Raw genomic sequence first — 57671 nt, 5'->3', positions numbered from 1 at the left:
CGCCGTCGACGATTTCCAGTTCATTCGAGTGTATGTAATCTATGCCGAGACGCTCCTGAAGATGGCGCGCGAAGAAAGTGAAGCCGCCGGAAAGGATGGCCGTCTTGTAGCCGAGCAGTTTAAGCGTTCGGATCAGCCGCTCGGCGCCCTCGACCAGCGGAATGGTACCCAGCAGGTTGTAGACACTCTCGGCGCGGAGCCCTTGCAAGAGAGCGACGCGACGAGTAAAGCTTTCGTCAAAGCCTATCTCCCCGCGCATGGCCGCTTCTGTAATCTGAACAACGCGATCGCCCACTCCAGCAATCTTTGCTAGTTCGTCGATGACTTCGCCCTGAATCAAGGTAGAGTCCATGTCAAAGGCGAAGAGCCGGCGATTGCGGCGGAAGATGCTCTCGCGCTGAAATGCAATGTCGATGCAGAGATCATGGGCAGCCGCCAGGAAGTCTGCCCGCATGGAAACCTCGCGCGACGGCTCGCCGCTGACCGCGAGCTCGACGCAGGCATTCGCCGGGCTGGCACTTGGCGAGAGCTGACCCGACAGGCGATCGATCCGATCCACATTCATGCCATGCGCAGCAATGATCGCGCTCACTCGCGAGAGGTGCTGCGCAGTAATCGCGCGCCCGAGCACGGTAATGATGAAATGGCTCCGGCTCAATCCATGGAGCCAGTGTTGAAGCGCATCCTGCGGAATATTCGTGAAGCGCGCCTGGAGGCCAAGGTGGTTGGCATGGCTGACCAACTCCTCCTTGAGCACCACGAAGCTGCCGCCGCTAGGAACCCCTATGAGGATTCCAAGTGACACGGCTTCATAGACGACAGCCTGACCAATATCAAGGATGCTGACGTCGTGGCGGGCAAGGATAGCAGTAAGTTCAGCGGTGAGCCCCGGAGCATCATGTCCGGAGAAGTGGATGAGAACGGTTTCGGCGAACGCTCCTGATGACATGCCTGAACCAAATATACCGGATAGCGCAGGAAGCGCGCGAACCCGGCTGAGGCTCCTGCCACACATTCAACGCCTATCGTTGATCCGCCGCCTAAGACACCCTCAATTCACCAGTAAGCAGTGGCGACAACCTCGACAGCTACTGGAGCATACCCTACTACTTTGATGTGAAGGACTGCCTGCATATTCTTGTTTTCCCATCCACTAGGAGCAGACTTCAACAGATCCTTCATCTTGTCGGGATTCGACACAAACTCGGCGGCGGCCTGCGTGCCGAATTCCCCGATACCCGCGATGGTAATGTTAGAGCCGCCCGTTTTTGAAACAATCAGACGCGAGATGAGTGCATAGTCATCCGTGGAGCTTCCGGCACGCGGCTTCATACTCCACACACGCCTGGGAGGGTTCTTTTCCTCTATGTTCGTTCCTTGCTTGAAGCTGAAGGGCAGATCGCTCGTCACCTCGAGCGTCCAGGGATTGTTGAATCCGCCTATGAAGATGCTCGGACGATTACGTAGATCGCCGAAGGCCACATCGCGTCCAGACCTGAGAATGAATGGCTTACTCCATTCATTCAGCAATGTGGTGGTCTGCACGGTTGCAGCGAGATCGCCCACCGTCACGAATGTGTCAGGAGCGGCTACTATATCGCTGGCGCGAATCGACGAATCGGGCGGCAGACTAACAAAGAACTCGGGACCATTATTGGGAATGTCGTGTGCAGCCCGGTAGCGGGCAAGATAGTCCGGCGTAAAGATATAGGCCGCATTGGAACCCAGATAAAGCAAGATTGGCTGCTTGGCCTGGGTGACTGGAGCCCAGAAAAGCTGCTGTGGCGACTTTCTGGTAAGGCCGAAGCCAAGGATCGCGGCGAAAGCCACAACCAGTAGCAGAGCTGATGCCATCAGCGGGCGAGAAAGATTCCGGCTGTCCGCCACCGACGCAACCACTGAGTGCATCACCGCCGGCTCGCAATCGGGCGCGGGTATGATCTCCGGCGGCTGCTCACGTCGAAACGTCGCACGATAAGAGCCGGGCTGAAGCTCAATCTGCCACGAAACCAGCCCGTGTTCTCTGTCTTGGTAATACTGGGCCAGCCGCTTACGGGTATCCGCTGCACGAACGCGAACGACTGGATCTTCGCCGGTGTCATAAGCCGGTGATCGCCCAAAGACCTCCGTGCCTATTACCCGCTCCTTGAGTGAAGCGTCCTCCTGCCGAAGCGAGTGGAGAACGATATAGCGGAGTAGATCGGTGCACTGCCGACTCGTTCGGAAATGTTTACTCTGCAATATATTGTCCAGGGCGATCTGGATCGCCGCGGGATCAGCGTATCCGCTCTCCGAGGTTGTGCCGGACTCCCGTCCCGGCTTCAGATCTGGTGACGTTTGCAAATCATCCTCAGCTTCGCTGTTAAGAGTAGTAGCGAAACGTATGTTACCCCCTGCCTAAACTACTGTAAAGCAACGCTCGAATCGATTTGTCGGCGTGAGATACCGTAAGCCACCTTGCCAGCAGAAGCTCACGCCCTGCCAGATGTCATTGGCTGCCGGAGCCTCCCCGTTATCCAGCGAGTTAACAGCATTCTCCCTAGGCAACCGGCCGCCTGCCGAATTTTCAGGAGACTAACGTGACAAAAAGGATGACCTGCCGAAGCCAAATGCTGGGGCTTCTGCTCCTGTTCCTGTATGCCTGTGTATCGCTTCACGCGCAGGACCAGACGACGACTGCAACCTTGAAGGGCACCGTGACCGATAGCGCAGGTGCCGTCATATCCGGAGCCAAAGTAACCCTGGTTGGTCAGGATAACGGAATCTCCCGCATGATCCTTACCGATGCTGCGGGCGATTTTGCAATCCGTCTACTGCCACCCGCCACCTACAATCTCAAAGTAGTATCCAAGGGTTTCAAGACCTACACCCAGCAAGGCATTGGCCTGCTTCCCGGGCAAACTGCAGTTCAAACCCTCCAACTCGCAGTCGGTTCAGAAACGGAACAGGTTGTCGTCAGCAGCCAGGCACCCCTGCTGAATACCAGTGATGCGAATCTCTCTGCCGAGATCACTTCCAAGCAGGTGCTCGACCTGCCCCTCAACCTGCGGAATGTCTATGGACTTGCCACCCTTAACTCCTCCGTCCAGAACTCAACCGAATCGCAGAAGGTAAACGGCGGCGGCACGCAGGACACAGCCGACCAGGACATCTCGTTCCTGAACTTCGGCGGTGGATTCTTTGGCACCACCGCCTTTCTGCTGGATGGAATCTGGGATACTGCTTCCGACTGGGGCGCAGTCGTCTACGTCCCGTCAGTCGATAGCGTGGAGGAGTTCAAGATCCAGACAAACTCGTTTACCGCGCAATACGGCTTCAGCACCGGCAATGTCATCAACGTAGTCACCAAGTCCGGCAGCAGCGACTTTCACGGCGACATGTACGAGTTCCTGCGGAATGACAAACTTGACGCGAACTCTTACTTTAATGACTTCAATGGACTACCGAAGCCGTCGTTTCGACGCAACCAGTTTGGCGCTTCGGCCGGCGGCCCGCTCTATATCCCAAAGCTCTATGAGCAGCGCCAGAAAACCTTCTTCTTCGCCCTTTATGAAGGACTGCGCCAGAGTACCCCCGCAACATTCACCGCTACGATTCCGACGGCTGCCTTCCGAACCGGCGATTTCTCTGCCCTGCTGGGCGGTCAGATTGGAACGGATGCGCTCGGCCGTCCAATCCTGAGCGGACAACTCTACAATCCGTTTACCACGCGCGCCATCACCGCAGGCCAGTTGGACCCCTCGACAGGACGGATCGCGACTGCGTCCGGGTACATCCGTGATCCGTTTCAGAATAACCAACTCCAGAGCGCAATCAATCCCGTTGCAACCGCTTTGTCTAAGTTTTACCCTGCGCCCACCAATGACGGGCTGGCGAATAATTTCGCGGCAAGTGCCTCCGCTCCTGCGTCGTCAGACGAGTACCTGGTCCGCATCGACCACAACATCAGCGACGCCACGCGCATATACGGACGGTGGGCGCAGAAGTATGAATCAAAGACCAACTCGCCCGCCTTCTATGGGGCCAACGATCCAGGTGGCCCTGGCAATGTGAGGCCCAACAACCGCTTCAGCTTTGTCACTGGACTGAGCCATATTTTCAATGCAAATACCGCCATCAGCGCAAACGTCGGTCTCAGTCGCTGGGCTGAGGTATCCAATTCCCAGGGATATCCGTTTGACCAGTCATCCGTGGGGCTACCCGCTTCCCTCAACGCAAATTCGCCGATCTTCCCCATCATCAATGCAGAAGGGCAGGCCTCGCTTGGACCGGTACAAGGAAATCAGGGTGCTGCGTTCCGCAATGTTGGCAGCGCCAATGCCGATCTCACCAGAACTGCGGGGCAGCACGATCTCTCCTTCGGCTTCATGGGCGCACTCATGCAGAACAACAGCACGAATCTGCCGAGTACGACATTCTCGTTTGATCATGGTTTTACAGCCGGTCCAAATCCGAGCCAGTCTGCAGCGAACACAGGATTTGGTTATGCCTCTCTTCTGCTGGGCACTGCAGGAAGTGGATCAACAGCAAACAACTTCAACCCAGCCATTACGAAAAAATACTGGGGTTTCTACGGCCAGGACAATTGGCGAGCGACTCGAACACTGACTTTGAATCTTGGCTTGAGATATGAGTGGCAACAACCTCCCACAGAGCGCGGGAATCGCCAGGCCTATTTCAACTTCAACGCTTCCAATCCAATCAGCAGCGAGATTGGCACAACCATTCCGGGAGAACTGGTCTATAACGGAAATGGCAATCGGCGCGGCCTTTACAATACCTCCTACACAAACGTCGCCCCGCGGCTGGGTTTTACAGAGCAGGCAACTCAGCGACTCGTCCTGCGTGGCGGCTATGGAATCTTCTTTGCACCCCAATACTTTGGCGGGGGATACAATCCGGGCTTCAGTCAAACCACCCCATACACGGGCAGCATCGATGGCGGCTTGACTCCCTTCACCACGCTGAGCGATCCATTTCCGACCGGGCTTATCGCTCCAACTGGAAGATCGCTCGGCGGCCTGCAGGATGTAGGCCTCTCAACAACTGCAGTCCCGAGCAATCGGCACTCCCCCTATGTGCAGCAATATTCGCTTGGCGCAGAATACGCCTTCACCAACAACGACGTCCTGACCCTGAGCTACGTAGGCAATCACGGCACCCATCTGTTATTGAGTAACTTCTACCACAGCGAACTCAATCCATCTTATCTGTCTCAGGGAGACGCGCTGCTTCAACAGGTCGCTAACCCTTATTACGGACATATAACAAACAGTGGATGCGGGCTGAATCAGCCCACGATTCCCAAAGGACAGGCCCTGCAGCCCTACAACCAGTACTGCAGCGTCGATGAACCGCAGGCGCCCGTCGGCTTTTCGCTGTATAACGCAATGCTGGCAGACTATAATCACCGCTTTCATAACGGGCTTAACCTGCTGGTTTCCTACACCTATTCGAAGTTTCTCGATAACGTCTCAGGAACAAATGATTGGGCAGTTGTCGGCAACCAGGGCGTAAGGAACTACTACAATCTCGCAGCAGAGAAGTCGGTCGATGGTGGCGATACTCCGCACAGCCTCGTCGTTAATTACATCTATGAGCTTCCTGTAGGTAAAGGAAGAAGGTTTGGAGCCCACTTGCCTGCCGCAGCCGATGCAGTTGTGGGAGGCTGGCAGGTGTCAGGCATCAGCAGCTTCAAGTCCGGCATTCCTCTGGGAATGACGGGTGGAGGCAACTCAAACCTCTTCGGCGGGAATCAGCGGCCGGATATGGTTGGCAACCCGCATATCGCACACCGTACGATCAACGAGTGGTTTAACACGGCTGCATTCGCCCCAGCTGCGCCCTACACCTTCGGCAACACTCCGCGATATTTATCCAACCTTCGCGCCCCGGGCTACGATAACTGGGACATGGCAGCAGAGAAGTTCTGGTACTTCCCGAAGGAAATCCGGCTGCAGGGCAGAGCCGAGTTCTACAACATCTTCAATCATCCAAACTTTTATGCACCTGACACCAACATCACGGACGGATCTTATGGAACTATTCGACAGGCCTTTGGCTCACGCAGTATTCAGTTCGCAATGAAACTCTACTGGTGATTCGATGCCTCTTCCCTTTCGGAACTCCCTGCATGGTGTTTCGCTCCTTCTTACGGCGCTACTGCTGTCGATGGCTGCCTGCCTGCACGCGCAGGCAGGCAGCCTGGACGATGTCCTCTCCCGCGCCCAGGCGGAACAATCGTCCGGCCAGTATGCCACTGCTGCGGCAGACTATGCCCACGCAACCTCGCTCGATGGAACTGTGGCTGAACTATGGGCCAATCGAGGACTCATGGAATACCTTGCTGGCCAGAAGCCCCAGGCGATTGTCAGCTTCCTTCAGGCCCTCGCGCTTAAACCGCAGCTTATTACCCCGATGCTGTTTCTTGGTAAGGCATATCTGGAAACAGGCAAACCGGAGATGGGGCTGCCACCCCTGAAGAAAGCTCATGCAATGCGGCCAGATGACATCGAAATACTGCTTACTCTTGGAAGCGCCTATGAAGCAATACACGAGCCTGGGAAGGCCGCTGCCGCCTATAAACAAGCAACGGAAGTGAGTCCTTCTCAACCGGCGGCGTGGTTTGGGCGCGGGGTAACAGCATTGGCGTTGATCGAGAAAGATGGGCGGATACTGGCCAACAAAGACGCAGCAAGTCTTTGGGCACGCGCACTCTATGCCGACGATCTCTTAGCGCAAGGTCGGCGGACCGAAGCGGAGAACATCTATCAGAACGCAGTCGCCACGGCATCTCCGGAGCAGGCTGAGCTGTTAGCAGAGACCGTGAGACAGGAGCTTCTAAATCCCGCAGTGTTCGCTCTTTCCGCAGATACTGCTGCTTCGCTCCAGCGGCTGCTGCCACAGCTGAAGCAAAAAAGCAGGGTTTCCGCCCAGGTGAGATGCCCTGCAGCTGACACGGGCACACTACTTCTCAAGACCACGGATGCCTTTCGCGAACAGGCAGCCTGCGCCTTCTGGCATGCACAGTTCGATCTATGCGCAGAGAAAGCTTCGCACCTTCTGATCTCCGCACCCACTGACCCAGTAGGGCTCTACTGGTCGGTTAAGGCCAATGAGCGTATAGCAGTCGCAGCATTGTCACGCTTTGAGCAACTGGCGCCACACTCTGCTGCGACCAGCGACATGGTGGGCGATCTATATCGCAGACAGCGACAGCCGGACAATGCGCTGCTGCAGTATCAGAAGGCACTCGCGATCGATCCTCACGACCCAGCCGCGCATTTGGGAATCGCTGCAGTCTATCTGTCGGAAGGCCAATTCGAAGAAACCATTGCAGCAGCGCAGGCAGGGCTGGCCGATCATCCTGATGATGCACAACTGAATCTTCTGATGGCCGAAGGACTGGTAGCACAGCATCACTACGATCTGGCGAAACCATACCTTCACCAGAGCCTCTCCGCCCCACCTGAACTGCTTCTGCGTGTCCACGCGCTGCTGGGTAAGATCGACGCCGAAGAAGGTGACACCGCCGCCGCCATCGCGGAGTTGAAGCTCGCGCTTCCTGCAGACGAAGATGGCAGTCTCCACTACCAACTCTTCCGACTCTATCGAAAAGCCGGCGATCTGGCGGCCGCAAAGCAGGCTGAGGCAGCTGCCAGGACCATCGAGGCGCAGCGACGACAGCGTGCTGTTACAGCGGTTGAAAGCTCTCTTGCGGACACTCGCTGACTCACACCTCAACTGACCTTTTTTTTTAATCTTGGAGCTTCGGACAATGCCAGTATGGTTTCTGAGGGCGACGACCGCCCGGACGCGCATCTGCCTTCTTTTCACTCTGCTGACCAGCCTGTTATCCCAGGCAAAAACAACAGCCCTGGTCACCCTCTATCCCATACCTCAGGAAGTCAGCTCGAGCCATTTTCTGGTCAGCGTCAATGGCCGGATAACACCGGTGCTCCACGCCGCTGCGAATTACTACATGTTGAATTTCGACACGGGGGGTGCCGCAACAATATCTGTTACCGCAAGCAATACCCACTATTGGGATGCGGGTGTGGAGGTCCAGCCGATGCGGCTAGGAATTCGCCCGCGGCGCAACGGCGCAACCATCACCTTTGACATCACGGGCCCCGTCAAACTCTCTATCACCCGCCCCGGTGATCATTTCGCTGAGTCGGAAATGCTGTTTCTCTTTGCAAACGCACCCGACCAATCCGGCATCACCGCGCAGACGCCGGGCGTCCGCTACTATGCCGCGGGCGTGCATCATGGGAGCATCAATCCACAGAGCGGCGACACCGTGTACCTCGCCGGAGGAGCCGTCGTCTTCGGCGCGCTTAACCTGTGGCAGGTGCATGATGTCAAGGTGTTAGGACGCGGCACAATCATTTACAACGGCCCCCAAAGTCCCGACCGTGATGAAGGCTGGATGCACAAGCGTGACTGGCACGTCATCGTAATGGACAATGCTGACAACATTGTCATTGATGGCATTACAGGCATCGTACGCAGCCGCACATGGATGGTGCAGATGCGTGACTCCCGCCACATCGTCTTCCGCAATGTAAAGATCATCGGCGGCGGCCCGGGCAATGCTAATCAGGATGGCATGGATTGGCTCGGTGGCGGAGATACCCTGGTCGATGACAGCTTTATCCGCGCCGCTGACGACATTTTCGCAATGTACGGCAACTGGGATGGCTACGAAGAGAAGGCATTGACCATGCCCGGCCATGAGGTCAGCAATATCGTCATTCAGAACAGCGTCCTTTCGACCAGCATCTCGAATGTCGTAAGAGTCGGCTGGCCGAAAAAGGTCTTTGACAGTCATGGCTTCGTCATGCGGAACTCTGATGTGATGCATATGGGCTTTGGCGCATGCGGCGCTCCATTTGCGCTCTTTGAAGTCTGGGCTGACCCAGAAGGCAGGGGGGAGCACAGCGGATATAAATTTGAAAATATCCGTCTGGAAGACTGGTATTCATTGGTTCAACTGCGGCAGCCGAATCCTTCCGTGCACGATGTTACCTTCCAAAGCATCTGGGCAATGGATGGGCCCGGGATGGTGCCGTCCGTTCTAAAAGGCGATATATACGGTGTGAGTCTTGATGGCGTAGATACCGGCGCCGGGAACGCCCTCAGCGATGCAGATCTGCCACTTGCGGTAGAAGCAGGCGCCGGACAGCCCACCTACAAAAGAGCCTGGCTCGATGCCAGCTTCGACTACTCGCATGGCCTTCTTCGACCAGGTAAAAAGATTGTATTCAAAGCAAGAGGTCCGAAAGACAAAAGGCTGCACTACCATTGGCTGCTTGGCGACGGATCAACAGCAGATGGGCAGAAGCTTCATCATGTCTTTCCTGATACAGAAGGAACATTGCTGGATGGTTCAGGCCGCTTTCGAGTGCTGCTGCACGTCTGGGATGACGCCGGGCACAATGCATGGAGCTCGCAATCCTTAGTGATCGCTTCGCGACTACATCCACCGGTCACACCAGATATCAGTCCAGCTACGACGCCGTCCAATAGCGGCATCCTTGACCGGTATGTTCGCGTGCCCGCGGATGGCGGCTACACCTTCACGCTGCTGACCAGCATGGATGCCACCTTGGCGATCGATAGCATTGAGCCAGCGCACAGCCCCAGCGCCCGTGCGCAAGTATGCGGCTCGCAGGGCAATGCAGTGCAACCCATTCGCATGAGCGCTGCCCTGAGTAAAGGCTGGCACCACATTCGAATTCGGCGTAGCGGCGGACAGGACAATGCGACCAACTCCAGAAGCAACGGACCATTGCTTCTGTGGCAAGGCCCGCGGCTCAGACTGCAGCCAATCCCAGACACAGCTTACTTTCGCTCTGCACCCTAAAGAAGACATCGAGCAGCAGCTAATTACGTGCTTCAAGGCTCTTAGATCGTTCCCTATCCAACTGCAGATAACCAGATCTCGAGGCGGCGATGATGGTAGCACGACAGCGTCGCCCGGTTCTGGAACCTGTCCTGCGGCGGATGTGCTCTCTTCTCCGGCCTGCGCGGATGATCCCGAAGATCCACGTGTTGCTGGATATTCTAGGGGACTATATCGGGACCGATCGTAACCCACGTCTTCGGCAACAAGGGGAGAAAGGCTTCTTCACAGATCCTGGACTTGCGCCAACACATCTCGATTTCAACCACTAAGGTTCGATCATTCTGGCTTTTGAACAAAACCCGGCTAAACGAATCCGCGTCCTAACTAGTGTCCCGCACGGAATGGACATTCTGTTTCTGGAGACCCCAATGAGCGATGCCTCAGATGTACTCGTCGAACGACTCCTTGCGTGGGGCGTCGATACAGTGTTCGGCCTGCCAGGGGATGGCATCAATGGAGTCTTTGAGGCTCTTCGGAAAGAGAAAGAGCAGATTCGCTTCATCCACGCTCGTCACGAAGAATCTGCAGCGTTCATGGCTTGCGCCTATGCCAAGTTCACTGGCCGGCTCGGGGTTTGCATTGCGACCTCCGGTCCAGGCGGAATTCATCTCCTGAACGGTCTCTATGACGCAAAGATGGACCATGCACCCGTGCTCGCAATTACCGGTATGCAGCACAGCGATCTGGTGGGCACCTTCACCCAGCAGGATGTAGCTCTCGACAAACTCTTCATGGATGTGGCGGTTTATAACGAGCGCGTCATGAGTGGCGCGCACATGGAGGCTGTTGCCGATCTAGCAATTCGCACAGCCCTGTCGTCGCGGGGCGTTGCTCATATTACGATTCCCGTGGATGTGCAGGTACTGGAAGCCAAAAAGGGCCGCTCCCAGCGAAACCCTGTCCATCACACGTCCGCAGTTCCAGCCTACTTTGATCAAGTACCGGCGCGCGTCGAACTTGAGCATGCAGCCGACATTCTGAACCGAGGGAAAAAGATTGCGATTCTTGCCGGTCAAGGCGCGCTCCATGCCACGCAGGAACTGGAGGAGACTGCAGAAGCGCTCGGCGCTCCCATCATCAAAGCCTTGCTGGGCAAAGCTGCCGTACCCGATGACAGCCCCTACACAACGGGAGGCATTGGCCTCCTCGGCACCGAGCCATCGCAGGATGCGATTGAGGGATGCGACACACTGTTTATGGTCGGTACGTCTTTCCCCTATATTGAATTTCTGCCCGAACCCGGATCGGTCAAGTGCGTACAGATTGATATTGATCCCCAGCGCATCAGCCTTCGTCATCCGGCAGATGTGGGCCTGGTAGGCGATGCGAAGAACACGCTCCGTTCGCTTCTTCCTCTTCTCGAAAAGCACAATAAGAGTTTCCTGGAAAAGGCGCAGAAAGCGAAGGCAAAATGGGAAAAGCTGATGGAGGAGCGCGGAACCCGAGCGGATAAGCCTATGAAGCCGCAGGTTGTGGGCTGGAAGCTGGGTAAGCGCATTCCTTCGAATGCCATTGTCACTTCAGACTCCGGAACGATTACCACATGGTGGGCCCGCTACGTTCCTGCCTTGCGTGGTCAGAAGCACAGTTGCTCGGGCAATCTAGCTACCATGGCTTGCGGCCTTCCCTATGCCATCGGCGCTGCGGTCGCCTATCCTGACCGTCCCGTTTACTGCATTGTCGGCGATGGTGGACTAAGCATGCTTCTCGGAGAATTGATCACCGTTGCAGCCTACAAGCTGAACATTAAGATTGTCGTGATCAAGAACAATACGCTGGGACAAATTAAGTGGGAGCAGATGGTCTTCCTCGGAAATCCCGAGTATGCCTGCGATCTCTACCCGGCGGATTTCGTGGCGATTGCACGCGGAGCGGGAATCGAGGCCATCCAGATAGATGATCCCGAGACCTGCGGCGCTCAGCTCGATAGTGTTATCACGCGGTCGGGGCCTGTCCTGATCGAAGCGGTAGTTGATCAGTTCACTCCACCGATGCCGGCAAAAATCAAGGCATCCCAGGCTCTCAAACTAGCCGAAGCATTGGCCCGCGGCGAGCCGAATCGCATGAAAATCGCGCTCACCAATGCACACGATACTGTGCGCGAACTGATTTAAATCCCACGCAACGAGGAACCGTCGTGAAAATAGAGCGGTCGGAGATATCGGTGCAGGAGGTAGATATCTCTACCTACACCATACCGACCGATGCGCCGGAGGGAGACGGGACCCTCCAGTGGGACACAACGACTCTCATCGTCTGCCGAATTCATGCTGCCGGCAAAATAGGATTCGGCTACAGCTATGGAAACCGAGCAACGGGATCCATCGCGGACCATCTCGCCACTCAGTGCCTCTTGCACCGCTCGGCGCTTGATATACCGGCTCTACACACGTCCATGGTTGAGCAGGTACGCAACGACGGGAGCCGCGGCATTTGCTCCATGGCCATCTCCGCCCTCGACACAGCCCTTTGGGACCTCAAGGCGAAGCTCGTAGGTGCTTCCCTCTTGGATCTGTTGGGCGCTGCTCAAAACAGTGTGGCCGCTTACGGCAGCGGAGGATTTACCACCTATAGCACCCAGCAGCTTACAGCCCAGTTGTCCGGGTGGATAGCCGAGGGTATGAAGAGCGTAAAAATGAAGGTCGGAGCGGACCCATCTGCAAATCTGCAACGTGTGCGTGTGGCACGCGAAGCCATTGGATCAAAGGCCGATCTCTTCATGGATGCGAATGGCGCCTTCAATGCCAAGCAAGCGATCGCGTTCGCGGCGCGATGCGAAGAGTTCAACGTGACATGGTTTGAAGAACCCGTGAGTTCTGACGATCTCAATGGTCTGCGGATGGTGCGGGATCGTGGCCCCAGCGGCATGGAGATTGCCGCCGGAGAGTACGGCTACGATTCTTTCTACTTCCAGCGTATGCTTGCCTCCCACGCCGTCGACGTTCTCCAGTTGGACGCGACCAGATGCAAGGGAATTACCGGCTTTCTGCAGGGAGCGGCCGTCGCATCGAGTTTCGGATGTCCTCTCTCCGCTCATTGCGCGCCGTCGCTTCACATGCACGTGGGCTGTGTTATCCCAGGGTTCCGCCATGTCGAATATTTCCACGACCACGTGCGCATTGAAGAGATGCTCTTTGATGGATTCATTCGACCTGAGGGTGGCGAGCTGACGCCTGACCGGTCACGGCCCGGTCTAGGCCTTGCCTTTAAGGATCGTGATGCCGAGCGCTTCCTTACGTGGAGGAACAGATGACCTGCGACATCAGCCAGCTTAGCTTCAGAAGTACTCCGCTATCCCCGAAGTTCCACGCCGCATCGAGAACTATACCCGCTCCTCCACGACCGGACCGGATGCCGATACCGAATGCGATTCTCAAGGAAAGAGCCCGAACCCAGGCCCACGCCGGGCGCGAAGGGAAGATGGCATGAGCTTCATTCTAACGACAGCATTGGAGCGTAGCGCCAATCGCAGTCTTCCGGAACCCTTGTCTGGAGCGGTGACCACGGCGCTCGAGCACCTGCGTAAAGGCTGTTTTCAGCGCAGTCTTTGCCTCGTCGTCTCAGCGACGAGTGTCGCCAGTGGTCTTGAAGTTGGATACGAGCATTACAAAGGCAGCTACAGCAACCCTGTAATGTATACCCCGGTAGCGTTGAGCGCAGCGCTGGCGGGGGCTGGGCTCCTGGGGTTTTTCAGCGGCGTAGCTGCCCGAACACTTCTACGCTGGATAAGCGTCATCACTCTCGCCGATGGAATTATCGGATTTTTCTTTCATATCCGGGGTGTAGCGCGAAAGCCCGGAGGGTGGAAACTTCCGGTAACGAACATCGTTATGGGCCCACCAATCTTTGCGCCATTGCTCTTCGGAACGAGCGCCTATCTAGGGCTGATGGCCTCGTATTTGCGGCGTGAAGAAGATCTTCACAGCGTGGCAGGTCGGGTTCACAACGCAATCAGCGAATTCGCACCGGGAAAGGCTGACTGGCGTACCAACCTCCGCTACGGAAGATTTCAAAAGCATCTTTCTTCCGTTACCGTTCTCTGGGCCTTCTTCAGTGGCTTTGAAGCCCTCTACTCGCATTACAAAGCCAACTTTCGTTACAAGGCACAGTGGTCGCCGGTGCTGCTGACCCCGCTGGTCATGGCGGCTGGCATCGGGGCGGTGAAGAGCCGTCGCATTGCCAATACAGCTCTTCCCGCCGCTTCCGCTCTCGCGCTGGCCGATGGTGCCATCGGCTTCTACTATCACGTGCGCGGTATCACGCGACGGCCGGGCGGAGTGAAGAAGCCGCTTTACAACACCCTTTATGGCCCTCCTGTTTTCGCGCCGTTGCTCTTTGCGGCGTGCGGATTCTTGGGATTAATGGCCAGCCTGCTGCGCCGGGAGAAAAAATGAGCCGGAAATCATTTCCATACAAGCCATCAGGGGGTGACCTGCGGGATCTCGAGCAGCCTGGCTATTACGCCGGGTATAGCACCCTGGCACAGAAGAAGCACTGGGAAGCGGCAACGCGAGAGCTCGTCACCCATCGCGTGGACAAAACTCCTTCTACCATCCGCTTCTTCTCTCAGGAAGAAGCGGATGTGCTCACTGCAATCATCGATCGCTTGATGCCGCAGGACGACCGCGCCTCCATGCGCACGATTTCCGTCCTTCCTGTTATCGATGAGCGGCTCTTCACAAATTCCCTGAATGGTTTTCGCTATGAGGATATGCCGTCAGATCGTGAGGCTTACAGGTTGGGCATCAATGCCATCAATGAAATGGCTCTATCCCGTTTCGACCAGTCATTCATTGGCCTCCCCGTGCATCGGCAGGAGCTCATCCTGAAGTCGCTCCATGATGGAAAGCCAGATCCTGAGCATCCCACATGGCAGCGGATGCCGGTACATCGCTTCTGGGCTCTGTTAATGGAGGACTGCGTGACAGCCTATTACTCCCATCCCTGGGCATGGGATGAGATTGGCTTCGGTGGTCCGGCTTATCCTCGCGGCTACATGCGGCTGGAACATGGCCTTCCAGAGCCTTGGGAGAAAGACGAACAACGCTATGAATGGAATGCGCCCGCCGATTCTCTTTCAGAGCTCGATGAAGAGGGCGCTCCTCCGGAACACAGCTCGCTGCACGGTCATGGAGGAACTCACTGATGCCGCATCGCCTAGGTCCTATGCAGACGCTTCCTTCGCCCATGCAAAGGTTTGCGGACAGCGATCCGGTCGACTATTGCATCGTGGGCGCTGGCTCCGCCGGCGGAGTGCTGGCGCAACGGCTGGCCCGCGCAGGCTTTCGCGTGGTCGCACTCGAGGCAGGTCCTTTCTGGGATACGGAAAAGGATTGGGTAAGCGACGAGAAGGGTTCTCACGAACTCTACTGGAATGATCTCCGCATCACTGGTGGTACACATCCCCTTGCATTGGGCTCGAACAACAGCGGCAAAGGTGTCGGTGGAGGCTCGGTACACTGGGCAGCCTTCACTCCTCGTCTTCACCCCTCTGATTTTCGTGTTTACACACAAGACGGAGTCGGCGCCGATTGGCCCATCTCGTATTGGGATCTGAAACCCTACTATGAACTGCTGGAGCGCGAGCTTCCCGTTGCCGGCCCAGCATGGTTTCCTTGGGGAGATCCACACGGTCATCCTTATGGACCACACCCACTAGGCGGCGTAGGCGATGTTCTGGTGCGCGGGTGTACGAAGCTCGGCCTTCGCTCCGTCGCAGGCGGGCCAGTCGGAATCCTCAGCGCCTCACACGGAGATCGCCCCCACTGCATCTATCGCGGTTTCTGCCTGCAGGGCTGCAAGGTGGGCGCGAAGGCGAGCACCTTGATCACTCATGTGCCCGACGCGATTCGCCACGGCGCCGAGATTCGCGCGCATGCGATGGTAGCCCGCATCAATTTGCGTAACGATGGCAGGGTCGATGGTGTTGTCTATATCGATCGCGAGGGCAAGGAACATTTCCAGCGCGCCCGTGCCGTCATCGTCTCCGCCTACTCAATTGAAACCCCGCGATTACTGCTCAACTCAGCCTGCACCGGGCACCGTCATGGCCTCGCCAACTCCAGTGGAACAGTCGGGAAATATCTCATGGCGCAGGCTGGAAACGTAGTTGCAGGACGATTCGATCAGTTGATTCGGCTCTATAAGGCTCCGCCGGCCCATGCTCTCACAGAGGAGTTTTACGAGACTGACAAGAGCCGCGATTTTGCACGTGGCTTTGCCGTCCAGACGGTCGGTCCCCTCCCCGTAGCTTTCGCAAAGCAGATGGTTGCCGCCATGGGTGCATGGGGCTGGGGTCTTCGTCGCGTCATGATGGACTACAACCACTGGGCTGCTTTTGGAGTTCTGGGCGAAATCCTGCCCTGGCAAGATAATTGTGTCGAACTGGCTGAAGAGAAGGATCAATATGGCCTACAGGTCGCCAAGGTCACCTTCAACCTCCATGACAACGATAAGAAGTTGATTGAATTCGCAAAGAACAAGGTGATGGAGATCATGTCGGCTGCCGGCGCGAAACACGTTGTGCAGGAAGCGCGCTTCGCGCATCTGGTAGGCGCAGCGCGAATGGGGAACGATCCATCTACCTCCGTCGTCGATAAGTTCGGTCGCACTCACGACATCCCGAACCTCTTTGTCTGCGATGGGAGCATCCTGCCCACGCAGGGCTCTGCGAACCCGGGCCTCACCATACAGGCCCTGGCTGCGCGAACCGCGGACTACCTGATTAAGCAGGGCGAAAACATCTTCTTTTCGAATCGACGGGACCTGAGCGAACCCGGCATCCGCTACGATCTCAGTCCACCTTATACACACTTCCGAGGGAACCCGCGTATCGCATAACGCGACAGCCTCGTCCGTGCGTAAAGCTCAACTAAACCCCTTCGGCCTTGCATCCCTTCGAAGATCGAATCTGGCGATCAAAACGGAAAACATACCGCAGCAAGCCAGCATTGATGCAGGGGAGCGAAGTTGAAGCTGCAGCAGCACAGGTGACAGTGTTCGCATGGCGCCGCGCAGAAGCGCCTCCCCGATATGGTGAGTAGCCCGTTCAACGCAGCTCTGCTCGGGCTTCGGCAACCTTGGCCAGGATGGTCGCCAGCCCGTCGCTCAATCCAGTCGTCTTTGCAGTGACGGTTATCGGCCCGCTCTGCTGCGTTGTCCTAATCACAACAAGAGCGCGCCCTTGAAATAGCTTGCGCTTATCGCCCTGATACGAGGCATCGTCCTGGCCGTCGCCGTTGCCCACTGCTACGATGACTCCGGGACCGGTCAGCGAGAACTGTACTTCCTGGTCCGCATGCGCCTCCGGGCGACCGTCTGCATCCACCGCCTCAACCGTGACGAAGGAAAGGTCCTGTCCGTCCGCCTGAACCACGGTACGGTCCGGAGTTACTCGCAGGCCGGTTGCCTTGCCCGCTGTCGTAAGCACGCTTTCCGCAACCACCCGACCGCCTCGTATGCCCACCGCTTTCAACGTTCCCGAAATGTAGGGAACTGAAAACGTCGCTTTGAACTCTTGCTCGCGGCCCGTTGGCTTTTCCCCGATGAGCTTGTCGTTCAGAAACAGGCGAACCCTCTCCGTACCGGAGTACACCTCAACCTGAAGGTCTTTGCCCTCTTGTCCCGGCCAGTTCCAGGTGGAAAGCGTTGGGTAGGTCGCCCAGCCAACAGCAATAATCTTCTGTCCTTCCGGTTCGGGCAGTCTGACCGTCGCGTACACACGATCACCGCCGTTCCACACAATATCGCGATAGTAGGACTGCGGCTTCCGATAGCCGGTCAAATCCATATCTCCGCACGCCGCAGCATGCCACGGATATCCGTGGAACATGATCGCCATCGCTGCTTTGGTGGCAGGATCAGAGGCGCCCTTGGCCATTTCAGCCATCACATCCACACCGTTGGCCATCCCCAGAAACATCTTGTCGATCGTGGACGAGTTCACCGTCGCGCCCATGATCTGGTCCGCAATCTTTGCCTGTGCCGGAGTTCCGTACGACCATGCACCGATACCGGACTCCCCCAGATAATCCATCGCAGTCCAGGTGAGGTCACCAAGAACATACGGATTGTCCTGAGAGATTTGCCACAGTGGAAAAACCTTGGCCGGATACGACTCCGTGGTTAGCATCATTCGCTCGGGGAATCGGGCATGATCCAACGCATAGGTTGGAATCAGGTTGTAGTTGTAGCCGGTGATATCGAGCTGTGAAAACACGGCGGCCGCATTCGGCGATGTGGTCGTGCCGGGAAAAGCAAGCGTGAGAGGCCGGGTGGCGTCCAGCAAGCGCACCTGGTCGGCTAGTTGCTTGCCAATCACCGGCCCCCGGTCCACCTCCAGCTCAGGAATCTCATTCCCGATTCCCCAGATGATGATCGATGGATGATTGCGATCGCGCAGCACCATGGACGAGATATCGCGCTTCCACCACTCGTCAAAATCCTGGCCGTAATCAAACTTCACCTTGTGTGCCTTCCACGTGTCAAAAGGCTCGTCCAACACCAGCAGGCCAAGCCGATCGCATGCATTCAGGAATGCCGGCGATGGCGGGTTGTGAGCTGTTCGCACGGCGTTGTAGCCAGCCGCTTTCAACAGTTCCACTTTGCGTTCTTCCGCGCGGTCAAATGCTGCGGCCCCAAGCGGGCCGTTGTCATGATGGACGCTGCCGCCCACGAGCTTGACTGCCCTTCCATTCAGGAGCAGTCCCGTCTCCGCCGACCATGAGAGCGACCGGATTCCGAATGGCGTCTCGACCCGGTCGATCACCTTGCCATCTTTGCGCAGTTGACAAACCGCACGATATAAAGTCGGCGAAGCAGTCGACCATAACGCAGGACTGGCAACAGCGATCGTTTGCGCGGCCTCGGTTCCCTTCCCCGCAGCGACCGTCAGGACAGACTCAGCTTTGCCTGCTTCGTGTCCCGCGCGGTCATACACTGTCGTTTCGAGTGTGACTACAGTGGACCTCGATGATTCGTTTTCTACTTTCGTCTGAATCGATACCGTAGCCGATTCAGACGAGACCTTCGGCGTCGTGACGAAAACTCCCCAGTGCGCCACATGGGTGGGATCCACGACGACCACGCGCACATGCCGGTAGATGCCTGACCCGCTATACCAGCGACTATTTGGCTGCGCGGAGTTATCTACACGCACAGCCAGAACGTTGGGGCCGGTGAAATTCAGGTCAGGTGTTAGATCAAACGTGAAGCTCGTGTATCCGTAGGGATGCGTTCCCAGCTTATGGCCATTCAGGTACACAGTCGCATCTCTGTACACGCCATCGAATTCGACGCTTACGCGTTTGCCCTGCCAGCTCCCTGCAGTGCTGAACGTCTTGCGGTACCAGCCCACGCCAGCTGGAAAAAAGCCTTCGCCTGCGCCTGTGGGACTGTCTTTCTCGGGGCGGCTTTCAATACTCCAGTCGTGCGGTAGGTTAACTGTGCGCCACGCGCTGTCTGCAAATGAAGGCGCTGCCGCACCGCTCGGGTCACCGAGCATGAACTTCCATCCCGAGTCGGCCGCCAGTTCCAGTCGTGGCGGGTTAGACTGAGCCGCGCTGATCGAACTGGGAATACATGCCTGCAACACGGCGGATATCGCGATCATGATGCGAAGACGCAGTTTCACAAAGTCCTCTTTCCTTTTGAGCCCTTGCGGGCTTTCACTCTAGGGGCCGGTCCATTTTTATTAGAGGGTGCGGGCGCACGCAGGCCAAATTCGACGATGCGGATCATTTCCTTGAACAGGCTGTCAATCGATTGTCCGTATTCCAGCTCCACCTTCGTCCCCAGCGATGCGAGACGCCGCTGCGCACCTATGACCGCATTGATCACCGCATGCAATGTCAGATCAGGGTCCAGGCCCCGTCGGAGAGAACCGTCATCGATGCCTTCTCTGATCAATTTCTTGAAGCCTTCGAAGCCGATGTCGTTGAGTTGTCCTTCAAGTGTCAGAAGACGTTCCACCGGCCAGTCTCGCGCGTACATGGCATCGAACTGCGCCATGAAGCGAATCTTCGCCGAATCATTCGACAGCTGATCGGCCATGTGCTCCAGCAGCGCCATGATCTTCGCAAGCCCCGTCGTTGCGCCTTCGACAGCTATCTTCGCGCGGGCGGAATCTTCCTCGATCATGTCACTGAAGATCGCCCAGACTATGTCGTCCTTCTTCGAGAAATACTCGTAAAGAGTGGAGGCGCGCAACCCGGTCGCAGCCATGATTTCGGCCATTGTGGTCCGATCGATGCCACGCTCATCAAAGATCTCTTTGGCTGCATCGAGAATGCGGCGCCTCTGCCGCTCGCGATGTTGGTGATACGGATTCCCCACTTTGACTTTGGCCTTGGTTGCCATGGTCTCCTGCGCTTTTGTAAATCCGTACTTACTATTCGATTTCGTACTGTAAATACGAATTAACTTATCCCGTAGTTCAATGATTGTCAATCGTGAAATTCAAAGAAGCCTACGAGTGTATTGGGCAGGAAAGGGGGTGTATCTGCATCCTCGCGAGGATGAACTCAGTCTGGTGAACTTCAGTTCGGAGAGATACTGGGTGCAGTTCAACCGGCACATGCAGGAAGAGAGAGCGCGGGCTAATTACTGTAAAGCGGGCATCCGTCGAGCAGTTGCGCCTTATTGTTGTAATGGCTGACCGCAGGCAACGAACGAAGCAGCCTGAATGTCCGCTGACACCACCCGTGTCGCAGTCCTGAGCGCGGTCCACTGCAACGATCGGATGGAGTCCGCAAACTGCCCTAGCAAAAGGACGCATTTGGCACGCATCTTCCTGACCGCCACCTATCGCGAACCGCGAGAGCTAAACTGGCTGATCGGGCCGACTTTGTTGGCGTTGGCACTGGTGGACGGATTCTTTGGCTATTCCATGCTCTACGATCTGCTCTCGGAGACCGGACTGCGCGTCGGGTATCTACTACATTGCTGCCCTTGATGTGCCGGATGCGACTTGGGCGGATTACGACGCGCGGAAGCGGAAGCCCATCGACGCGATACTCGAAGAGGCATCCCAAGACCTCGCAGAGAGACTGAAAGCCGCGATACTTGAGTCGGAGCATGTCGCTATAGCTCGTCGCTTTAGGGAATTCATCAAAGCACGCGTTGGGCCGGAGTTTTATCGAACAGAGGCCGAAGGAACATTGAATTCTGTCACACAGCAGGACTTGGAGCTCGGGCAGGACATTGATCTTGCGATGCTTCCAAAGGATCTTCCCGTTCTTGTCGATGAGCAGGGCGGAATCGTAGAGGTGGTTGCCGTCTTTTTCATCGATACCGATCGCGATCATGAGTTTGTATTCTCTGGCCAGGGTTGCCAGGCGGTCGCTGTCGAGGCCGGGTATGGGCTGGGCGAGTTGATGGGCGTCCGGATTTTCCCAGCCGAGGATTGAGGATTCTGGGAAGAGGGCGATGTTGGCGTGCTGCGCGGCCGCTTGGTCCAAAGCATACTCAATGCGGCGGTAGTTGCCCTCGCGGTCGCTATCAACGTACGCCTTATCGTTCGCGGGAAATAGGAATCCTATGCGGAGAATAGTACCTCTTTTCTTTACGTCTCAGCGAACGGAGAAGAGTGCGAAGGAGTCAGCGGGCACGGTCACTTCAAGCCTTCCACCGTCCAACTTGGCCGTGCCGCCAGCAGCCGGTGCCAGCGGCTCAAATCGGCTACAACCCGCTAGCGCCGTGGCGAATGTCGAAATGCTTAGAGTGCGTGGGGACGTGCTCTTGTTGACGACAGAAAGAACCGCATCTTCCGACACGCCGGGGTTGCATCCCTTAAGGCTGGCGGTGCGCGCGAAAACCATCGCGGTGTCATCCGCGAAGAGATCCTCCTGGGGGGCGCCTTGCAGGACAGGATGACTCTTGCGAGCGGCCAACAGAGCAGAGGTCCAGGCAAACGTAGACTGCTGATCCGCAGTGCGCGTGGAGGCCGAAAAAGCAGACGGCGACGCGCCAGACCCATTGGCGGGAAAGCCACCGGGAAAGTCCCGGCGGTTGTCTGGGCCTCACCGCCGGGCATGGCAATTTCGTCCCCCGAGTAAAGCTCGGGAGTGCCGCGCAGAGTGGCCATCAGCCCCAACGCTTCTTTGAGGCGGGGCAACGAGCCATGAGCTTCGGTGAAGAAACGCGTCTGGTCGTGGTTGCCAAAGAACTGGACGAGGCGATCCGGGTGCGGGTAAAGCGAGTCCTGACGAAGGATCGCGCTCAGCTCCGTCATGGGCTTGTCATGGGCCAGAACGTCTCGGATCGCGAAGAAGACCGGGTAGTCAAACGGCGTGTCGAGACCGGTATCGATACCCTCATGTTCTCTGCCGCCGGCGAAGAAGGAGGTCAGGACGGGATCTCGATACAGCACTTCGCCCACCGTGGTCAGATGCGGAAAGGCCGCGTGCAGGGCGGCGTGGTAGTCGTGCCAGAAAGGGCGGCCGACCCATTGGAATGTATCGAGGCGAATAGCGTCCAGTTGTGCGGTTTCGACCCACCACAGCGCGTTCTGAATCAGGTATTGCGAAACCAGCGGGTTCTCCTGGTTCATGTCCGGCATGGCATCGGTGAACCAGCTGTCGGCAAGGAGACTTTTACTTGCGGCCGTGGCATGCGGATCGATCAGGTTGTAGATATCGCGATCGTAGTTGAAGTTTGGCCCGCCAAGCTTGGGATGATTGGCCAGTGTGCCGTGAAACCAGTTGGGCGTCGGTGGATCAAGCACCCATGGATGTTGCACACCAATATGGTTGGGAACCAGGTCGATGATCAGCTTGATGCCGTGAGCATGCAGAGAAGCGGAAAGCTTCTTGTACTCGTCCAAGGTGCCGAAATGCGAATCGATCGCGTAATAGTTGGTGGCCGCATAGCCGTGATACGACTCTGGCATGGCGCCGTTGTCGTAAACCGGCGTGGTCCAGATCGCGGTGACGCCAAGAGACTGCAAGTAGTCGATATGCTGCTCGATGCCGGCAAAGTCGCCCCCGTGCCAGCCGCGCACCTTCTTGCGATCGTAGCCGTCAGGGCTCGACGCGGGGCGGTTGCTGGCCGGGTCGCCATCGGCGAACCGGTCTGTCATAACCAGATAGATCACGTCGCTGGGATCGAAGCCACGATGGGCGCCTGCGGGTTCAGTGCGTGGCTTTAGCCGAAATGGATGGGCGGCGCGACCGTCTCCATTGGTTGCCACGATGTCGATCATCTGCGGCTTGGCCGCTGTGGTCTTGAGCCAAAGGAACGCCCAGTGGCCGTTGGGTGAAACCCGGGTGCGCTCAACTTCGACTCCATGCGCCTGGATGGATAGCTTGGCACGGTCGAGGCCGGTTCCATGGATCAGCAGCATGGGATCGGGGAGCTGGATGAACCAGTCAGGAGGGTCAATCGAATCGATTGCAGGCCTTTCCCCGAATAGCAACGCTGCAGAAGGTAAGAGCAGGAGCGCAAGAAGGAGGCAGCGAAGGGCGGACGGAATAACTCTCATGAAGGACCTCTGCAGTTATCTTTGGCCTGGAAGAGGAGTTGGCCGCCAGCGGCGAGTGCCTGATGGCTGACCGTCGGGCCGTGGATCACAACTCCGCGAAGACTGACGCTTGTGACGCAGAATCGCGCGTGAGCCGTGCCCGGAGAGACGATCTGCAGCGGTTCTCGGCCAGGGATACGAATCCTAATGTATTTGGTCAGCGGCTTGCCGAGGACATACTGGCCACTTGCCGGTTGTACCGGGTAGAAACCCATCGTGGCAAAGATATACCACGCGCTCATCTGACCCGCATCGTCATTTCCAATGATTCCGTCGGGGGTGTCGCGATAAAAGCTGGTAGCGATTTGATGAACGCGTTCCTGCCCTCGGCAAGGGGTGCTCGAAAAGGCGTATAGCCATGCAATGTGATGGCTAGGCTCGTCGCCGTGGGCGTATTGTCCAATCTGCGCTTCTTGCCCAAGATATTTGTTGACGCCGTGATTGGGGATAGTAAAGAAGCGATCCAGCATCGCAGTGAAGCCATCTCTTCCGCCCATCGCCGCGACCAGGCCGTCGACATCGTGCAGAGCCGGCGCCCATGTGTACTGCCACGCATTGGCTTCCGTATAGTCGCCAGGATTGTTTAATGGCGAAGTCACGGCGACCGGGTCAAACGGTGTCCTCCACACGCCCTTGCTGTCACGACCGCGCGCCAGGTGCGTCTCCGGGTCCATGAGGGAGCGCCAGCTTTGAGCGCGTTTGCTGAATCGCCTCCGGTTTTCTACGTCGCCCAGCATGCCGGCCATGCGCGCCGTAGCGTCATCTCCCACTCCGGCTTCCATGGTGCGGGAAACAGCCTCCCCATTTACCTTGTCGATAGGGAAATAGCCGTATTGGTCATACACTTCCCAGTCGGAAGTGGAGTTGTCAGAAAGTGTGTGGTTGATTGTGGAGGCGTGAATCATCGCCGCCAACGCCCGCTGGCCATCGAAGCCGCGAAAGCCGTCAGCCCATGCAGTTGCGATGGTAGGCAACGCGGGGTTGCCGATCATGGTGTTGGTCTCGGCGCCCCAGATCGGCCAAAGCGGGAGGTAGCCCTGCGCATCTCCCTGATCAAGCAACGTTTCGATAAAATCGTCGATTCGCTCCGGAACGATGAGCGCATCCAGAGGGAATCCGGCGCGGAAGGTATCCCATAACGAAAAGGTCGAATAGTGGAGGCGCTTGCCGCTGTTTCGAATCTTGCCATCTGGACCGCGGTAACGACCGTCTCGATCGGAGAGAACACTGGGATGCAAAAGGCAGTGATAGAGCGCGGTGTAGAAGATCCGCTTCTGTGTCACCGGAGCCGTGAGCGTGATGCGGCTCAGCAGCGCATTCCATTCCTCGTTTGACTCCTTTACAACGGAGTCAAAATCCCATCCCGGCAGTTCGGCGAGATTGCCCTTGGCTCCTTCTACATCTGTGCTGGTGACGGAGATCTTCACCAGCAGTTGCTTGCTTTCCCCTGTTTCAAAGGCCAATAGGTAGCGCGGAGCCTTTGCTCCTCGAGTGGCCGGGAGTACAGTCACATCCACGATTGGATGATTGAAAACAACAGCGAAGGCGATGGTTCGCGTGGTCCAGGCGTGAACTCGCTCATGCCCTACGATGCGGTCGGCGCCTGGAGTTATATCGCTTTCGATAACCCTGGGCGGACCAAATTCGCTGATCAATCCATGTTGAAAATCGGCCAGCACATAGACGCGTCCGCGGTGGCTGTAGGTGTATCGGTGCAGGGCGACGCGAAGCGTTGAAGTCAGTTCCACCCGCGCCCCATTGCGGCGGAGAGTCACCGCGTAATACCCGGGTCGAGCGGTCTCACTGGACTTGTCGTAGGTGCTGCCGAAATCACTCAGGCGCTTTTCGGCGAGCGGCTGCAACAGTATGTCGCCCAACTCATCGACGCCGGTTCCACTGGCATGGGTTTGGGAGAACCCAAGAATGTTAGGGGCTCGATACTGGTAGCCGCTGGTGAAGTCCCAACCGCCCTCTGCGTTGTCTGGGCCGGGCTGGACCATGCCAAAGGGGCGGCTGGGTCCGGGAAACGTGTGGCCAGTCCCATCGGTGCCAATGAAAGTATTCACCAGGTCGGCTGGGCGCAGAGTTGGTTGGGCATTTCCGTTGACCGTGGCCAGCAAAGCGAGCAGGCCTGTGATGGCAAGAAACACCATCCGTTGTTCGTTTTTGGATGCCTTTGGTAAATACAAATTCATGCTTCTCTCAGTCCCCCGCCAGCTCTTTTCACTAGATTGCAAACGGCCATTTAGCCAGGCCTGTGCCTCTCCGATTAAGCGACCGGAAACGTCACTCGGCGCAGCCCTGGTGCATTGCCCATGGGGACAAGACTTACCTTAACGCTGTTGCCGTCTTTCCCTGTCATGCTCCCCTCCAGTTTCAGAAGCGCATCATCAAACGGCCGCAATGGATCTCCTCCCTTTGCCTGCATCGCGGTGAAACCGAAGCCTTGCCATCGAGTTGAGGCGCACAAGCTCAGATCCGCGGGCTCATCAATAGGAATCAAGTATGAATCTTCAAAGCCTTGCAGTGGATAGGTGCGTACAACCTTCGCTGCGGAGGGGATGGCCCGGGCGAAGATGAGCGGCCCATACTGCAGCGCGAACTCACCATTCACCGCTTCTATCTCTTGAATAACCGGCACAAAATCGATATGGATCTGGTCATCTGCCTTCCAGGACTTGGTCACGACAATGTAGTCGCCCTGGCGCACAACCTGTGCTCCCTCACATTGAACCATGGTGCTCTTCGACCAGCCAGGGTCGCGCAGAAAGATGGGGAAACGCACTTCCTTCTCCGGTCTCACGACGATCTGCACCTGGTTCTCAAAGGGATAGTTGGTTCGTTCCTCCAGCGTGATCGGAACTCTCTCAACCACGGTAGAGAGCTTGCAGGGGCCGTACAACATGGCTGCCAACCCGCCTTCCGGATGGCTCATCCACATGCCGCGAACATAGAGCGCAGCAACGTGAGTGGAGGCAGGGTTACAGCACACCGCAACGTCCTGGTGTGTGGGAGAAAATTTGTTGCGCTTTTCAATTGCTGAACCGTCCGGTTTGCGCCCGTTGCAGGTGAGTCGATTGTCTTCGGTCAGGTAGGTGATCGCGCTGCCATTGGCCAACCGCGAGCCCTGCGCCGCGTTGAACCAGATGCGCTCGACCCGGTCGCCGAGCGCCGCATTCCCAGTCTTTTGCAGGGCTGACTCGAGCGTGAACTGGATCTGCTTCGTGGCGCAGTATTCATACTCTGAGAGAGTGGGATCGGGAGACTGATCGAGAATAAGTTCCTGACTTACGGCCGAGCCACCAGGGCTGGTGTAGCGGTCCAGCTTGGCGAAAGAGTTTCGGCTGGCAGTTCCCAGGTCAAGACGGCCAGTAGCGATCGAGAGCCAGAGCGGCGCACGCATTGTCTCATAGGTATGCGCCCCGTGATCAACCCAGCCCGCCTTGCGGTTAAGTAGCGAAGAGAGACTGTTGTCAGAAGTCTTGCGATGGGTGCTCCAGCTTTCATAAAGCCATAAAGCAAAATCAAGATACTTTGGATCGCCCGTCAGATCGTGGAGCCGCTCCAGGATGTCGGCGTAAACGAGGTCATGATCCTCACCCCATGGAGGTTCGGCCTTTCCAGGTCCGAGAACGGCCATTGTGCATTCTGATGAGCGAATCACAGCCTGCATTGCATCTTTGCTGCCTGTGAGTTCGGCGTAGGCCAGCAAGCCGGTAAGCAAGCAGGACTGGGTCCAGAGCTCACCCAGTCGCTTATATCTCAGATCGGGCGCGAAGGCTCCCAGGTATCCGTCCGCGTCCTGCGATGTAAGTACATGGCGAACCCAGGCTTCGGCCTCTCTCATCGACTCCGGATCTTCAGACAGATAGGCCATCATGATGTGCCCACTTCGCCATACCCCTTCCGTTTCGCCATTCCACCAGTTCACGCCATCCTGATTGCTGGTGTTTTGCCGGGCCAGGCTGTTGCGGTTGGTGACAAAAATATCCGAGGACGCCTCATGGCAAAGCTTGCCGAGTTTGCCCGCATATCCCTGCTGTAGATCGCGCGTCATCTGTTCCTTGATCCACCCGGCCGGCTTCACATCGCCCAGCGTGAGCCATTCGAATGCGGGAGCATTTTTCTGCGAGCGAGGGCGATCGGAGACGTCCGTACACGGAGCCGAATCCGCGGGTCGGCCCGGAAAGCCAATGCCCGGCTCACTTGCAACCGCTGCATTTGCGAGCAGGCTTGCCCATGCCCCTGCAATGATTTTCAACGTATCGCGTCGATTCATGGCGCCTGACCTTTCGCCGGGTAGGGGCGTGGAATTTAGAGCAAGATGCCTGCCGTAAGTCGTGGGCATCTGTTTCAGTAGCAGTTAGTCGCTGGACTCCGGAGAAGCCAAGGCTCGCCAAAAACTGAAAAAGCGCCTGGAATGAGTGTCTGCCTCGAAGACTACCCAGAGCCCCTGCGTGAACCTGTTTCATGCCGTCGCTCGTGCTGCTTGATCTTGTCAGGCTCCACGGTCGAAGCAGCCCCGGAGGCCACCGGAACGCCGGAGTACAGCACCGGATTGAGGGGTGTTGCCACTATCTCTCCAATTTGCGCGCCAGGGCACCAGTTGTCCCAATCGCTCTGTTGGTTCTTGTTCTTCGGTTTGGCAAGGCGTGTCTGGGCATCCATGTAAATGACCGTCATTACTTCGCGTGGACGGGTTGAAGCGTTGGCGCCAGCGCGATGGTACGTCCATCCCGAGTGAAAGCTAATGTCGCCCAGATCGAACGCTCCATCTTCCACCTTGAATGCGGTGAGCGCTTCTTTGAGGGTCATTTCGCTTTCGTCGCTGATTTCCAGATCGCGGCCGGTTTGGAACCGGTGGCTCTTTTCACTGAAGACCAGCGGCCCCATTTCTCTTGGGGTATCCTGCAGCGGCACCCACGCGGTCACTGTCTTCTCGGTCGCGAGCGGCCAGTAATACTGGTCAGCATGCCAAGGTGTGATGCCGCCACCGGCCTCTTTGTAGAGCGCCTGATCGTGGTACAGGCGGACTCCGTCGATCTGCATCAACTCGGCAGCGATCCGAGCCAGGCGCTTGCCAAAAACGAATTCCTTCACTGTCTCCGACTTTGTCCACAGGTTTATAACCTGGAGAAACGCCTTCCCGTAGGTTGTTCGCTGCTCCATGGGCAAAGCATCGGCGGAGAGTTTGGCGACGCGCGCGCTGATGGCCACGCGGTAGTACTCCAGCAACTTGGGCGTGAAGACCTGCTTGAGCTTGATGTAGCCGAACTCGTTATAGAAATCAATCTGCTCATCGGTGACCCTGCAGGGAGCGTCAAGTTCGGCCAGAATCCGTTCTTTAGCGAAAGTTGCAATGGTCGTCATATGTGACTGCCTCAGGAAAAGATTGAATTTGCGATGCTCGAGCCGCGAGGAACACTCCAAAATCAGCTGGCGCGAAGCCCCACGACTGTTCGCGGTTCTCCCCCTCGGGAAAGGCCTGAGGAGAATCATACGGAGGGTCACGACGGCAGGCTACTACGTTTTTGACAGGAATATGTACTATATTGAGGAACGCGCAGCGCCACGTGCTGGTGTCGATCGAGAGGAATTTGTGCCATGAAGGCTCAGTTTGAAGTTGTACCGACGGCCAACAGCTCCTTTCTTGTTTTTCGTCGGGCTGAGCCCTCCTTCGCTTTCAACTGGCACTATCACCCAGAGTTTGAACTCACTCTGATCGAAGCGGGGGCCGGCCAGCGATTGGTCGGAGACTGCATCCAGGATTACGAGCCTGGAGACTTGGTCTTGCTGGGTGCGAACCTTCCACACACTTGGAAATCGGACAACCCTTCTTCGGGCAGGCTGGACGGGAACCGGGCCGTCGTCGTCCAGTTTCGGGCAGAACATCTTGGCAAAGGGCTGTTGGAACTCGGTGAGATGGAGCCAGTGAGAATGCTGTTGGAGCGATCTTCGAGGGGCCTCTGGTTTGAGAAAGCGCGGCGAAATATGGAAATCGCAGATGAAATCAGGGGACTGCTATCACTTTCCCCGGCCCGCCGAACGCTGACCCTGATTTCAATTCTGCTCTCACTCGCTGAGAGCAAATCCGATGAAGCACTCGCCAGTGGACGCCACCAGCCGCTTTGCAGCCCCGGCGAGGAAAAACGCATCAATAAGATTTGCCGGCTGCTAGATCGCAATTCATCGAGGAAAATATCCTACGAATCCGTTTCCAAAGAGATGCACATGGATATTTCCTCCCTGTGTCGCCTCTTCAAGCGATCAACGGGTCGCACGATGACCGAGTACGTAAACGAAATCCGCATCTCGCACGCTACACGTCTCCTCATCGATACCGACATGAGTGCTCTTGAGATCGCAATGGCGGTCGGTTTTTCTAACTACTCAAATTTCTGTAGACAGTTCAAAAAAGTCCGCTTCTGCAGTCCTCGATCACTCAGGCAGATGTTTAAAGATCCTGCGAATTATCGATCCAGGCCTTGAAGTCAGAGCTGATGCGCCCGAGATCTCCAGCACAGACCAAAGTAGATTCGGTGCCGTCGTAAGACGAATGGATGCATCCCAGACTCATCAGACTGAAACGACGTCGCAGAGACGCCAAGTGAACCGAACCTGGAGGCTGTACATCAGGCTTATGTCACAATGGCGGCGGGATTCATCACGAAGGAACAGCGTGCGGGCTCCCATAATGCAAGCTTCCGACTGTTGGAAACTCAAGGCGTTGAGGCTAGTTATGCTTAATGGAACAGCTCTTGCGATGGCATTCAATGGCAAAGACACCGAGTTTCCGCGCGTCGACTGCGCCGCGATTCATGCGATGCGAATGCAAGTTTGGTGCCTTGTGTTTATTTTTGTTATGCCTCAGATTTACTTTTTATGGTGCCGGGAGGGGGGGTCGAACCCCCACGAGGTTGCCCTCGGCGGATTTTGAGTCCGCTGCGTCTGCCAGTTCCGCCATCCCGGCTTTCAGGTGGGCTTCTTTAGCCTAGCATGGCTGGCGCTTCTTCCGCTGCACAACCATGCTGCGGCCAGCGCCGGCCTGCTACTCCTTCTCCGGCTTGTTTCTTGCCTTGATCTTGAACCAGATCGGCGACCCCTCGAACCCAAACGATTCCCTTATCTGATTCTCAAGGAAGCGTTCAAATGAGAAGTGCAGCTTTATGTCTCGATTCGTAAAGAGCACGAAGGTTGGCGGCGCAACCGCAGCCTGCGTCATATAGAAAATTCGAACCCTCTTTGCCATCGGCACGGTGGCCCGCTGGAAATCGACCTTTTCCAGGAACCGATTCATCTGCCCTGTCGTGACGCGTTTGCGCCGTTCCGCTGCTACTCGCACCACGGTATCGAGCACCCGGTTCAGGTTGCGCCCCTCCATCGCGGAGATAAACAACACCGGCGCATAGTTCAAATACTTCAGCGCACGCCGAACCTGCTCTTCGTAGATCGCGCGATCGGCGGGAGGTTTGCCATCCACGCGGGCCGTCGTGACCGCGTCCCACTTGTTTACCACGATCACGACCGACCGGCCGCTCTCATGCGCATAGCCCCCAATCGTGGCATCGGAGGCCGTCACGCCTTCCGTCGCATCGATCAGCAGCAGCGCCACATCGGCAGCTTCGAGATGCCTGCGCGCCATCACCACCGAGAGCTTCTCCGCCATCAGGTTCGTCTTGCCCTTGCGTCGAATGCCCGCCGTATCCACAATGCGCAGCTTGTGGCCCTGGTACTCAATCAACTCATCCACCGCATCGCGCGTCGTTCCGGCAATCGGAGACACGATCGCGCGCGAGGTACCCGTCAGCGTATTCAACAGCGTCGACTTGCCCACGTTGGGCCGTCCGATAATCGCTACATTGACCTCGTCCTGTTGGTACTCTCCGTGAGTCCGATGCAGAGCCTCAGCTTCTTCTTCATTCTCGGGCTCTACCTCAACGCTCTCCTCGACCTGCGGAGGCAGCGCGGCAAAGACTTCATCGAGCAGATCGCCGATGTTGTGCCCGTGCTCGGCGGAGATCGCCGTCAGGCTCTTCAGCCCCAGCTGGCGAAAGTTCTCCGCGGCTGCATCCAGCGTCTCCACATCGATCTTGTTCACCGCCAGGAAGAGCGGTTTGCCAGTCTTCTGCAGCAGCCGGGCAAGGTCCAGGTCCGGGGCCGCCAGTTCGGTGCGCCCGTCCACTACCATGATCACTGCCGCGGCCTCATCGAGCGCAAATCGCGCCTGCACAAAGATCTGCGCCGGTATCAGGGCCTCTTCGTCTGGAATAACGCCGCCTGTATCCACCAGCCGCGCCGAGCGCCCATTCCATGCAACCTCGCCATAGATGCGGTCGCGCGTAATGCCTGGCTCATCGCCCACAATCGAACGCCGCGAGCCCGTGAGCCGGTTGAAGAGCGTCGACTTACCTACATTGGGTCGCCCCACAATCGCGATCAGGGGAGTTTGAGAGGAAGTATTTCGTCTACGCTGAGGTTTACTCAAAAGGGTGCCACCGATTCTCTGAAAGGATTGATTCGGCGGAGTTCACAGCCGTTCCTTATCTCTTCTAAGTTTACCTGCTCATTGCATTCCCGCCCTTACATCCATCAGCAGATGATCCGCCGAGTCCACCCGGATCAGCCCCAGCCGCGGATACTCGAGGTCCACCGTGACATAGACGGTCAGCGTCAGCACCGCCGCGTAGACTAGCGTATGCACCCAGCTCCGGGCTTCGCCCATGCCATAGCCGGCCAGCAGTGAACTCACCAGCACCAGTAGAATCAGCACCTCGTAGATGATCTTTGGCGGATGCGTCTCCAGCGCCGCCGCGCGAGTCGTCGTTATGTCGATCATTTCGTTCAGCGCGGTCAGCGGCAGGGTAATGGCCGGATTCGCGCAGCCCGTACGACAGGCCGCCACAGTCTGCGCCCACAGTCTCCCCTGCAGCCGATTGGCTCGCTGCATCTGCACAGCCGCCGTTTGCGCATCGACCGGCAGATTCCGATAAAACCCCAGCCGCGCATCCACGTAGTCTCTGAAGTCCTGGCGGATCGCCGGCTGCGCCCCCGCCGGAAGCAGATCCACCCGCAGCCACGCCGTGCCAATGGCGTTCGCCTCCTGCACAATCAGCTGCCGCCGCTGTTCAAAGCGTTGCGCCGCGCCGGAGAAGGTAAAGGCAATCAGCAGCCCCATCAGCCCGAACACCGCACCGTCAATCGCGCTCAGGCCGTCATCCTTGCCCGGCGCCCTGCGGCGCGCGGCAAGCGCCCGGCCCGTCTCCAGCAGCGAGAGCACCGCGACAAACAGCAGCGGAGCAGCGATCAGGTAGGTATGCATACGCGGCTCCATCTTAGCCCACCTTCCGCACTGGTGGGCAGATATGATTAGGCAAATACACCTGTGCCGACCCCAGCCAAAACCGCGCCTGCCCTGCCCTCGCTCTATGACTTCTTTGCGCCCGGCGGCCTGCTCTCGCGCTCCGCGCTCCCTTATGAGTTCCGCAAGGGTCAGTTGGAGATGGCCCAGGCCGTCGAGCGAGCCCTCACTGAGCAGCGCCACCTCATCGCAGAGGCAGGCACCGGCACCGGCAAGACCCTCGCCTACCTGCTGCCCGCGCTGCGCACCGGCCAGCGGGTCATCATCTCCACCGGCACCAAAAATCTTCAGGAGCAGCTCTTCTTTAAGGACATTCCCTTCCTGGAATCGCTCCTCGGCCCCCTGCGCGTCTGCTACATGAAAGGCCGCGCCAACTACCTCTGCCGCCATAAGCTCTACGCCCTCAACGCCAGCCCCATCCTCAACGGCCTTGAGGAGATTCAGCAGTTCCAGGCCATCGCCGCATGGGAAAAGGAAACTGAAACCGGCGACCGCGCCGAGATCGACGAGCTACCGGAGTCCAGCCCCCTCTGGGCCAAGCTCGACGCCCGCAGTGAAGCCTGCCTCGGCCAGAAATGCCCGGATTACGAGCGCTGCTTCATTACCGAGATGCGCCGCCGCGCCGCCGAGAGCGACATCGTCATCGTCAACCACCATCTCTTCTTCGCCGACCTCGCCATCAAGCAGCAGGCTGCCGCCGCGCCCGATGCAGGCGTGCTGCCCGATGCCGCCGCCGTCATCTTCGACGAGGCCCACGAGCTTGAAGACGTCGCCTCCAACTACTTCGGCATCAGCCTCAGCAACATCCGCACCGAGGAGCTCGCCCGCGACATTGAAACCATGCTCCGCGCCAGGCAGTCTCTGTCCTCCAGCATCCTCTCGGCCTCGCAGCTGGTCCGCGAGCGCGGACGCATGTTCTTCGCCGCGCTCCCGCTCGGCGCCTTCGGCGAAGGCCGCATGCAGTTCGACGCGCGCGAGGAGTTTCTCGAACTGCACGGCGATGTCTACCTCGGCGCGCTCAACTCGCTGCACCGCCTTGAAGGCGAACTCGAGCGCCTGCGCGGTGTTGACGAGGCCTCCGGCCTGCGCAAGCGCACCGCCGACATCCGCTCCCAGTTGAAGTTCCTGATGGAGTCCGAGGACAAGAACACCGTCTTCTGGCTCGAGCGCCGCAACGCCGGACGAGGCCGCGAGGCCAGCCGCAACACCTTTCTGCAGGCCACGCCTATTGACGTTTCTGACCTGCTCGCCGAGCTGCTCTTTGAGAACTTCCCCAGCGTCGTCCTCACTTCCGCCACGCTCACCGTGCAGGGCGGCTTTGAACATATGCGCAAACGCGTAGGTCTCCGCGATGCGCGTGAGCTCGTCGTCCCGTCTCACTTCAACTACTCCAAGCAGGCCTTGCTCTACCTGCCGCCCGAGATGCCTGACCCGCGCGACCCTGGCTTCCAGGATGCAGCCGTCCGGGAGATTCGCCGCGTGCTTGAGATTACTCAGGGCCGCGCCTTCTGCCTCTTCACCAGCTACCAGCAGATGCGCGAGGTCTACGAGCGTCTGCTCTCCGAGCTCGGCTTCCCGCTGCTGCTGCAGGGCACCGCACCGCGCAAGGCGCTTCTTGAGGAGTTCCGCCAGACTCCCAACGCCGTCCTCTTCGGCACATCCAGCTTCTGGCAAGGCGTTGACGTGCAGGGCGAGGCGCTAAGCTGCGTCATTGTCGATCGTCTGCCTTTTGCCGTCCCCAGCGACCCCATCGTTCAGGCGCGCATGCGGGCTATTGAAGAGTCAGGCGGCAAACCCTTCTTCGAGTACCAGGTGCCGCAGGCAGTCATCACCCTCAAGCAGGGCTTCGGCCGCCTCATCCGCTCTCTTGAAGACCGCGGCGTCCTCGTCCTGCTGGACCCGCGCCTCCAGCGCCAGCGCTACGGCAAAGTCTTTCTGGAGAGCCTGCCGCGATACAGCACCACGCAGGACATTGCCGCTGTCGAAGATTTCTTCCGCTAGCCAGCGGGCGACGAAGGATACTCTCCCGTATCCTTCAACTCGGCCTGATTCCGCTCCCCACAACAGCCTTTCGTAAGGTAATGTTGTACCACCAACAAATTCACCTTTCCTCTATCAAAAATAAGTCTTTTGAGGAAAGCAATTGCCTGTTGAGACAGAAGCCGGACTAACCTAATGCCTTCAAAACCCCTCGCCCGGAAAAACCACCGGCACGGACACCTGTTGCTTCATGCAGTATGGGCCTTTCTAGTTGCCTCCCTTTTCTCACTCGCCTCGTGGTGCCAGCAGCCTTCCGCCCCTGCCTGGGAGGGAACCCTCCGCGACTACGCCTCGAAGCCCATCGGCGGAGCTGCCATTGAGCTCAGCGCCGACGGCCACAAGTTCCACACCCTCACCGCCGCCGATGGCCACTTCCTCTTCGAGCACATTCCCGCAGGCATCTATCAGCTCTCCGTAAAGAGTTCCGGCCACACTGCCCGCTATCCGCAGCCGCTCAATCTTGCCACGCCGCCCGCTCACGCCGTGCTCACGCTCACGCCGCAAGGAGTGCTTGCCATCACCTTCGCCCAGAGCGAGGCCGTCTCCGCCAAAACCGAGGGCACCGGCGGCGAGGCGCTGTCCAGCAGCTCGGTCAGCCAGCTTCCGCTTAACAAACGCGACTTCAGCCAGCTCCTGTTGCTTGCCGCTGGCACCATGACGGACTCGAACGGCGCCAACAACTTCACCCAGCAGTTCGCCATCAACGGCCAGCGCGGCGTCGAGGCCACCTTCGCTATGGACGGCGCCGACACCAGCGATCCCGAGATGGGCGGCGCGACCTTTTCCAACTTCAACGTCGATGCCGTCCAGGAGATCCAATCCAGCTCCGGCTGGATGCCAGCCGAGATCGGCCGCGGCGCAGCCGGCTTCACCAATATCCTCACCCGCTCCGGCTCCAACGATATTCACGGCTCGGTCTTTGAATTTCTGCGCAACTCCGCGCTCGATGCCCGCAACTACTTCGACCACTCCTCCATCGCCAACCCCGGACGCATTCCACCCTTCCGCCGCAATGAGTTCGGCTTCACCAACGGCGGCCCAGTCGTGCTTCCGCACCTCTACGATGGCCGCCGCAAGACCTTCTACTATGGCGAATATCAGGGCTTCCGCCAGGTCCTGGGCACCACGCAGGTGCTGCCCGTGCCCACCGCCCAGGAGCGCGCCGGGCAGGACAGCACCGCTTACCCCGGCGACACTCTCTTCGTTCCCGTCAACGCGCAGATCGCCCGCGTACTCGCCCGCTATCCGCTGCCCAACTTCCCCGAGGGCGCATACGGTGTTCACACCTTTGCCACTTCCTCCAAGGTCGTCACCAACGCAGATCAGTTTTCCGTCCGCATCGACCAGCAGATCGGCGCCAGGAATCACCTGTTCGCGCGCGTGACCTACGACAATCTCACCGGCCCCACCACCAATCCCGATCAGACCGTCATCGACCCCAGCTTCGGCATCCAGTACATTGACCGGCAGCGCAATCTCGCCGTGGACTACACCCGCACCCTTTCGCCTAAGCTGGAGCTCGAAACCGAATTCAGCATCACCCGCACCACGCCATCGTTTCCCACCACCAACCGCACCGATCCAGCCGTCAAATTCAATGATGGCCTCTTCGAGGCCTTCAACTCTGCAGCCGGTTCCGTCATGACCGCCTTCGGCAATCTCTTTCAACTGCAGCAGAGCGTCTCCTACGTCACCGGCAAGCATTCCTGGAAGTTCGGCGGTGAACTGCGCTTCAACCGCGACACGACCTACTTCGGCATCAGCCCTAACGGCGAATACGACTTCGGTGGCGGCACCGCCTACTCTCCGGTCAATATCCTTTCGCAGAGCGGCGCCCACACCATCCACGCAGGCGATCCCCTGCCGGATACGCTCAGCAGCCTGCTCACCGGCAGCCCGTTCGCTTACACCGTCGCCGTTGCGCCACCTTATTTTTCCAATGGCCCCCACATCGGCCCCGCCGCCATCACCCGCAACGCCGGCGATCTCTACCTGCAGGACACATGGAAGCTGTCTGATCGTTTCACGCTGGACTACGGCCTTCGCTACGAGCGCTACTCCGCCATCTCCGAGCGCGCCCACCGCACCTCCGGCGTCATCGACACCACCACCAGTCCCGGCCAGGAGTTCGTCGTCAACCCGCGGCCTGCTTACAACTCCAATCAATACGACTGGGGTCCGCGCGTCCAGCTCGACTGGCGCGCCAATAACCATCTGCACATGCACGCCGGCGGCGGACTCACCACCATTCCGCCCAACATCTGGCAGGACAATTTCCTCACCGGCTCCACGCCCTTCGTCATCTATCCGCGTCTCACCGCCAGCCGCGGAGCAGGCATCGCTTATGGCTTCCAGATCACGCCCTCGCAGCTCCCGCACGCCTACACGCCCGGCGGCCAGGACATCTTCCCAACCGGCGATACCAGCGCAGTAGCTCCCAACACTGTCATGGACATCAACCGCTACGAGCGCGACATCGCCTCACTCTCTCCTAACCACCAGATCACCCCGCTCAACATCAGTGCCATCGATCAGAAGTTCACCAACGGATATCTCGCCACCTGGACCGTCGGTCTGGAGCGCACCTTCGCTAACCTGACCGCCGATGCCAACTATGTCGGCACCGCAGGCATCCGGCTGCCCCGCATCAGCTTCCCTAACGCCTATCCCGGCGCCGATCCTCAGTTTGCCCCCTACACTCAATTCGACAGCTCCGGCACCCTCACCGGCGGCTTCGGCACCGAACAGCTCGTCACCGGCACCGCCCACTCCACTTACCACGCCCTGCAGCTTTCTCTTCAGGGCAACATCGCGCACGGCGGTCCCGGCGTGCAGGCCAGTTACACCTGGTCTAAATCCATCGACGACACCAGCTCCGTCTCCGGCGGATTCATCACCGGAGCCTCCGGCGCCGTCGCCCAGGCCTTTCCCCAGAATCCCTTCGACACCCATGCCGAAAAAGGCCCCTCCACCTTTGACATCACCCACGCCTTCACCCTCAGCCTCGCGCAGGATCTTCACCTCGAGAGCGTCAGCTTCCTTCGCCCCGTCTATCGCAAAGTCACCGCCGGTTGGGAGCTGCTGAGCATCTCCACCATCACCAGCGGAGCCCCGTTTACCATCTACTCCGGCATCCAGCAGACCGGCGTAGGCTCCATGGGCGTTGACCGCCCTGACCAGATCGCAACGCCGCAGCTCTCCACCGCTCGCAAGAAGCGCGAAGACTACTTCGGTCGCGGCGCGGACAACGCGTCCTACTTCTCAGTTCCCATCCACGTCCCCGGCGGCACAGGCCCCAACCAGGGCCGCTTCGGAACGCTGGGGCGTGACACTTTCCGCGGTCCCGCCTACTACGACTACGATTTCTCGCTGATCAAGGACACGCCCTTCGGCGCCAGGCGCGGAGGCGGAGAGCTCGCCGATCTGCAGTTCCGCGCGGAGTTCTTCAATCTCTTCAACATCGTGAATATGGGCCTGCCTGCTAACAACATCCTCGGCTCCGGCTTCGGCGTCATCAGCCGCACGGCCGGCACCTCGCGCCAGATACAGTTCTCACTCAAGGTGATCTATTAGCGTTCATCAAACATTCACACTCAGCCCAAACAATTAGTGCGACACATCGCCTCCGCTCCTGCTAGCATCCGAATCGCTTCAGGCCTTTTCCTCTGGAGGACATGTGTCTCTGCTATCCATCCTCGATCGTGAGCACTCGGTCGCGCGACCCGGCTACAGCCGCTGGCTTGTGCCACCGGCAGCTCTGGCCGTGCATCTCTCCATCGGCCAGGTCTACTCCTTCAGCGTCTTCAAGATTCCCCTCACCCGCCTTCTCGGCATCGCGAAATCCACCCCTGGTGACTGGACCCAGGCCCAGATCGGCTGGATCTTCTCACTCGCCATCGGCATCCTCGGCCTCTCCGCGGCGCTTTTCGGCCCCTGGCTTGAGCGGGAGGGCCCGCGCAAAGCCATGGCCTACGCGGCCGTGCTCTTTGCCCTGGGATTCTTTGTCTCCTCCGTCGGCGTCCGCACCCATCAGCTCTGGCTTCTTTACCTCGGCTACGGCGTCATAGGCGGCATAGGACTCGGGCTTGGCTACATCGCCCCCGTCGCAACCCTCATCAAGTGGTTCCCGGACCGTCCAGGCCTCGCCACCGGCATGGCCATCATGGGCTTCGGCGGCGGCGCGATGATAGGCTCGCCCATGGCCGTCAAGCTCATGGCCTTCTTCCACACGCCCGCGGATCTCGGCGTCTCCCGCACCATGATCGTCATGGGCTGCTTCTACTTCTTCTTCATGCTCTTCGGAGCCCTGCTGGTGCGCCTCCCCCGCCCTGAGTGGAAGCCCGAGGGCTGGACCGCGCCAACGAAATCATCCGGCATGGTCAGCACGCACAACGTCGCCGTAGGCCCCGCCTTCCGCACTCCGCAGTTCTGGCTGCTCTGGCTGGTCCTCTGCATGAACACCACCGCCGGCATCGGCATAGTCGAGCAGGCATCGCCCATGATTCAGGATCTCTTCGGCATCAGCGCCGTCGCGGCAGGCGGTTTCGTAGGCGTGCTGAGCCTCTTCAACATGGGCGGCCGCTTCTTCTGGTCGACCATCTCCGACTACCTCGGACGCAAGGTCACCTTCATGATCCTGCTGCTGCTCGGCGTCATCGGATATGCCGTGCTTCCCTACACCGGCCACGCCCACCTCAACAGCATCGTGCTCTTCGTCCTCATCTCCGGCGTCCTGCTCAGCATGTACGGCGCGGGCTTCTCGACCATTCCTGCCTACCTCAAAGACATGTTCGGCAGCCAGCAGATCGGCGCCATCTACGGCCGCCTGCTCACCGCCTGGTCCGTCGCAGGCATCGTCGGCCCGGTGCTCGTCAACTACACCCGCGAATCCCAGCTCGCCCACGGCGTCGACCGCGCCACCGCCTACCAGACCGTTCTGCACATCATGGCCGGCCTGCTCGTCGTAGGCTTCCTGGCGAACCTGCTGGTCCGCCCCGTCGCCGAGAAATACTGGATAAACAATCAACCGCTTGGAAAGGGGTAGAGCAGCATGACTGACGAGAAGAAAACCTCACCCGCAGCCGTCTTTCTGGCCTGGCTCGTCGTCGCCATTCCAGCCGCATGGGGCGTCTACAACACAGCACTCAACGCAGCCAAGCTCTTCCGCTGAGTCCGTTCTGCTGATCGACTCGGCGCGCAAGTGCGCTAAAGTTTGAGGAAATGACTGACGGTCCTCTCATCGACACCGCCCCGGCTCGCCGCCCGCAGCGCACTACCCTCACCGGCAGGCTCGTCACCCTCGCGCCACTCGATCCCGCAGCGCACGGCGAAGCTCTCTACCTTGGCTCTCACGGCGCAGAGAAGGAGCAGCTCTGGCGCTATCTTGGCGACGGGCCTTACCCTGATCGCGCCGCCTTTGACGCGAGCCTTGCCCGCAAGGCCGCATCCGCCGACCCGCTCTTCTTCACCATCCTCGACAAAGCCGCCGGCCTTCCCGCCGGCTACGCCACTTACCTGCGTATTGAGCCAACCCACCGCGTTATTGAGGTAGGCAACATCCTCTATCTGCCCACGCTGCAGCGCACCGCGGGCGCTACCGAGGCCATGTACCTGATGGCCAGGCACGCTTTTGAAGACCTCGGCTATCGCCGCTATGAATGGAAATGCAACGCCCTCAACGAGCCCTCTCGCCGCGCCGCGCTCCGGCTCGGCTTTAGCTTTGAAGGGCTGTTCCGCCAGCACATGATTGTGAAAAACCGCAATCGCGACACCGCCTGGTTCTCGCTGCTCGACACAGAGTGGCCGCAGCGGAAGGCAGCCTTCGAGCGCTGGCTCGACCCTGCCAACTTTGACGGGGCCGGACACCAGCGCTCTTCGCTCAATCAGCCGGCTACCTGATACCGCTGCTGGTGCCACTTCCATGCGCTCTCGACGATGTCGTCGAGCTTTGCATACTCCGGCTTCCAGCCCAGTTCCTCGCCGATCTTCTCCGAGCTGGCGATCAGCACCGCCGGATCGCCCGGCCTACGCGGCTCTTCGTCTACCGGAATAGCATGGCCGGTGACGCGACGCGCCGACTCGACCACCTCGCGCACCGTAAATCCGCGCCCGTTGCCGATGTTGTAGATCAGCCGGTCACGGCTCCCCAGCGCTTCCAGTGCCAGCAGGTGCGCCCGCGCCAGATCGTGAACATGAATATAGTCGCGTATGCAGGTGCCGTCCGGCGTCGGATAATCGCTGCCGAAGATCTTGATGCTCTTCCGCCGCCCCAGCGCCACATCCAGCACCAGCGGAATCAGGTGCGACTCAGGCTCGTGCGCCTCGCCCCGCCCTTCCACTGCTCCCGCCACGTTGAAGTAGCGAAGGCTCGCATACCGGAATCCGTGAATACGGTTCAACCACGCCAGCATCTGCTCGACCAGCAGCTTTGACTCGCCATAGGCATTTGTGGGACGCAGCGGAGCCGTTTCAATGATCGGTGTCTTTTCCGGCTCGCCGTACACCGCCGCTGTTGAGGAGAAAACCAGCCGGTTCACTCCAGTAGCCAACATCGCCTCCAGCAGGCTGAGCGTCGATGCGCTGTTATTGCGGAAATAGATCTCCGGTTTCTTCATGCTTTCGCCCGCCTCGATCAGCGCGGCAAAGTGCATTACTCCATCAATCTTTTTGGCCTGAAATAGATCTTCCAGCACGGTCCGGTCGGCGATATCCGCCTCCACGAACTCCGCCTTCGCAGGCAGCATGGAGCGATGTCCATGGCAGAGGTTATCTACAATCGTTACCTCATGCCCATGATCCATCAGTAGTTGCGCGACCGTTCCTCCCACATATCCCGCACCGCCAGTCACCACAATACGCACTTAAATTATCTCCTTTACTTTCATTAAGTTAGAAAATATTCTCCCGACGGGCAGCAACCGGCAGCCAAAATTGAACGTCTGACTCCCAACGGTCCCAGATTTTTTTGCGCTGTTTTGAGGACATGGTTTGCGTAACCGCTCGACACTATGAATGTACTCGAGGAGCAGATATCATGACATTAATTAGACTTCCCATTACCTGCGTAACGATTCCCGGGATGAATCTTAATAGAAAGACGAGTACCCGCGGAGGACAAATGGTTTATCGTACGGTAACTAAGAACCCTAAAAAGTGCGGTCACACCAGGATATTCCAGGGCGCTTCAGTCTTAACTAAAGGCGCTCGCTCCCATGCCTGAAGTCATTCTTGTCCCCGGCAGGGTGGTGGCTGCACATGCAGGGAAGAGAGTGTCCCGATGGATAAAGTTGCGCTACAACCCGAGTTCGCACATCGAATGCAGGAACAACTGCACGAACAGCAAGATGGATTACTAGAGTTTATGGTGAGCAACAACCTCCCCGATCGCGACACCTTTGGGCTCCTTCCCGAACCGGAAGGCCGTTTCGGCTCCTTCACGGTCAGCGCTATTGTCAATGCAGTCGTCCTTGCGCTTCTAGTGCTCTTCACCATGGCCCAGCTACACAAGGCGAGAGTCAAAAAGTACGAAACCACCCAACTGATCTTCCCGGTCACCCAGCCCAAGCCCTATACGCCCCCGGTTCCGAAGGTCAAGTTCACGCCGCCTCCGATTCCCGCAAAGCTCCTTCAACCCACCCCGCGGCAGATTGAAATGCCGAAGCCGGTTCCCGAGCCGCCGAAGGTAGTCGAGATCAAGACTCCGACCCCGGCCATGCCGGTCATAGCGCCCGCGCCGCCTAAAGCCGTAGCGCCTCCGCCGCAGCCGAAGGTCGGCATGTTCAAGAGCGCGACCCCGACGCTCGTGGCGAACAATCATTCTGCTCCCTCGCCCAAGACTGGCGGCTTCGGAGATCCGGTGGGCGTAACGCCCAACCCCAATGCCAACCGCCCGGCCACTGTAGCCTCAGTCGGCGCGTTCAACTCGGCCCCCGGCGTCGGCAGCGGTGCAGGTGCGGCCCGTAAAGGCTCGGTCAAGGGCACAGACTTCGGCGCAGGGGTAGCCCACGGCGTCCCCGGTGGAACCAGCCACGGCACAGTGGCTTCCGCAGGCTTTGCCAATGGCGTAATTGGAGGGACACCCGGCAGCCATGGAACAGGCCGTGTCGCCAATACTGGATTCGGAACACCTGCCGCTGGCCCGACTCCTGCCGTTGCCAGGCAGCAGGCCGCGCCCGCTACGTCGATCATCGTGCTGAGCAAGCCGTTGCCGCAATACACGGCGGAAGCGAAGCAGTTGAGGATTCAGGGAGATGTCACCCTCGAAGTCAGGTTCACCGCGGGCGGCCAGGTCGAGGTGCTGCGGGTGGTCAACGGTCTGGGACATGGTCTCGATGAGCAGGCGAAGCTCGCCGCCGAGCGAATCCGTTTCAAGCCCGCCATGAGAGATGGTCATCCCGTCGATCAGGTAAGCATCATTCACGTAAGCTTTCAGCTCGCATGACCGTTTCCGCGTCTCGGCCAATGCAGCACATGTTTTTTCAGGAAAGAACAGCACTATAGGAACCAGGAAGGTCTAGGAGCCAGGAAATGTCCTTGCGTAAGTTGTGGATGACGGGTCTAACCGTCACACTCGCCGTAACTGCAGCCAATGCAAAAAAGCCGAAACTGCCGCCTCCCGTCCCCCTGACAGCGGACCAGACGGCGTTGATCCAGAAGTCGATCGCCCAGGAGAAGTTGATTGTCAAGGCAATCCAGAAGAACACTCCTGTGGTTCAGACCTACATCCAGAACACCAAGCCCGATCCGGTCCTGTACTCGGTTCCCGTCTCTGACCAGTACATGCTGGGACGCGTCGACTTCTCCAAGACCTTCACCAATGAGGCCTACGATGAGAAGAGCTCCTCCCACGGCCTTCTCAAGGGTTCGCTCGGCTTCCTCACCGGTATGGGCAAGGCTCTGAAGATGAGCTACTCCTCCACCGGCTTCATGGACATGATGTTCGTCGATCCGATTGGCTACGATCGCCAGCACTACGACTTCACTTATGTCCGCCGTGACTTCCTCGGAAATGTCCGCACCATGGTCTTCGACGTCAAGCCGAAGCCTCATACCGGCGCAGGCCGCTTCTTCGGGCGCATCTGGGTTGAGGATCAGGACGGTAACATCGTCCGCTTCAACGGCACCTATACCAGCAATGCAAATGATGAAGTTGCCCATTACTTCCACTTCGACGACTGGCGTGCCAATGTCCAACCAGGTCTCTGGCTGCCCGCCGCCATCTACGTGGAAGAGAGCAAGGGCAGCGCAGCCAGCCGCGGCCTTGGCTTCCATGCCCAGACCCACTTCTGGGGTTATGCCCTCAAGCTGCCGACTCGCGAGTCTGACAATGAATCGATGCAGATCGACAACGCACAGGACCAGAGCGAGAACTCTCAGGATGAGAGCCCGCTTCAGGCCAAGCGCGAGTGGATCTCTCAGGCCGAGCAAAATGTCCTCGATCGTCTCACCCAGGCGGGACTTCTTGCCGCGCCGAGCGACTTCGACAAGATTCTCGAGCAGGTGGCTCAGAACATCATCATCGGCAACAATCTTCAACTCCCCGGCGACATTCATTGCCGGGTCATGCTGACCACCCCGCTGGAAACGCTGGCCGTCGGTAATACCATCCTGGTCAGCAAAGGCCTGATCGATGTGCTCCCCTATGAAGAAGATCTGGCTGCAGTCCTCAGCTTCCAGCTCGCCCACATAGCCCTCGGCCACCACATCGACACACGCTATGCCTTCAACGACCGCCTGCTCTTTCCCGATTCGGCCACCCTCGAACGGATCAACATGAACCACACTGCTTCCGATGATGAAGCAGCGGCCAAGAGAGCTGTCGAACTCTTCAATCACTCTGCCTACAAGGACAAAGCAGCCAACGTAGGCCTCTTCTTCCAGCAACTCATCGCTCGTGAGAAGCAGCTCCCGGCGCTGTTGACCCCCCGGCTCGGCGACTCACTCGTCAAGGAAGACGGCACCCCGTGGCTCGACGCCATCGGCAAGCAGTCGCCCAAACTCGACATGGCCAACCTGGGACAGATTGCAGCCCTGCCTCTGGGCAGCCACCTCAAGAACGATCCCTGGACCGATAAGGTCATCCAGCTCAATCTCAGGGGCGTCAGCATCCTGAACCCCAGCGATAAGCTGCCGTTCGAGATCACCCCCATTTACTTCCGCCTGCAGCGTTACCAGCCGCCGGCGCAGGCGGTTCAACAACCACAGCAGACGGCTCCTGCTGCGAATACGACACCGCAGACTGCGCCTGCTCAAGCGGCTCAGCCGCAGTAATAGCCGCCCCGGAGGAGGATGCATGGCTTGGCCTGCATCCTCCTCTGGCAAAGGTGGACAAATGCGCAACGACAAGCCGTTTTCAATTGCATTCGTTCTTCCGGTTATGCCAGTTGCTTCAGGAGAATGCACCATGATCAAACGTTTCTTGCTCTTCACTTCTCTTCTTCTTACGCCAGTGGCAATGCACGCCCAGGTCGCACCCGCAGCGAAGGGCGGATTTTCTAATCTCTGGGTTGGCGGTGAATATTCCACTTTTAATCCTGACTACAACCAACAGCGCCTCACCGGAATCGGCGTCTATGCGGATTACGACATCACTCATAAACTGAGCGCAGAAGCCGAAGCGCGCTTTCTTGGTGTTATTACCTCGCAGGATGGCAATGAAACCCAGAAGGATTACCTCATCGGAGCGCGTTATGTTCCGATCCACTGGCGGCGTTTCTCGCCTTACGTCAAACTGCTGGCGGGCGGTGTGTGGATCCAGTTCCCCGGCACAATCGGTAACGGCAGCTACTTCGCATACGCACCGGGCGGCGGCGTCGACTATCGCATCTCCAATCGCTTCTCGGTCCGCGCCGATTACGAATACCAGGTGCTCCCCTCGGCTCCCAATATCCCCAACCAGTCCAACAATGGTCTTACTCCAAACGGCTTCAGCTTCGGAGTAGCGTACCGGGTGTTTTAAGGGCTTCCGTTTCTTCAGGCATTTCGCCGGAGAGCCTCCGGCACCCCACCAATATTCCCGCCTCACAACCCCGTCGGACGAAGGGCCGAAACCTCTTCGAGCCCTTTGTCCGGCCGCAGGCGTGCCTCTCCTGACAGACAAATCTCCAACCTGATCGACCCCATTACGGTTCTCCAGAGCTTTGGCCCGTCAACTGCTAAGTGATAGCTAGTATCGTCAGGCTCTTGAACTTAACAAACCTGCTGCGCGGCGCTTGTTGAGTTTTACCCGTTCATTCAGGAGATTTAGTGCAATGCTCAAGAAGTTTCTGGCTCTCGCTGTCATCACCCTTTCTCCCGTCCTCGCTCACTCCCAGGTAGCCACATCCACCACGGCGCACATGAAAGCCCTATGGGTGGGAGGTGAGTTCTCCCTCTTCAATCCCGATTACGATGCCAATGTCCCCCTTACAGGAATCGGCGTCTACGCCGACTATGATCTGCGGCACAAAATCAGCGCCGAGGGTGAAGCCCGCTTTCTAGGTGTGCTCCGTAACGAAGACGGCAATGAGACCCAGAAGGATTACCTCATCGGTCCGCGCTACACTCCGCTCCATTGGCGTGGCTTCTCTCCCTATGCGAAGTTGATGGTTGGCGGCGTATCCATTCGCTATCCCTACAACGTCCATACCGAAAGCTACTTCGCCTACGCCCCGGGAGGAGGCATTGACTACCGGATCATGGATCGCCTGTCGGTCCGCGCCGACTACGAATATCAGTTTCTGCCCGGCGCTCCCAACATCCCCAATCGTCCCAACCATGGGCTCAATCCCCGCGGTTTCAGCTTCGGAGTGGCTTACCGGGTCTGGTGACCTGTCCAGGCACCAAACAAAACGGCCCCGGAAACCTATCCGGGGCCGTTCCTTTTGCAGCTCGGTCGCTTTTAGAAGTGGTATGCGATACCGATCACAGGGTTGTAGATGTTGTAGTAGGTTCCTGTGCTCAGGTTCGTCTGTCCAAACGTCGGAGTCTTCATGATCAGTCCCCGATACTCGACGCGCAGGTCAAAGCTCGGGCTGAGTTCATACGCGATACCCGCGCCATAGAGGCCGCCGATCTGCGTCTGACTCTTGGCGTCGATCGTATTTGTCTTCTGGTCGTCGATCGGCGTCCAGAAGAATCCACCCACGCCAGCCTCGATAAACGGGTTGAAGTTTTTGAAGGTGAAGTTATACACGTACGCCGCTGAAAACTCCTGAAAGCGCGTATGGACACGAGTGTTGTTCGTCGGGATGATGAACTTCTGCACGTCCTGGTCGTACTGGTAGTTGCCCTCGAGGGCGCTTCTCGGCGTTAGCATGTAGCGGTAGCTGACGAGACCGCCGAAGCCCAGGGTAGTGGTGAGCTTCACCGCATTGCCATAAGTGTAGGGAGGAAAGAGATTTGCCCCGCTGAGACTTATATCCTGCCGGCTTTCCTGGGCATGCGCCGCCAACGCCAGGAATGGCAGCAGAGCAAACAACAACACCTTCTTCATCATTCGTTCGTGAACCTCTCGCCTGCTTGTAGCACCGCAGGCGTCATTGCCTCTCGGGCTCGTCGATTTACTTACCAGATGGACCGCCTGGGCCCACTCAGGCAATTGTACCTTCCGCGAGGGTTTTCGACAGCTATTCAATTGATTCAGTTTGCATGCTCCACTCGATACTCAAATGGCGACCCCTGTTCCTGCGCCATCGTCTTCACCAGTTTCAGGAAAGCGCGGGCCGCGTGTGACAGCGGTGAATGCCGCCGATGCACCAGCCGCAGTCGCCTTTCGATCTTCAACTCCGGCACCTCTACCTTTACCAGTTCGCCCCTGCTTACCTCCTGTGCCACCGTCAGCCCCGGCACCAGCGCCACTCCGTTTCCCATCGCTACAAACCGCTTCACCGCTTCCAGGCTCGGTAGCTGAACCCCCATGTTCAGCGGCGTCTTATGCTTTTCAAAGGTCTCCGTAACCCGCTTCCTCAGCGGCGAAAGAACATTGTGCGCAATAAAGCTCTGCGCCCCCAGGTCCCGTATGGCCACTTTTTTCTCCCGCGCCAGCGGATGCGCCGGATTCACCACAAAAACCACCTCGTCCAGATAAACGCTGATCGAGCGCAACTGCTCCGTCTCCGGAGCAAACGACACAATCCCCATCTCGACCGTCCGCGTCAGCAGATCCTCCGGGATTCGGCTCGCCAGCGACCGCTGCACCACCACGCTGATCTGTGGGCATGTCCGCCGGAACTGATCCAGCACCGGCAGCAAATAAAGACAGGTGTACTCATTCGCGGCCAGCAGCAGCCTCCCCCGCTCCAGCGAACGCAGCTCTTCCACCGCACTCGCAGCCTCGTTCCGCAGCCGCAGCAGCCTGTCCGCATAGTCCCGCAGCACCTCGCCCGCGCTCGTCAGCGTACCGTCTCGCGAAGTGCGCTCAAAGAGCTGCTCGCCCAGCTCCTCTTCCAGTTTCCGGATCGTCTGGCTGACCGCCGGCTGCGTACGCCGCAGCCGCAGCGCCGCCCGTGAAAATCCACGCTCCTGCACGATGGCCAGGAAAGTCTCAAGCTGAGTAATGTCCATTAGATACTTCCCTCTTTACCATCCCACAGGGGCACTCTATAAGCAATACTTATCTAAATTGTAAAAATAAACGATTTGAATTATGGACAGAACTCTGGGAAACTGTTCTTGCCGGTGATCTCGCTGTACTCTGGCAGGTGCCCTTAATGACCCAGAACCACCTCCGCTTCTTCGACACCACTCTCCGCGATGGAGAGCAGTCTCCTGGCTGCAGCATGACCCAGCCGGAAAAGCTTGCCATGGCCCATGCGCTCGAAGACCTCGGCGTAGATATTCTCGAGGCTGGCTTTGCCATTTCCTCTGAAGGTGATTTCTCCGCCATCCGCTCCATCGCAAGTGAGATCCGCCTGCCCATCATCACCTCCCTCGCCCGCGCCCGCCGCGAAGACATCGAACGCGCCGCCGAGGCTCTGGAACCGGCCCACAAGGCCCGCATTCATCTCTTTCTTGCCAGCTCCGACATCCATCTGGAATACAAGCTCAAGATCAGCCGCGAACAGGCTCTGGCGCAGACGGCAGAGGCCGTTGCCCACGCCCGCAGCTATGTGGATGATGTTGAGTTCTCCCCCGAGGACGCGACTCGCACCAGCCATGACTTTCTCTGCCAGATGGTAGCCGTCGCCATTGAGGCTGGCGCCACCACCATCAACCTCCCAGACACGGTTGGCTACTCCGTGCCTGCAGAATACGCAGCCATGTTCCGCGTCGTTCGCGAGCGCGTGCCCGGCGCCGATAAGGTCATTCTCTCCACTCATTGCCACAATGACCTCGGCCTCGCCGTCGCGAATACCCTTGCCGCCGTTGAAGCCGGCGCGCGCCAGGTCGAGTGCTCGATCAATGGCATCGGCGAGCGCGCAGGGAATGCCGCTCTTGAGGAGATCGCCGCAGCCCTTCGCGTTCGCGCCGACCAGTTCCCCGTCGAACACAACCTCAACCTCGAGCGCATCTACGCCACCAGCCAGCAGCTCACCCGGACTATCAGCTTCGGACCCGCGCCGAACAAGGCCATCGTCGGCGCCAACGCCTTCGCTCATGAGGCCGGCATCCACCAGCATGGCGTCCTGTCGAACCCGCTCACCTACGAGATCATGACGCCCGCCTCGGTAGGCGTCCCGGCCAACCGCATGGTTCTCGGGAAGCATTCCGGCCGTCACGCCTTGCGCTCCCGACTGGTGGAGCTCGGCTACACCCTGCAGCCGTCCGACCTTGACGTCGCCTACCGCGCCTTCACGGAGCTGGCCGACCGCAAGAAGTCCATCTACGACCAGGACCTGATCAATCTCGTCGCGCATCACCAGCGCCACGAAGACCTGATCGCCGCCGAGCCGTTGACTGAAACGCACTGAAGCGAGAGAGAAAAATGACAAAGCTCAAGATTCTTGTAGTTGCCGGCGACGGCATCGGCCCTGAAGTTACTGGAGAAGCGGTTCGCATCCTGCGTTCGGTCGCCGAACTGGGCGGCTATGACTTCCAGATCAGCGAAGCCCTCATCGGCGGCGTTGCCATCAAGCAACAGGGCACACCGCTGCCCGCCGCCACTCTAAGCGCCGCGCTTGAGAGCGATGCCGTGCTCCTCGGCGCCGTCGGCGGCAACGAGTTCAACTCGCTCACCCCGGACAAGCGCCCCGAGGCCGGCCTCCTGCAACTGCGTCAGGCTCTCGGCGGTTTCGCCAATCTCCGCCCGGCTTTTGCCTTCCCCGCCCTCTCGTCGAACTCGCCTCTGCGTCCTGAGGTCATCGAGGGAGCTGACATCCTGTTCGTCCGCGAGCTGCTTGGCGGCCTCTACTTTGGCGAGCCGCGCCAGTGGGACCGCGCCTCCAACTCCGCCTGGAACACCATGCGCTACACCCGCGACGAGGTTGTGCGCGTTGCCCGCGTCGCCTTCGAGCTCGCTTCCATGCGCCGCAAGAAGCTCACCTCCGTCGACAAGGCCAACGTCCTTGAGGTCTCGCAGCTCTGGCGCGCCACCGTAACAGAACTCGCCCCCCAGTATCCCGGCGTCACTCTCGAACACCAGTACGTCGACGCCTGCGCCATGCACCTCATGAATACGCCACGCAACTTCGACGTCGTGCTGACTGAGAACCTCTTCGGCGACATTCTCTCCGACGAATCGGCCGTCATCACCGGCTCGCTGGGCATGCTGCCCTCGGCCACCATCGGCGGCAAGGTCAATCTCTATGAGCCGGTGCATGGCTCCGCCCCGGATATCGCGGGCAAAGGCATCGCCAACCCTCTGGGCGCGATCCTCACCGCTGCCATGCTTCTCCGCCACTCCGGAAATCTTGAGCAGGAGGCGCAGGCCATCGAAACAGCGGTCCGCAAGGTCCTCGAGCAGGGTCACCGCACCGCCGACCTTGTCCGGGCTGGCGAGACCCCGCTCTCGACTCAGGAGATGGGCAAGCTTGTCCATCAATCGGTCAACGAAATCATTGACCGCCATCAGGCAATGCATGCAGTTTAGGGAGAAAAGCTGGGCTGCAGCCGCGTTCATCCTCTCGACTGCATTGCATATGCAACTGTTTGCGCAGAGCGACCGGGGCGCCGCGTGGCTTCTCCGCTATCAGGGAAATCCGGCTCACGCACTTCCCTCGGTCAATGCATTGATTCAGGACAAGAACTTTCTCCCTTTCCTGAATGACCGCCTGAAGATGTCGCAGCATTTCTGGAAGCCCGGCGAGCCGGTCTCCCAGGTTGTCAAGGATTATCTGGCCGTCCCCGGTGACGTACTCACCGACGGCACGACGTATTACATGGCAGACGGCTGCGTGCAGCACTTCTGCCCCAACAAGGGCCTGCTCTGGGTGGACCTGACCACGTCCCCCGCCACCGTAGTCTTCGCAGCGACGGACATGATGAAGAATTCAAATCAGTGGAGTCTCTACCTGTTCACCAGCGGCAACCTCAGTCCGGCCACCATGCCGCAGTCGCTGCGCGCAGGCATCACCCGCTGGACCTCGAAACCGCTCGGCGACGGCCACACCATTGAGCCCATCGGCGAAGCGATCGTCATCGATGGGGAGGGCATGGAGCACAGGCCCACTCCGCTCTCTCTCGGCGTCAATGAAATAGCAAGCCGTGACAAGGCAGTTCAGTAACACCGGATAAATACCTATGAGCAACGCACCGAAGACGCTATTCGAAAAAGTATGGGAGCAGCATCTCGTCGCCGAACCGGCCAACGAGCCTGCCCTGCTCTACATTGACCTGCATCTTGTTCACGAGGTCACTTCCCCGCAGGCTTTTGAGGGTTTGCGCCTCGCAGGCCGCAAACTGCGCCGCCCCGACCGCACCGTCGCGACTGTCGATCACAATGTTCCGACGACCGCCAACCGCCTCATCATTGAGGACGCCATCGCCGCCAGGCAGATCGACACCCTGCGCAAGAACTGCGCAGACTTCGGCGTCGAACTCTACGACGTGCAGTCGCCCGAGCAGGGCATCGTTCACGTCATTGGTCCGGAACTCGGCCTCACCAAGCCCGGCATGACCATCGTCTGCGGCGACTCGCACACCTCCACCCATGGAGCCTTCGGCGCACTCGCCTTCGGCATCGGCACCTCTGAGGTCGAGCATGTCATGGCCACCCAGTGCCTGCCGCAATCCCGGCCCCGCACCTTCCGCATCGCCGTCGAGGGCACGCTCGCCGAGGGCGTCACTGCTAAGGACGTAGCCCTCGGCATCATCGGCCGCATCGGCACCGACGGAGCCACCGGCTATGTCATCGAGTACGCAGGCTCCGTCATCCGCTCGCTCTCCATGGAGGGCCGCATGACCCTCTGCAACATGAGCATCGAGGCAGGCGCCCGCGCCGGCATGATCGCCCCTGACGAGAAGACCTTCGCCTACCTCAAAGGTCGCCGCTTCTCGCCGACAGGCGCAGACTGGGAAAAGGCCGTCGCCGAGTGGAGCGCTCTGCCCTCTGATCCCGGCGCGACCTACGACCGCGAACTCGTCATCCAGGCCGAGGAGCTGGCGCCCTTCGTCACCTGGGGAACCAGCCCCGGCATGGTCATCTCCATTACGGAATCGGTTCCCGATCCCGCCCGCGCGCAGTCTGACTCCGACCGCCGCGCCTTTGAGCGCGCCCTCGAATACATGGATCTCAAAGCCGGCACACCGCTCGAAAAGGTCTCCATCGACCGCGTCTTCATCGGCTCCTGCACCAACTCGCGTATTGAAGATCTCCGCGCCGCCGCCAAAGTCGTTGCCGGATATCGTGTTCATTCGAACGTCCGCGCCATGGTCGTGCCCGGCTCGCAGCAGGTCAAGTCGCAGGCCGAGCGCGAAGGCCTCGATCATGTCTTCCGCGAGGCCGGCTTCGAGTGGCGCGAGCCCGGCTGCTCCATGTGCCTCGGCATGAACCCCGATATCCTTCAGCCCGGCGAGCGCTGCGCCTCCACGTCCAACCGCAACTTTGAGGGTCGTCAGGGCCGTGGCGGACGCACCCATCTCGTCAGCCCCGCGATGGCCGCAGCCGCAGCCGTCACCGGCCACTTCACGGATGTACGTCACTGGGAATACAAGGCCGAGGAGGTACTCGCCTAATATGCAGCCCTTTCGCAAACTCACCTCTAAAGTGCAGCCGCTCGACCGCGTCAATGTCGATACGGATCAGATCATCCCCAAGCAGTTCCTCAAGCGCATCGAGCGCACCGGCTACGGCGAGTTCCTCTTCTTCGACTGGCGCAAGAACCCGGCATTCGAGCTGAACGATCCCCGCTATCAGGGCGCGCACATTCTCGTCGCTGCGAAGAACTTCGGCTGCGGCTCCTCCCGCGAGCACGCCGCCTGGGCGCTCTCCGACTACGGCTTCCGCTGCGTCATCGCGCCCAGCTTTGCCGATATCTTCCACTCGAACGCGGGCAAGAACGGCATCCTGCTCGTCACCCTGCCCGAGGCGCAGGTGCAGACGCTGCTCGACCGCGCCGCCGCCACTGCTGACTATCAGCTCACCGTCTCGCTCGAAGATCAGACCGTACACGACGAGCAGAGCTTTTCCGCCAGCTTCACCGTGGATCCCTTCCGCCGCGAGTGCCTGCTTGAGGGCCTCGATGACATCGGCCTCACCCTGCGTCACGCGGCTGCCCTCGATACCTTTGAACAAAAACACGACGCGGCCTTCTGGGTAACTCCCCGGCCCCAACCTGCACTGGAGAAAGCGAATTGAGCGAGAACCACGGCAACATAGCAGATAAGGCGAAGACAAACAGCATCCCGCTAACTGAGGGCAACAGCCGCGCAGCCGCACGCGCCATGCTGCGCGCCATCGGTTTCAGCAAAGAGGATCTGCACAAGCCCATCATCGGCATCGCCAATACCTGGACCGAGATCGGCCCCTGCAACTTCCATCTCCGCACCATCGCAGAGGCCGTCAAGCAGGGCGTCCGCGACGCCGGCGGCACACCGATGGAGTTCAACACCATCACCATCTCCGACGGCATCACCATGGGCACTGAGGGCATGAAGGCCTCCCTCGTCAGCCGTGAAGTCATCGCAGACTCCATCGAGCTCGTCTCCCGCGGCAACATGTTCGACGGCGTCGTAGCCATCGCCGGCTGCGATAAAAATATGCCCGGCACCGTCATGGCTCTTGCCCGTCTCGACGTGCCCAGCCTCATGCTTTACGGCGGCTCCATCGCTCCCGGACATCTCAACGGCAAAGACCTCACCGTGCAGGACGTCTTTGAAGCCATCGGCGCACGCGCTGCCGGCAAGATCGACGATGCAGGCCTGGAAGCAGTCGAGGCCAGCGCCTGTCCCGGCGCCGGTGCCTGCGGTGGCCAGTTCACCGCAAACACCATGGCCATGGCCTGCGAATTTCTGGGCATTTCGCCCATCGGCATCTCCGGCGTTCCTGCCTTCTCTGCGGAGAAGCATGCAGCCTCCCGCGCCGCGGGAGCCATGGTCATGGAGCTCGCGCGCCGCCAGATCAAGCCCAGCCAGATCATCACCCGCACCTCGCTTGAAACCGCGATCGCCAGCGTCGCCGCCTCCGGTGGTTCCACCAACGCCGTGCTGCACCTGCTCGCCATCGCCCATGAAATGGGCATTCCCCTCACCATTGAGGAGTTTGACCGCATCAGCTCGAGCACCCCGCTGCTCTGCGATCTAAAGCCCGGCGGCAGATACGTCGCGGCGGATTATCAGAACGCAGGCGGCAGCCGTCTGCTCGCGAAGCGTCTTCTTGAGGGCGGCCTCATCCAGGGCAGCACGCTCAACGTCAGCGGACGCACTCTCGCAGAGGAAGCAGCCGAAGCCAGGGAAACGGCCGGCCAGGACGTCATCCGGCCGCTCGATGCTGCCATCAAGCCAACCGGCGGCCTCGTCATCCTCAAGGGCAACATCGCCCCCGAGGGCTGCGTCATCAAGGTCGCAGGCCACAAGCGCCTCGAACATCGCGGCCCCGCCCGCGTCTTCGACTGCGAGCAGGATGCCTTCGCTGCCGTCGAGCAGGGCAGGATCAAGCCCAACGATATAGTCGTCATCCGTTATGAAGGTCCGCGCGGCGGCCCCGGCATGCGCGAGATGCTCGCCGTCACCGCCGCTATCGCCGGCATCCCCGAGCTTTCTGACACGGTAGCCCTGCTCACCGATGGCCGCTTCTCCGGAGCCACCCGCGGCCTCATGGCCGGCCACGTCGCGCCGGAAGCCGCAGTCGGCGGCCCCATCGCTGCGATCCACGAGGGTGACACCATCCACTTCGATATTCCCAATCGCAAGCTTGAAGTGGACATCCCCGAGCAGGAGTTGAAGGCCCGCCTGCAAAGCTGGAAAGCGCCTGAACCGGCCTATAAGCGGGGCGTCTTCCGCAAGTATGCCGACAGTGTTTCCTCCGCTTCGCTTGGCGCAGTAACCACCTAGCCTCATTCAAGGAGTCAGCGATCATGAGCAACGCCTCACAATCCGACACCACCCGCCCCGGCACCACTGTCCTCACCGGCGCGGAGATCATCTGGGCCACGCTCGAGGGTGAAGGTGTGCGCGAGGTCTTCGGTTACCCGGGCGGGGCCATCCTGCCCGCGTACGATGCCCTGCGCAAGTTCCCGATCCGCCACATCCTCGTGCGTCACGAGCAGGGCGCCGCGCACATGGCCGACGGCTATGCCCGCGCCTCCGGGCGTGTCGGCGTAGCCATCGCCACCTCTGGCCCCGGAGCCACCAACCTCGTCACCGGCATCGCCACCGCCATGCTCGACTCCGTGCCGATTGTCTGCATCACCGGTCAGGTTTCGAGCAAGGTCCTCGGCTCCGATGCCTTTCAGGAAGTAGACATCACCGGCATCACTCTGCCCGTGACCAAGCACAACTACGTCGTCACCCGTGCGGAAGACGTCGCCCCTACTCTGCGCGAAGCCTTCCGCGTCGCACAGTCCGGGCGTCCCGGCCCCGTGCTCGTCGATATCACTAAGGACGCGCAGCAGGGCACAGCCGCCTTTGACTTCACCGCCGCCGCGCCCAAACCCTACCGCCCGCATCCGATGCTTCGCGCCGAGAGCGCCGCCATCACCGATGCGGCCGCGCTCATCCGCAACGCGAAGCGCCCGCTCATCCTCGCCGGCCATGGCATCATCAAGTCCGGCGCCTACGATCAGGTCCGCACCCTCGCCGAGCGCATGCAGATTCCCGTTGCCTCTACGCTCCTCGGCCTCGGCGCGTTCCCGGCCACTCACCCGCTCTCGCTCGGCATGATGGGCATGCACGGCGAGGCCTGGGTCAATCACGCGATCCAGCAGGCAGACCTGCTCATCGCCTGCGGCATGCGCTTTGACGACCGCGTCACCGGCACGCTCGCCACCTACGCTCCCAACGCGAAGAAGATCCACATCGAGATTGACCCCGCGGAGATCAACAAGAACGTCAAGGCGGATATCGCCCTCATCGGTGATCTCCGTCAGGTGCTTGAGGTCCTGCTGCCGCACATCTCTACCGTCAACGAGTCGCCCTGGCTTCGCGCCGTCAATGAGATGAAGGGCAGCGCCTCCGTCCGCGACATCAAGAACATTCCCGACAGCGGCCACCTCTACGCCGCCCACGTCATGCACGACCTCTGGCGCATCACGGAAGGCAAAGCCGTCGTCGCCACTGACGTAGGCCAGCATCAGATGTGGGAGGCGCAGTACTACAAGCACAATGAGCCGCGCTCGCTCATCACCTCCGGCGGCCTCGGCACCATGGGCTTCGCACTGCCCTCCGCCATCGGCGCCAAGGTTGCATGCCCTGAGAAGGAGGTCTGGGCCATCGCCGGTGACGGCGGCTTCCAGATGACCGCCTGCGAACTCTCCACCATCGCGCAGGAAAATCTCGACCTCAACATCGCCATCATCAACAACGGCTTCCTCGGCATGGTGCGCCAGTGGCAGGAGTTCTTCTATGAGAAGAACTACGCCTCCTCGCCCATCCTCAGCCCCGACTTCGTCAAGCTCGCCGAGGCTCACGGCATTCCCGGAGCCACCGTCACCACCCGCAAGCAAGTGGAAGCAGCCGTCGCCGCTGCCCGCAGCCGCAAGGGCCCGTTCCTCATCAACTTCCTCGTCGAAAAAGAGGATTCCGTTTACCCCATGATCCCTGCCGGCGCAGCCCTGCATGAGATGATCCGCAGACCCGAGCACGATCCCTTGCTCGAAACCGCGTCGGATAGCTAGAGGAGCGAATACGTAACTGTATGATGCACACATTCATAGCCCTCGTTGAAGACAAGCCCGGCGTGCTCACGCGCGTTGCGTCTCTCTTCCGCAGACTCAACGTGAACATCGTTTCGCTCACCGTCGGCCGCTCCGAGCGCATCGGCGTTTCGCGCATGACCATCGTTGCCGATGCCTCGCCCACCGCCAGCCATCGCATCATGGCCAGCCTCTACAAGCTTGAAAACGTTCTCGATGTCGATGATGTCGGGCAGGCTTCCTGCGTCGTTCGCGAGCTGGCGCTTATCAAGGTGGCCGCCACACCCAAAACCCGCTCGCACATCTTTGAACTTGCCGAAGTCTTTCGCGCGCGCATCGTCGACCTTGCCCCTGAATCGCTGATGATCGAGATCACCGGCGTCGAGAGCAAGATTGAAGGGCTCCTTCAGGTTCTCAACGAAAGCGAAGACCGCATCCTTGAGGTCTCCCGCACCGGCCGCATGGTCATGCGCCGCGGCCAGCACACCAGCCGCGTGCTCGATGCCATGCGTGTACCCGCAACCGAGGCAAACCAGGCAGAAGAAGAAGATCCGGACGCGAGCACCGCGCTCATGGCCGAAGAATCGGGCCTCTGAACTCGCAACCCTGATATTTGCAACTACCACTGTTACATAATTGTTT

General features: G+C 59.1%; 40 protein-coding genes, 1 tRNA gene and 1 pseudogene (1 of these 42 running past the window's edge). 27 read left to right on the top strand and 15 right to left on the bottom strand.

The genetic code is table 11. The annotated features are described in order from the left end of the window. A protein-coding gene (gene serB, locus C7378_RS01445; protein WP_131990976.1) for a phosphoserine phosphatase SerB crosses the window boundary here: on the bottom strand, window positions 1-949 show its 5' portion. Its footprint begins 290 nt before the window's first position; the window shows 949 of its 1239 coding nt (coding positions 1-949); the start codon lies at window positions 947-949; the stop codon falls past the left edge of the window. A gap of 107 nt (window positions 950-1056) precedes the next feature. Then, a complete protein-coding gene (locus C7378_RS01440; protein ID WP_131990974.1) occupies window positions 1057-2343 on the bottom strand; it encodes a hypothetical protein in 1287 nt (428 codons plus the stop codon). A gap of 266 nt (window positions 2344-2609) precedes the next feature. Here C7378_RS01440 and C7378_RS01435 point away from each other — a divergent pair, with 266 nt between their 5' ends. The 8 genes from C7378_RS01435 (at window position 2610) to C7378_RS01400 (ending at window position 16750) form a co-directional block, all read left to right on the top strand. Continuing rightward, the gene (locus C7378_RS01435; RefSeq protein WP_165876581.1) at window positions 2610-6101 is read left to right on the top strand and encodes a TonB-dependent receptor; all 3492 of its coding nucleotides are present in this window, start codon (window positions 2610-2612) and stop codon (window positions 6099-6101) included. Window positions 6102-6105: 4 nt separating this feature from the next. Then, complete coding sequence (locus C7378_RS01430; protein ID WP_131990970.1) at window positions 6106-7731, top strand: tetratricopeptide repeat protein; 1626 nt, start codon at window positions 6106-6108, stop codon at window positions 7729-7731. Window positions 7732-7777: 46 nt separating this feature from the next. Next, window positions 7778-9868, top strand: a complete 2091-nt coding sequence (locus C7378_RS01425; protein ID WP_131990968.1) for a PKD domain-containing protein — start codon at window positions 7778-7780, stop codon at window positions 9866-9868. Window positions 9869-10278: 410 nt separating this feature from the next. After that, complete coding sequence (locus C7378_RS01420) at window positions 10279-12024, top strand: thiamine pyrophosphate-dependent enzyme (protein WP_131990966.1); 1746 nt, start codon at window positions 10279-10281, stop codon at window positions 12022-12024. Window positions 12025-12074: 50 nt separating this feature from the next. After that, window positions 12075-13163: an enolase C-terminal domain-like protein gene (locus C7378_RS01415; RefSeq protein WP_243647982.1), complete on the top strand. Its 1089-nt coding sequence runs from the start codon at window positions 12075-12077 to the stop codon at window positions 13161-13163. A 172-nt stretch (window positions 13164-13335) separates the two neighbouring features. Continuing rightward, the gene (locus C7378_RS01410) at window positions 13336-14304 is read left to right on the top strand and encodes a hypothetical protein (protein WP_243647981.1); all 969 of its coding nucleotides are present in this window, start codon (window positions 13336-13338) and stop codon (window positions 14302-14304) included. Then, window positions 14301-15056 carry a gluconate 2-dehydrogenase subunit 3 family protein gene (locus C7378_RS01405; protein ID WP_131990964.1) on the top strand — a complete coding sequence of 252 codons (756 nt, stop codon included), beginning with the start codon at window positions 14301-14303 and terminating at the stop codon, window positions 15054-15056. The genes C7378_RS01410 and C7378_RS01405 overlap by 4 nt, the downstream gene beginning before the upstream one ends. Window positions 15057-15097: 41 nt before the next feature. Then, the gene (locus C7378_RS01400) at window positions 15098-16750 is read left to right on the top strand and encodes a GMC family oxidoreductase (protein WP_131990962.1); all 1653 of its coding nucleotides are present in this window, start codon (window positions 15098-15100) and stop codon (window positions 16748-16750) included. Window positions 16751-16958: 208 nt separating this feature from the next. Here C7378_RS01400 and C7378_RS01395 read toward each other — a convergent pair whose 3' ends face one another. Next, complete coding sequence (locus C7378_RS01395) at window positions 16959-19541, bottom strand: glycoside hydrolase family 2 TIM barrel-domain containing protein (RefSeq protein WP_131990960.1); 2583 nt, start codon at window positions 19539-19541, stop codon at window positions 16959-16961. Next, window positions 19538-20266, bottom strand: coding sequence for a TetR/AcrR family transcriptional regulator (locus C7378_RS01390; protein WP_131990958.1), 729 nt, complete (start codon window positions 20264-20266; stop codon window positions 19538-19540). Before C7378_RS01390 ends, C7378_RS01395 begins: the two co-directional genes overlap by 4 nt. A gap of 418 nt (window positions 20267-20684) precedes the next feature. Between C7378_RS01390 and C7378_RS01385 the strand changes: the two genes are divergently transcribed. Further along, on the top strand, window positions 20685-20861 hold the full coding sequence (locus C7378_RS01385) for a cytochrome b N-terminal domain-containing protein (RefSeq protein WP_207901292.1): 177 nt from the start codon (window positions 20685-20687) through the stop codon (window positions 20859-20861). A 301-nt stretch (window positions 20862-21162) separates the two neighbouring features. Here the strand turns inward: C7378_RS01385 and C7378_RS18120 are convergent. The 5 genes and pseudogenes from C7378_RS18120 to C7378_RS01360 all read right to left on the bottom strand — a co-directional run. Further along, a pseudogene (locus C7378_RS18120) lies at window positions 21163-21366 on the bottom strand (nitrilase-related carbon-nitrogen hydrolase); the annotation flags it as partial. A 257-nt stretch (window positions 21367-21623) separates the two neighbouring features. Next, window positions 21624-23387: an alpha-amylase family glycosyl hydrolase gene (locus C7378_RS01375; protein WP_131990954.1), complete on the bottom strand. Its 1764-nt coding sequence runs from the start codon at window positions 23385-23387 to the stop codon at window positions 21624-21626. Next, window positions 23384-25621, bottom strand: coding sequence for a GH92 family glycosyl hydrolase (locus C7378_RS01370; protein WP_131990952.1), 2238 nt, complete (start codon window positions 25619-25621; stop codon window positions 23384-23386). The genes C7378_RS01375 and C7378_RS01370 overlap by 4 nt, the downstream gene beginning before the upstream one ends. 74 nt (window positions 25622-25695) lie before the next feature. Then, window positions 25696-27705: a beta-L-arabinofuranosidase domain-containing protein gene (locus tag C7378_RS01365; RefSeq protein WP_165876580.1), complete on the bottom strand. Its 2010-nt coding sequence runs from the start codon at window positions 27703-27705 to the stop codon at window positions 25696-25698. 161 nt (window positions 27706-27866) lie between these two features. Next, window positions 27867-28796, bottom strand: a complete 930-nt coding sequence (locus C7378_RS01360; RefSeq protein WP_131990948.1) for a phytanoyl-CoA dioxygenase family protein — start codon at window positions 28794-28796, stop codon at window positions 27867-27869. A gap of 234 nt (window positions 28797-29030) precedes the next feature. Here C7378_RS01360 and C7378_RS01355 point away from each other — a divergent pair, with 234 nt between their 5' ends. Continuing rightward, on the top strand, window positions 29031-29915 hold the full coding sequence (locus C7378_RS01355; protein ID WP_131990946.1) for an AraC family transcriptional regulator: 885 nt from the start codon (window positions 29031-29033) through the stop codon (window positions 29913-29915). Window positions 29916-30309: 394 nt separating this feature from the next. Here the strand turns inward: C7378_RS01355 and C7378_RS01350 are convergent. The 3 genes from C7378_RS01350 to C7378_RS01340 form a co-directional block, all read right to left on the bottom strand. Beyond that, window positions 30310-30396, bottom strand: a tRNA-Leu gene (locus C7378_RS01350). A gap of 78 nt (window positions 30397-30474) precedes the next feature. Then, window positions 30475-31911, bottom strand: a complete 1437-nt coding sequence (gene der, locus C7378_RS01345) for a ribosome biogenesis GTPase Der (RefSeq protein WP_243647979.1) — start codon at window positions 31909-31911, stop codon at window positions 30475-30477. 78 nt (window positions 31912-31989) lie between these two features. Beyond that, the gene (locus C7378_RS01340; RefSeq protein WP_131990944.1) at window positions 31990-32745 is read right to left on the bottom strand and encodes a bestrophin-like domain; all 756 of its coding nucleotides are present in this window, start codon (window positions 32743-32745) and stop codon (window positions 31990-31992) included. Between the two features lie 63 nt (window positions 32746-32808). Here C7378_RS01340 and yoaA point away from each other — a divergent pair, with 63 nt between their 5' ends. The 5 genes from yoaA (at window position 32809) to C7378_RS01320 (ending at window position 40722) form a co-directional block, all read left to right on the top strand. After that, window positions 32809-34785 (top strand): DNA repair helicase YoaA, encoded by a 1977-nt coding sequence (gene yoaA / locus C7378_RS01335; protein ID WP_243647978.1) that lies wholly within the window; start codon window positions 32809-32811, stop codon window positions 34783-34785. 174 nt (window positions 34786-34959) lie between these two features. After that, window positions 34960-38397 carry a TonB-dependent receptor gene (locus C7378_RS01330; protein ID WP_131990942.1) on the top strand — a complete coding sequence of 1146 codons (3438 nt, stop codon included), beginning with the start codon at window positions 34960-34962 and terminating at the stop codon, window positions 38395-38397. Between the two features lie 103 nt (window positions 38398-38500). Continuing rightward, window positions 38501-39868, top strand: a complete 1368-nt coding sequence (locus tag C7378_RS01325) for an L-lactate MFS transporter (protein ID WP_207901290.1) — start codon at window positions 38501-38503, stop codon at window positions 39866-39868. A gap of 6 nt (window positions 39869-39874) precedes the next feature. Then, complete coding sequence (locus tag C7378_RS18115) at window positions 39875-39994, top strand: MFS transporter small subunit (RefSeq protein ID WP_424221020.1); 120 nt, start codon at window positions 39875-39877, stop codon at window positions 39992-39994. Between the two features lie 50 nt (window positions 39995-40044). Continuing rightward, window positions 40045-40722, top strand: a complete 678-nt coding sequence (locus C7378_RS01320) for a GNAT family N-acetyltransferase (protein WP_131990940.1) — start codon at window positions 40045-40047, stop codon at window positions 40720-40722. Here C7378_RS01320 and galE read toward each other — a convergent pair. Beyond that, complete coding sequence (gene galE / locus C7378_RS01315) at window positions 40707-41684, bottom strand: UDP-glucose 4-epimerase GalE (RefSeq protein WP_131990938.1); 978 nt, start codon at window positions 41682-41684, stop codon at window positions 40707-40709. The genes C7378_RS01320 and galE overlap by 16 nt on opposite strands. A gap of 416 nt (window positions 41685-42100) precedes the next feature. Between galE and C7378_RS01310 the strand changes: the two genes are divergently transcribed. The 4 genes from C7378_RS01310 to C7378_RS01295 all read left to right on the top strand — a co-directional run bounded on the left by C7378_RS01310 (window position 42101) and on the right by C7378_RS01295 (window position 46631). Then, a complete protein-coding gene (locus C7378_RS01310) occupies window positions 42101-43264 on the top strand; it encodes an energy transducer TonB (protein WP_131990936.1) in 1164 nt (387 codons plus the stop codon). 86 nt (window positions 43265-43350) lie between these two features. Further along, window positions 43351-45093 (top strand): M48 family metalloprotease, encoded by a 1743-nt coding sequence (locus tag C7378_RS01305; RefSeq protein WP_131990934.1) that lies wholly within the window; start codon window positions 43351-43353, stop codon window positions 45091-45093. Between the two features lie 133 nt (window positions 45094-45226). Further along, complete coding sequence (locus C7378_RS01300) at window positions 45227-45781, top strand: porin family protein (RefSeq protein ID WP_165876579.1); 555 nt, start codon at window positions 45227-45229, stop codon at window positions 45779-45781. A 292-nt stretch (window positions 45782-46073) separates the two neighbouring features. Beyond that, window positions 46074-46631 carry an outer membrane beta-barrel protein gene (locus tag C7378_RS01295; RefSeq protein WP_131990930.1) on the top strand — a complete coding sequence of 186 codons (558 nt, stop codon included), beginning with the start codon at window positions 46074-46076 and terminating at the stop codon, window positions 46629-46631. Window positions 46632-46702: 71 nt separating this feature from the next. On the opposite strand, the gene C7378_RS01290 is transcribed toward C7378_RS01295, so the two are convergent. Continuing rightward, the gene (locus tag C7378_RS01290; protein WP_131990928.1) at window positions 46703-47299 is read right to left on the bottom strand and encodes an outer membrane protein; all 597 of its coding nucleotides are present in this window, start codon (window positions 47297-47299) and stop codon (window positions 46703-46705) included. Between the two features lie 143 nt (window positions 47300-47442). Continuing rightward, entirely contained in the window at window positions 47443-48366 is a 924-nt protein-coding gene (locus C7378_RS01285; RefSeq protein WP_131990926.1) for a LysR family transcriptional regulator, read from the bottom strand. A gap of 146 nt (window positions 48367-48512) precedes the next feature. Here C7378_RS01285 and C7378_RS01280 point away from each other — a divergent pair, with 146 nt between their 5' ends. The 8 genes from C7378_RS01280 to ilvN are packed head-to-tail and all read left to right on the top strand — an operon-like array spanning window position 48513 to window position 57625. Next, entirely contained in the window at window positions 48513-49712 is a 1200-nt protein-coding gene (locus tag C7378_RS01280) for a 2-isopropylmalate synthase (protein WP_131990924.1), read from the top strand. Between the two features lie 14 nt (window positions 49713-49726). Then, a complete protein-coding gene (gene leuB / locus C7378_RS01275) occupies window positions 49727-50830 on the top strand; it encodes a 3-isopropylmalate dehydrogenase (protein WP_131990922.1) in 1104 nt (367 codons plus the stop codon). Further along, window positions 50820-51464, top strand: a complete 645-nt coding sequence (locus C7378_RS01270) for a hypothetical protein (protein ID WP_131990920.1) — start codon at window positions 50820-50822, stop codon at window positions 51462-51464. Before leuB ends, C7378_RS01270 begins: the two co-directional genes overlap by 11 nt. A gap of 16 nt (window positions 51465-51480) precedes the next feature. Continuing rightward, window positions 51481-52914, top strand: coding sequence for a 3-isopropylmalate dehydratase large subunit (leuC, locus tag C7378_RS01265; protein WP_131990918.1), 1434 nt, complete (start codon window positions 51481-51483; stop codon window positions 52912-52914). 1 nt (window position 52915) lies between these two features. Then, window positions 52916-53536, top strand: a complete 621-nt coding sequence (leuD, locus tag C7378_RS01260) for a 3-isopropylmalate dehydratase small subunit (protein ID WP_131990916.1) — start codon at window positions 52916-52918, stop codon at window positions 53534-53536. Continuing rightward, window positions 53533-55230, top strand: coding sequence for a dihydroxy-acid dehydratase (gene ilvD, locus C7378_RS01255; protein WP_243647977.1), 1698 nt, complete (start codon window positions 53533-53535; stop codon window positions 55228-55230). The genes leuD and ilvD overlap by 4 nt, the downstream gene beginning before the upstream one ends. A 23-nt stretch (window positions 55231-55253) precedes the next feature. Next, window positions 55254-57011: a biosynthetic-type acetolactate synthase large subunit gene (gene ilvB, locus C7378_RS01250; RefSeq protein WP_131990914.1), complete on the top strand. Its 1758-nt coding sequence runs from the start codon at window positions 55254-55256 to the stop codon at window positions 57009-57011. A 20-nt stretch (window positions 57012-57031) separates the two neighbouring features. Beyond that, window positions 57032-57625 (top strand): acetolactate synthase small subunit, encoded by a 594-nt coding sequence (ilvN, locus tag C7378_RS01245; RefSeq protein ID WP_131990912.1) that lies wholly within the window; start codon window positions 57032-57034, stop codon window positions 57623-57625. Window positions 57626-57671 lie beyond the last annotated feature (46 nt).

This window comes from Acidipila rosea, assembly GCF_004339725.1.
Taxonomy (GTDB): Bacteria; Acidobacteriota; Terriglobia; order Terriglobales; family Acidobacteriaceae; genus Acidipila; species Acidipila rosea.
This window is presented reverse-complemented; position numbering and strand designations above follow the sequence as displayed.

Excerpts from the sequence above, each read along its gene's own strand:
- C7378_RS01435 (WP_165876581.1), top strand. The coding sequence starts at position 2,610 with ATGCTGGGGCTTCTGCTCCTGTTCCTGTATGCCTGTGTATCGCTTCAC.
- C7378_RS01430 (WP_131990970.1), top strand. The coding sequence starts at position 6,106 with ATGCCTCTTCCCTTTCGGAACTCCCTGCATGGTGTTTCGCTCCTTCTT.
- C7378_RS01425 (WP_131990968.1), top strand. The coding sequence starts at position 7,778 with ATGCCAGTATGGTTTCTGAGGGCGACGACCGCCCGGACGCGCATCTGC.
- C7378_RS01420 (WP_131990966.1), top strand. The coding sequence starts at position 10,279 with ATGAGCGATGCCTCAGATGTACTCGTCGAACGACTCCTTGCGTGGGGC.
- C7378_RS01410 (WP_243647981.1), top strand. The coding sequence starts at position 13,336 with ATGAGCTTCATTCTAACGACAGCATTGGAGCGTAGCGCCAATCGCAGT.
- C7378_RS01405 (WP_131990964.1), top strand. The coding sequence starts at position 14,301 with ATGAGCCGGAAATCATTTCCATACAAGCCATCAGGGGGTGACCTGCGG.
- C7378_RS01400 (WP_131990962.1), top strand. The coding sequence starts at position 15,098 with ATGCAAAGGTTTGCGGACAGCGATCCGGTCGACTATTGCATCGTGGGC.
- C7378_RS01390 (WP_131990958.1), bottom strand. The coding sequence starts at position 20,266 with ATGGCAACCAAGGCCAAAGTCAAAGTGGGGAATCCGTATCACCAACAT.
- C7378_RS01375 (WP_131990954.1), bottom strand. The coding sequence starts at position 23,387 with ATGAGAGTTATTCCGTCCGCCCTTCGCTGCCTCCTTCTTGCGCTCCTG.
- C7378_RS01370 (WP_131990952.1), bottom strand. The coding sequence starts at position 25,621 with ATGAATTTGTATTTACCAAAGGCATCCAAAAACGAACAACGGATGGTG.
- C7378_RS01365 (WP_165876580.1), bottom strand. The coding sequence starts at position 27,705 with ATGAATCGACGCGATACGTTGAAAATCATTGCAGGGGCATGGGCAAGC.
- C7378_RS01360 (WP_131990948.1), bottom strand. The coding sequence starts at position 28,796 with ATGACGACCATTGCAACTTTCGCTAAAGAACGGATTCTGGCCGAACTT.
- C7378_RS01355 (WP_131990946.1), top strand. The coding sequence starts at position 29,031 with ATGAAGGCTCAGTTTGAAGTTGTACCGACGGCCAACAGCTCCTTTCTT.
- C7378_RS01340 (WP_131990944.1), bottom strand. The coding sequence starts at position 32,745 with ATGCATACCTACCTGATCGCTGCTCCGCTGCTGTTTGTCGCGGTGCTC.
- C7378_RS01330 (WP_131990942.1), top strand. The coding sequence starts at position 34,960 with ATGCCTTCAAAACCCCTCGCCCGGAAAAACCACCGGCACGGACACCTG.
- C7378_RS18115 (WP_424221020.1), top strand. The coding sequence starts at position 39,875 with ATGACTGACGAGAAGAAAACCTCACCCGCAGCCGTCTTTCTGGCCTGG.
- C7378_RS01320 (WP_131990940.1), top strand. The coding sequence starts at position 40,045 with ATGACTGACGGTCCTCTCATCGACACCGCCCCGGCTCGCCGCCCGCAG.
- C7378_RS01310 (WP_131990936.1), top strand. The coding sequence starts at position 42,101 with ATGGATAAAGTTGCGCTACAACCCGAGTTCGCACATCGAATGCAGGAA.
- C7378_RS01305 (WP_131990934.1), top strand. The coding sequence starts at position 43,351 with ATGTCCTTGCGTAAGTTGTGGATGACGGGTCTAACCGTCACACTCGCC.
- C7378_RS01300 (WP_165876579.1), top strand. The coding sequence starts at position 45,227 with ATGATCAAACGTTTCTTGCTCTTCACTTCTCTTCTTCTTACGCCAGTG.
- C7378_RS01295 (WP_131990930.1), top strand. The coding sequence starts at position 46,074 with ATGCTCAAGAAGTTTCTGGCTCTCGCTGTCATCACCCTTTCTCCCGTC.
- C7378_RS01290 (WP_131990928.1), bottom strand. The coding sequence starts at position 47,299 with ATGATGAAGAAGGTGTTGTTGTTTGCTCTGCTGCCATTCCTGGCGTTG.
- C7378_RS01285 (WP_131990926.1), bottom strand. The coding sequence starts at position 48,366 with ATGGACATTACTCAGCTTGAGACTTTCCTGGCCATCGTGCAGGAGCGT.
- C7378_RS01280 (WP_131990924.1), top strand. The coding sequence starts at position 48,513 with ATGACCCAGAACCACCTCCGCTTCTTCGACACCACTCTCCGCGATGGA.
- leuB (WP_131990922.1), top strand. The coding sequence starts at position 49,727 with ATGACAAAGCTCAAGATTCTTGTAGTTGCCGGCGACGGCATCGGCCCT.
- C7378_RS01270 (WP_131990920.1), top strand. The coding sequence starts at position 50,820 with ATGCAGTTTAGGGAGAAAAGCTGGGCTGCAGCCGCGTTCATCCTCTCG.
- leuC (WP_131990918.1), top strand. The coding sequence starts at position 51,481 with ATGAGCAACGCACCGAAGACGCTATTCGAAAAAGTATGGGAGCAGCAT.
- leuD (WP_131990916.1), top strand. The coding sequence starts at position 52,916 with ATGCAGCCCTTTCGCAAACTCACCTCTAAAGTGCAGCCGCTCGACCGC.
- ilvB (WP_131990914.1), top strand. The coding sequence starts at position 55,254 with ATGAGCAACGCCTCACAATCCGACACCACCCGCCCCGGCACCACTGTC.
- ilvN (WP_131990912.1), top strand. The coding sequence starts at position 57,032 with ATGATGCACACATTCATAGCCCTCGTTGAAGACAAGCCCGGCGTGCTC.